Origin of the sequence: Xylanibacter brevis P6B11, from assembly GCF_000621825.1 — a bacterium.
Taxonomy (GTDB): domain Bacteria; phylum Bacteroidota; class Bacteroidia; order Bacteroidales; family Bacteroidaceae; genus Prevotella; species Prevotella brevis.
Genome location: NZ_JHXG01000007.1, coordinates 230,686 through 288,356 on the forward strand (window position 1 = coordinate 230,686; position 57,671 = coordinate 288,356).

Sequence of the window (57,671 nt, forward strand, 5' to 3'; positions counted from 1 at the left end):
ACGGTAAATCCGTTCTCGCGGCAAATCAGCTCTGTCAGGTCGAGAGGGAAGCCATAGGTATCGAACAGGCGGAAGGCCTGAACGCCATCCAGTTCTTTCTTGCCCTCAGCCTTCAACTGCTCCATAGCATCGTTGAGCATGCCAATACCCTTTTCGAGTGTACGAAGGAAAGAATCTTCTTCTTCCTTCATCACCTTGGCAATCAGTGTCTGCTGTGCCTTCAATTCGGGGAAGGCATCGCCCATCTCCTGAACGAGTGTAGGCAGGAGCTTATAGAGGAAGGCCTCTTTCTGTCCGAGGAAGGTGTAAGCATAGCGTACGGCACGACGCAAGATACGACGAATAACGTAGCCGGCCTTAGCATTTGAAGGCAACTGGCCATCAGCAATAGAGAAAGCTACAGCACGCAGATGGTCGGCGCAAACACGCATGGCCACGTTGATACTGTCCTGCTCCTTGCTGATAGGATTCTCTGTCTCTTCCTCGAAAGTGTAGTATTTCAGTCCTGTAATCTGCTGCTCAGCCTTGATGATGGGCTGGAACACGTCAGTATCATAGTTAGAATGCTTGCCCTGCATCATGCGAACCAGACGTTCGAAGCCCATACCGGTGTCGATCACATTCATTGACAGGGGCTCCAGAGAACCATCGGCCTTGCGGTTGAACTGCATGAACACGATGTTCCAGATCTCGATAACCTGAGGGTCGTCCTGGTTCACCAGCTCACGGCCACTCTTACCACTGGCCTTGCGCTGCTCGGGGGTGCGAGAGTCAACATGGATCTCAGAGCAGGGACCACAAGGACCCGTGTCACCCATTTCCCAGAAGTTGTCGTGCTTATTACCATTGATAATATGGTCGGCAGGCACGTGCTTGGCCCAATACTTGGCAGCCTCATCATCACGAGGAATATTCTCCTCTGGAGAGCCTTCGAACACGGTGACATAAAGATCCTCTGGGTTCAACTTCAGGACATCTACAAGATATTCCCATGCCATGTCAATAGCACCCTCCTTGAAGTAGTCACCGAAGCTCCAGTTGCCCAGCATCTCGAACATGGTGTGGTGGTAGGTGTCATGACCTACTTCCTCCAGGTCATTGTGCTTACCAGAGACACGCAAGCACTTCTGTGTATCCGCTCGACGGCGAGGTTCTGGGTCGCGAGTACCCAGGATAATATCTTTCCACTGGTTCATACCAGCGTTGGTAAACATCAACGTTGGGTCATCCTTAATCACCATTGGTGCAGAAGGCACAATGGCATGCTGTTTCGACTCAAAAAATTTCTTAAACGAGTCGCGAATCTCTTTAGCGGTCATCATTGTTTCTATACTTTATATACAATTTGGGTGCAAAATTACAAAAAAATGGCGAATAAACGATGACGAATTAAGAATTATTTCGTATCTTTGCAAACAAATGAAGATGTATTATGGCACTGAATCTTAATAAAAACCTAAAGTTGTACTATTCCATTAAGGAAGTGGCAGAAATGTTCGACCTTAACGAGAGTACACTACGCTATTGGGAAACCGAGTTCCCCCATTTGAAACCAAAGACGATGGGGCCTAACAAAATTCGCCAATATTCAGAAAAAGACATCAAACAGGTCAAGTTGATTTACAACCTGGTTAAAGAGCGCGGATTCAAGATCTCTGCTGCCAAAAGCATCATCAACAACAACCGTGACGGTGCAGACAAAACGGCCGATGTCCTGGCACGTCTTGTCAATGTAAGAGACAATCTGCAAGCCCTGAAAAAACAATTGGACGGACTCCAATAGAGTTCGCCCAATTATTTATTTTGCCATTACATAATCTGTGAAATTTCTTTCAAGTCTTCTATTTCTTTCAGACTGACTATAATCGACTTCACATCATCTCGATCGTGAACCTTCAAGTCTATCCATCCTTCAAATATACCATCTTCTGTAGTGAAGGTCAGTTTGCGAATATCAACGTTTAACTGATTGGAAATGACCTGAGTAACTTCGTTTACCAATCCGCGACGATCAATACCGCCCAAGCGAATCGTTGCATCGAAGAACAGGTTCTTGTGCATATCCCATTTAGCATCCAGGATGCGGTTGCCATAGCTGGCTTTCAGCTTGTTGGCCACAGGACAGGCACGCTTATGAATCTCGATGCGATTCTGATTATCAATATATCCCAAAGCATCATCGCCCGGAATGGGATGACAACATGTGGGGAAGATATATTGTTTGATATTCTGAGCAGTGATATAAATGGGTTTCTTTCTGTTGAACTTCTCGGGAACGATAAAGAGTTCAGGCTGGTCATTAACAGCCTTCTTGGCCTTAACGAAAGGCACATACTTACGCCATCCACCGTTACTTTCGCTCTTTGCCTTATGTTTACCATTGAGCTCGTCAACATCCTCGTCACCAAGAATAATGCGTTTCTCGCCCATGGCCAGGAAGAACGGTTCACGACGGGTAAAGTCGTGCAAGTGCATCAACTGGTCGATGTGACTCTGGTTAGACTCAAAGCCATTCTTCTGCAACCAGTCGTCCAGCAGTTCTTCGCCTTTCTTCTGCACCTCGCGATTGTCTCTTCGCAGGATAGCCTGTATTTTGGCCTTTGCCTTAGCTGTGGATGCAAAGTTAATCCATGAAGGTTGCACCCGTTGTGACTTAGAGGTCAAGATCTCAACCTGATCGCCACTGTTCAGGCGATGACTCAGAGGCACCAACTTATGGTTGACCTTTGCACCAATACAATGGGAACCTAAGAACGTGTGGATAGAGAAAGCAAAGTCAAGCACCGTGCATTCAGCAGGCATGGTCTTGATTTCGCCCTTCGGAGTAAATACAAAAATCTCGCTTGCAAACAGATTCAATTTGATAGAATCTATGAAGTCCATGGCGTCTGGCTGTGGGTCGTCGAGTATCTCCTTGATGGTTCGAAGCCACTGGTTCAACTCATTCTCGTCCTCACTATACTCACCATCCTCCTGTTCACCTTCTTTGTATTTCCAATGAGCCGCCAAACCCTGTTCAGCTATCTCGTCCATGCGCTCCGAACGAATCTGCACTTCAATCCAGTGGCCCTCCTTTGACATCAGTGTGACATGCAGTGCCTGATAGCCGTTTGCCTTAGGATGGCTCACCCAGTCGCGCAAACGATCGGGATGACTCTCGTAGATCTTGCCAAGTTCCACATAGATATTAAAGCACTCGCGAGCTTCAGCTTCTTTGCTTGTTGCTTTGAAGATGATACGCACAGCCAGGATGTCATAGACCTCCTCGAACGTAACATGCTTCTTCTGCATCTTGTTCCAGATGGAATAAGGCGTCTTGATGCGCTCCTTAATCTGGTACTGCACGCCCATACGTTTGAGCATATCCTCAATGGGAGCCGTAAAGAGGTCGAACGACTGATGGCGCGTCTTATAAGTCTCGGCCAACTTATGCTCTATGGTAGCATATTCCTCTGGGTGTTCAAACTTAAAACTGAGATTCTCGAGTTCCGACTTTATCTTATAGAGTCCCAATCGATGGGCCAATGGTGCATAGAGATAGAGCGTCTCACCAGCAATCTTATACTGCTTGTTGGCTGGCTGAGAGTCCAACGTACGCATATTGTGAAGACGGTCGGCAATCTTAATGAGGATAACACGAATGTCCTCACTCATCGTGAGCAGCAGTTTCTTGAAGTTCTCTGCCTGTGCCGACGCTTTCTCACCAAAGATACCACCACTGATTTTGGTCAGTCCATCAACAATCTGGGCAATCTTTGGACCAAACATGTTGGAGATATCCTCCACAGTATAGTCGGTATCCTCTACCACATCGTGCAGCAAGGCGGCACAGATACTGGTAGAACCCAATCCAATCTCCGAACACACAATCTGTGCAACGGCAATTGGATGCATAATATAAGGTTCGCCCGACAAACGACGTACGCCCTTATGAGCCTGACGTGCAAAGTTGAATGCTTTTGCAATCAGGTCAACCTTCTTGCGATGGCGTGAATTTAAATAATCATTTATCAGTCGGTCATAGGCCTCATTAATCATCTGATCATCGGCCTCTTCGCGTCGCATCATCTCTTCATCGTCCATAGTATTCCTCCTTAACCTTATACCTTATATATTATAATAGCAATATTATCTCACCTTCAACTTCTGTCCGGCACGGATATTGTTACCACGAATGCCGTTCAGTCGCTTCAACTTAGCCACCGTCGTACCGTTTCTACGAGCAATGGTAGAAAGAGACTCACCCTTTCTCACCGTCACTTGTCGTCCGCCACGTGAACTCTTACGTCCGCTGCGTTTGCTCGACACCGATTTAGAAGGTACGAATGTATTGTCTATCTCCACCTCAGCACGTTTCAGCGGGGTCGCAGAAGCATAGACCGAGTCCTGCATGGTGATAAACGTGTTCACATCGTTCAAGGGCAGGCGGATAGGCATAGGCTTTGAACCACCGGGCACCACATCACGACGATAAACAGGGTTGAGAGCGCGTAGCATCTGAATATCGAGATTGCATACTGAAGCAATCTGAGACAAAGTCAGATCACGGTTCACCATCACTGTATCTGTTTGTGAGGGCAACTGCGTTCTCATAGGGCAGATGCCGTGTTCACAGTAATAAGTCATCACGTAGTTGGCAGCAATAAAGGCTGGCACATAACCGCGTGTTTCCTTGGGAAGATAAGGATAAATCTTCCAATAATCGCGTTCGCCACCAGCGCGTGCTATAGCCTTATTGATATTACCTGGACCACAGTTATAGGCTGCAATCACCAGATTCCAGTCGCCATAAACCTTATATAAATCACTCAGCAGGTGAGCAGCAGCATAGCTAGCCTTCACCGGATCACGACGTTCATCAATCAAACTATTGATTTCGAGGTTATACATCTTTCCCGTAGATACCATAAACTGCCAAAGACCTGTTGCTCCAACACGAGAGACAGCAGTGGGATTAAGGGCAGACTCAATGACGGGCAGATATTTCAATTCCAAGGGAACCTGATAAGCTTCGAGTGCTTCCTCAAAGATAGGCATATAGAAGTTAGAGGCGCCAAGCATAAAACCCACCTGGCGGCGCAGACGTCCGGCATAGCGATCGATACAAGAGCGCACCACCTCGTTATACGACATCTCCATAACGGTAGGCATGCGCATCAGGCGCTCGATGTATTCCTCTTTTGAAAACAGCGGGTTCTCGCCTGTTGTTCTGCAATCTTCATCTACAGTCAGATAACTCTTAGACTCATAGAGGTTCATCAAGCTATCCATCATATTATCGGCCATGGCTTCGGGGAAGTCTATTTCTTCCACATCGCCATATTCATCAGATACAATGATTTCTTCGTCTTCTACCTCCACCTCTATCTGCGCCTGTGTGTTGACCACACAAGTCAGAAGCATTGCGGAAAGTATTATCAGTTTTCTCTTCATAAAATCTTCTTTAGAAATTAATGCTGCAGTTCACGCCAATCGACGTTGCTGACAGCGATCTGCTATTCAGGCCGTTGCCCATGACTGTTGGGCGCACCTTCATGCTCAGGTCTTTTGAGATATCAAACTCAGACAGCTCTGCATCTACATAGGCATCAATCACCGAAACGACATAGACGCCCACCATACAGAAGAAACTCAAGTCGCGCCAACGGCGATAGCGGTCCTTACGACTCTTAAACACCGACTTATAGCGCTCTTCATTCTCAGGCGTAATGGTACGTCCCAGATGCAGAAACTTATTATAGCTGGCTGTTGTAGGATCATCATCCATGATGTCCAGATAAGCCTGCTGATAGTCCTTGTACATCATGTTGTTCCACATCAGTGCATAGACACATCCCACAAAACCTCCATACACTATTGGCAACTTCCAGTACTTACGGTTGTAAATCTGTCCACCGCCAGGAATGACCATAGCCATCCAAAGGGCTCGTTGGGGGTCAGGACGCCACGTGCTCCAGTCCTTCTTGGGTTTTGAAGCCTTCAACGTCTGATGGACCACTGTCTGCACCGCGGTTGTATCAATGACAGCAGCTGTATCTATTGGCAGAGCAGCATACATAGAGTCGATGACCTGCATGATAGAGTCAGCCACCACGGTCTGGGCTTTTGTCTCGGTCAACGGCAGACACAGCGACAGTACTATAAGCACTATTGCCTTTCGCAATCCCCGTATCATGTCAAAGCCCCATTTCTTCATTTGCTCAATGTCCTGCATTCAGCACTTTTAATATACGTTCCAGATCGCCCTCGTTGTCGAAAGGAATGCTAATCTTTCCTTTACCACTAGGAGAGCAAGTCATTTGAATCTTTGTCTGGAAGAAGGTTGTCAGACGTTTTTTCACTGCGTCATACTCTGCAGGCAACTTAGCCTTTGCAGCAATCTTTCTATTGGCACCTTGTACGTCTTCACCATTCTTCAGCATCTGAACCATCTCCTCCACCTTTCTCACGGAGTACTGGTTCTTGAGCACCTCCTTGAACAACTTCAACTGCATGGAAGGAGAATCGAGCGACAGCAGGGCACGGGCATGTCCCATGTCTATTTCGCGATTCTTCAGTGCCATCTGAATCTGGGCAGGCAACTTCAGCAGACGCATATAGTTGGTCACAGCCGTACGGCTCTTGCCCACTCGTTCAGAAATCTTCTCCTGCGTCATACCGCTGGTTTCTGCCAGGTGTTCATAGGCCAACGCAATTTCAATGGCGTTCAGGTCCTCACGCTGAATATTCTCCACGAGGGCCAACTCCATCACGCTCTCATCATTAGCCGTGCGGATATAGGCAGGTATCGATGTGAGTCCAGCTTGTTGAGAAGCTCTCCATCGGCGCTCACCTGCAATGATCTGATAGCGATCGGGCGCTACCTGACGCAAAGTGATGGGTGCAATGATACCCATGGTTGCAATACTTGTAGCCAGCTCCTGCATAGCCGTCTCGTCAAACTCACGACGAGGCTGATCAGGATTTGGTTCAATCTGTTCGATAGGAATCTCATTCAAGTTTGACGAACCTTGAGTTTTCACCTCGCTTGTATCAATGAGTGCATCCAGTCCGCGGCCGTTTCCGATATCATCGAGTCCGCGTCCAAGCACATTCCGGTCAAATTTCTTTCTTACAGCCATTACTATTTATTCTTACTAATGATTTCTTTTGCCAATGCCAAATGGTTTTTACTTCCAGTAGAATCTGCGTCATAAAGAATGACTGGCAGACCGTGAGAGGGACTCTCTGAGAGTTTCACATTACGCTGAATCACTGTCTTGAACACCAGTTCCTGGAAATGACGCTTCACCTCGTCATAGATCTGGTTAGCCAGACGCAGACGTGAGTCGTACATCGTCAGCAAGAAACCTTCAATCTCCAGTTTCGGATTCAGCTTACTCTTAATAATCTTAATGGTGTTAAGCAGTTTAGAGATACCCTCCAACGCAAAGTATTCGCACTGCACGGGTATGATTACCGAGTCGGCTGCCGTCAATGAGTTCACGGTGATAAGACCCAATGAAGGTGAGCAGTCAATGAGTATATAGTCATATTCTGCACGAATTGGATCAAGCAGTTTCTTAATAACCTTCTCGCGATTGTCTAGGTTCAACATCTCGATCTCGGCACCAACCAGGTCGATATGACTAGGTATGATATCAAGTCCTTCAATGTCGGTTGTGTAGATAGCCTCGCGTACATCGGCCTTATCAATGATACATTCGTAAATAGAACAGTCCACCTGCTTGATATCCACACCCAATCCACTTGAGGCATTGGCCTGTGGATCAGCATCGACGACGAGCACCGTCTTCTCAAGGGTAGCCAGCGAAGCTGCCAGATTGATTGTAGTGGTGGTCTTTCCTACGCCACCCTTTTGGTTAGCTAATGCAATAATCTTTCCCATTTCAATCTTTTCTCCTTTATAGTTTTGAACTGCAAAGATACAACTTTTCTGTGAAACAATGAATGTTTCACTGATATTATTTCAATAATTTTAGAATTATTCTCCGCCCGTCTTTACTTTTTCTCAAAAAGAATAGTTACCTTTGCAAGAAATTTTTTTAGGAGTAATGAACAGCAAAAAACCACTCATACTTATTTCCAATGACGATGGCTATCAGGCCAAAGGTATCAACTGTCTGGTGGATATGTTAAGACACCTGGGCGACATCATTGTTTGTGCTCCCGACTCGGCACGCTCTGGTTTCTCGTGTGCTTTTTCAGCCACCACGCCTCTGCGCCTCAACCTGCGTCACGAAGAGGAGGGACTACAGATATGGTCGAGCAATGGCACACCCGTTGACTGTGTCAAACTGGCCCTATCGCAAATCGTTGACCGACGTCCAGACATTGTTATCGGCGGTATCAACCATGGTGACAATGCATCTGTCAACACACACTACAGCGGCACGATGGGTGTGACGCTCGAGGGATGCATGAAGTACATTCCGTCTATCGCCTTTTCTCTGTGCGACAATCGCGACGATGCAGATTTCGAGCCTTTACGCCCCTACGTCGTTTCGATGACAGAGAAAGTTCTGACCAAAGGACTTCCCAAGGGTATCTGCCTGAATGTCAACTTCCCTCGCACGCCTAAATACAACGGTGTAAAGGTGTGCCGCATGTCACAGGGCACCTGGGGCCAGGAGGTTACGCGCTGTCATCATCCTCGTGGCTACGACTATTTCTGGATGGTGGGACACTATCAGAACGACGAGCCTGATATGCAAGACACCGACCGCTGGGCTTTGGACAATGGCTATGTGGCCATCACCCCCACTCAAGTTGACGTCACCGCCTACGAATTTATGAACCAGAAAAAGGACTGGGAAGAATAACTCTCAACTCATTATGAAGTACTACCTGATAGCTGGAGAAGCCAGCGGCGACCTGCACGCTTCAAGACTGATGCAAGAACTGAAAAGAAACGATGCCAAGGCTTCTTTTCGCTTCATCGGAGGCGACCTGATGGCACAGGTCGGAGGTGAGATGGTGAAACACTATCGCGAACTGGCATACATGGGATTCATCCCCGTATTACTGCATCTGCCCACCATACTAAAGAACATGAAGCGCTGTAAGGAGGATATTCTGCAGTGGAATCCCGACGTTGTCATTCTTGTTGATTATCCAGGTTTCAACCTCGACATCGCTGCGTTCGCTCACCTTCTGGGCTTTAGAGTGTTCTATTACATCTCGCCAAAGATATGGGCATGGAAAGAATACCGTATCAAAAACATCAAACGCGATGTTGACGAGCTGTTCTCCATCCTACCTTTCGAGGTTGACTTCTTTGAGAACAAGCACCACTACCCCATCCACTATGTGGGCAATCCCACTGCCGACGAGGTAAAAGAGTACCTGGAAAACAAGCAGAAGGGTGAGCACCACAACGAGATCAAAGGCGACAAACCCATCATCGCCCTGCTGGCTGGCTCCAGAAAACAGGAGATCAAGGACAACCTGCCCATGATGATCCGCACCACAAAGAAATTCGAAAACGACTATGACATCGTGCTGGCCGGCGCACCAAGCATTGACGAAGCTTACTACCAGCAATTCCTGGAGGGTAGCCAAGTCAGACTGATCAAGAACCAAACTTACGCTTTACTCTCGGAAGCACATGCCGCCTTGGTTACAAGTGGAACAGCAACCCTCGAGACGGCCCTTTTCAACGTGCCTCAGGTGGTTTGCTATGAGACGCCCCTCCCCCGACTTATCGGTTGGCTGAGAAAGAAAATCCTGAAGGTGAAGTATATCTCACTTGTCAACCTGGTGGCCAATCGCGAGGTCGTACGCGAACTTGTTGCCGACTCATTCACGTTCGACAACATACAACACGAGCTGGAAATCATCCTTGATGGTCCAGCCCGCGAGAAAATGCTTGAAGGTTATCAGGAGGTTTGGAGCAAACTGGGCAAAGAGCATGCGCCCGCCAATGCTGCCAAGACTATGCTTCGACTGCTGAACGGCGACGCTCCTGCCATATCTCAATAGAATTGATGATGTTTTGCCACAGGATGTAGCAGCCTGGTCCTACACTGGCCAAAGGCGTCAGATAAGTATAAGCCATCCAAATAGCAAAAGCTGTATTTTTCTGACCCAGGCCCTGTCCTGCCTCTTGCGCACGACCGAAATAATGACCGATAAAGCGTCCTACAGCAAACTGTATGACGCACAGCAACAATCCCAACATCGCGATAGACCCCAGCAACAGCAATGATGCCTGAGCGTGAACGATATTCTTGACCGTCGTTCCCGTCACAATCATCAGCGAACAGCCCCAAAGATAGAAAGACAAGTCACGCACCGAGACCACCTTTCTGTGCAGGCTCTGCCAGTAGTGCTTCACCAGGTAGGCCAGCAACATCGGAACCACCAGCAGGGTCACCACCTGATAAAATATTTTTGTGAAAGCCGACATAAATGAAATATCGGCCGACTTCTCTATCAAGGGGAAGCAAACAGGCACCAGCAGCACCGTCAGGAAGTTTGACAGAAACGTATAGGTAGTCATCTCTTCCAGCGATCCGCCCAACTTTTGCGTCACCACGGCAGCAGCCGTAGCTGTGGGAGCAATGATACACATCAGGAGCGCTTCCATCAACACCAGTTTGTCGCCAGTGAAATGAAAGAACAAGACAATAGCCATCACGATGCCCACAAACAGAAGGTTAAAGATGCTCACCCACAAATGCCAACCTACAGGAAGCATCTTATGGAAGTCAACCTTGCAAAAGGTCACAAAGAGTATCAAAAACATAAATAGTGGCAGAATGGTGTTAAACACAGGTTCCATCACCTCTGCAGCACTTTCCAGTGCAGGAACGAAGGCAAATATCAGATAGACAATCGTTCCCATTCCCATTGACACAGGAAGTGTCCAATCCTTTAAAAACTTTATCAATTTCATTCTTCTACTTGAGCTTTTGGCCAATTGACGAGGAACACCTTTTCCGTGGCACGTGTCAGGGCCGTATAGAGCCAGTGCACATAGTCTGGCGTCAACATGTCATCCGTCATATAACCTTGATCTATATATATGTGTGCCCACTGTCCGCCCTGCGCCTTATGGCAGGTGACAGCATAGCCATATTTCACCTGGAGAGCATTATAGTAAACATCCGTCTTTAGTTTCTTCAATCTGTCAGACTTCAAAGGGATGTCTGCATAATCCTCCATCACCTTATTATACAGTTGTTCGTGTTGCTCACGTGTTAAGGCCGGAGCCTCGGATGTCAGCGTGTCGAGTACCACGGTCGATGTCAGTTCCAAGACAGGGTCAAAGTCGGGGAACTGCAGTGTCACGTCGGCAAAACGAAAGCCATACTCTTTGCGTGTATTTCTCACTCGCTGCACCACGCAGCGGTCACCATTGGCCAGAAACAAGCCATTCTCACCATAGTGGTTCTTCACAATCATCAGTTGATCACCTCGACACAGTTCCTCTTCACGATCAAGAACAGTGTTGCGGATGCCCTGATTGTAGATGTTTGCCCGCTTATTACTGCGCGTCACCACCATGGTCTCATCGAGTCCCACCCGGCTATAGCTTGTTGCCAGCGACTCAATCAGTTCGTCGCCGGGCACAATCTGTATGTCAGGAAAACCAGCAATGCGCAACTTCGGCAGCGCCCACACATCCACACTGTGTCGAATCTCTGTGGCATTGTATAAGATGCCCGACTCCTGACTCTGTCGCAGCACCTCGTCCAGCTCCATCTCATACACCCTCATGCCATAGCCGCGAAGCACATCTGACATCAGTGCCGGACTATCCTCCTCGCCCACTGGTGGCAACTGTGCCTTGTCGCCAATCAGCATCAGCCTGCAGTTATGTCCATTATACACAAACTGCATCAAATCATCAAGCAAGCATCCCGAACCAAAGGTATCGCCCATGCCAGCATTACTGATCATCGAAGCCTCATCAACGAGAAACAGCGTGTCGCTATTCAGATTAGCGTTCAGACTGAATGCCGACAAGTCGGCAGCCGTCTTCTGTCGATAGATACGTCGATGAATGGTGAAAGCAGGATGATGAGCATAACCAGAAAAGACCTTAGCCGCCCTACCCGTAGGAGCCATCAGCACCAGTTTCTGCTTCATGTCCAACAGGGCACGAACAATGGCTGCCGCCAGTGTTGTCTTACCCGTACCGGCAGCACCACGCAGAATCATCACGCACTCTGGGTTCCTATCAAAAAGAAAATCAGCAAAGACGTTCATTGCCTGTCGCTGCTGATTGGTAGGTGTCAGCCCCATGTGCTGTTCAATCTTTATCTTTAGCTCATCGCTTAACATCCCTGCAAAGGTACGATTAAGTGAGCGAAAATGCAAATTTATTTGCAATTTTTCGAACGTGAGTACCTTGGACGAAGTCAAAGGTACGAATAAGCGAGAACAAAACAAAGAGTTTTACTCTTTTTTTGTCGAGCGGAAGTACCTTCGACGAAGTCAAAGGTACGAATAAGTGAGTAAAGAACAAAATGAAAATATATTTTTTATTTTTTCTTTCGAACGCAAGTACCTTCGACGAAGTCAAAGGTACGAATAAGCGAGAACAAAAAACAAATACAAAAAAAAAGATGCGCCAAATTGGTACATCTTTTTTTGTGTTTCTTGTTAGCAATTAATTTAAGGATAAAGATTGGCCTTTGCTTTTTATGTCCTTTATCTTTTCGTTATATTGCAAAGATAGAACATTTTTCGATTCCCTCCAAAAAATTTTGCAACTATTTTTAAGGAAACTTCGTAATTATTTTCTGTTTCCGAGCACAGCACGAACTTCCTCATACAACAGCTCCACCAAACGGGGCACGCCATACTTTTCAAGGTCTTGTTCTTGCACCCAAATATAGTCTTCGGCCAATTCGGGTCGCACCGCTGTCTCCAGTAAATAGAAATCAGCCAACAAGATACGATGTGTCAACACGTGGCGCACGTCCTTTTTCAGCAACAGGCACTGCTGCAGGTCAATCCCATTATTATCTTCTGCTACAAGATACGGCTCATAGAGTCCTTGCCATATATCTCCGGCTCCACGTCGATGGATGGCAACATAGCCCTTACACCTTATATATACATAAGAGAGACGACGTTCTTTCACCTTCAGCGTTTTCAGTTTCACCGGCAGTGTCCCTACCCTGTCCTCACGAAACGCCACACACGACTCCTGCAGCGGACAAGCCCCGCATTGCGGCGACTGTGGTGTGCACTGTATAGCACCGAAATCCATTATTGCCTGGTTGTAGGCAGAAGCCTCTTTGGGTGGAAGTAGCGACTGGGCCAAGGCCGTAAACGTCTTTTTCCCCTCAGTAGTATTGATAGGAGTCTCCACACCGAAATAGCGACTCAGCACCCTATACACATTGCCATCCACCACTGCAGCTGGCAGTCCGAAAGCGATGCTTCCGATGGCCGCAGCGGTATAATCGCCCACACCCTTCAGCGACTTAATCTCGACGAGTGTATGAGGAAATCCCCCCATTGTCACAATCTGCTTTGCAGCAAAGTGAAGATTGCGAGCCCTACTGTAATACCCCAGTCCTTGCCACTCGCGCAGCACCTCATCCTCGGAGGCAGCAGCCAGAGCATCTACCGTGGGCCAGCGCCGCATGAAGCGCTCCCAGTAGCTCCATCCCTGCTTCACTTGTGTCTGCTGAAGGATGATTTCCGAAAGCCAGATGGCATAAGGATCGTGTGTTTCGCGCCAAGGCAGTTCTCTGCCGTTTTCACGAAACCATGTCAGAAGAATAGGTGTAAAAGAGGTCATCGGGTCAAAGAGAATTTAAGTGATACACCAAAATCGTGCGTCGTGGTGGGATAGCTGCTCGAAGACAACAGCGGTTTGTTGGTCTGACGATCGTAGTAAGCCGTGATGGTGAGCATCTTCGACAGCGTATAGTCTGCAGCAAATGAAATCTTCAGTGCTGAGTTGCCACTCGATGCCGAACTAACGCCGCTGGCAATATCACGTGTGATGGCAGCCTGATCGCGGAACGAGATATCGACACGAGTATTCAGGTCGTGGTTCACACCCTTGCTGTTCGACGATTGCTGCTTTTTGTTTTTGCTGTCATCCTCTTTCTGATTGCCCTTCGCGTTCTTCACCTTTCGGTGGTTGCCGTTGCCAAAGAGCTTGAAGTTCGAAATCTTATAACCCAAACCAATCACCCAGTCGTTTGAGCGCGACTCGTTGATCTGCACACTCGTCATCGACAGGTTCAGCACGCGCGAGGTCTTGTATTCCACCTTACAAGTCAGGTTGTTGGGGAACGTCACATCGACACCCAACAATGGTGAGAAGGCCTCGTTGATGCTCACCGAAGAGACGTTATAGCGAGACGACGGCGTGTAGGAACCATCGGCAGCCTGCACATAGCCAAGGTCGCCCATATACTCTAGCCAACTGCTATACGACGCATACGAGCCAACGCTGTAGATGCTCTTATACGAGTGGTTCAGGTTGACGCTCTTCAGGTGATCGCGCAACCATGGCAACTTCGACAGTCCGCCATACTTGATTGTCCAGTTAGGCAACAGTCGGGTCAGCGCGGGGAAGATGTCCAGCGAGTTGCCGGCACCCATCGTGTAGGTGGAGAGGAACGCCGGAATCATCACGTCAGCACTGTAGGGATCAACAGGGTTCACTGTGGCATTGCCTACGCCTGCAGAACCAGCAGGATACTGTGCCTGCACACGTTCACGGAAGGCATCCAGACGGTTGCAGAACCTGTCAAACGAAGCAGAATGATAACCATTATTTGCATTGCCCATTCCCTCCAGCGCACTGCGCAGCGAGATGGTAGTCATCGTGAACGAACCGCTGTAGGTGGTGGGTGTGCCTGCATACATAAACTGCACGCTCTTCGACTTGTTGACCGTACGCGTAGCGGTGAGGTCAATCTTCAAGTCGCGCACGGGTTCCAGCGTAGCACGCAGTTGCAGGTCCTCAGTGGCACTGCTTGTAGAAGGTGTAGCCACGCTGTCGGCGCACAACAGCCATCCACGCTCCAATGCCTTGTCCACATAGCCATCGCCTGTCAGACCGAATGCGAAATCCAGACCTGGTGCCAGCACGCTACCCGTGTTCTGACCGAAAGCATCACCCACATTAGGAATAAATCCGGGCAATGTCATCGCATACTGGTTGCGGTAGCTCAGGTTGATGGTGCGCACCATCATCAGCACACGCGACACCTGCTGAGCGGGGTTGTACCACCACTGTTTGTCCAGAGGTTCCTTGGCCATCACGCTCAACTTCAGTGTGTCGGGCGTGGCTCCCTTTGGCAACCACACCTTGATCTTATTCTCATCCACCGTCTTCCACTTCACGGTGACAGCCTTGCCTTTCGCATTCTTTGCACTTACAATCAGTCGCTTCGACTTCTTGCCGTGCTGCACCTCAATGGTCGTGTCGCTCTGCAGCGTCAGTTCCTTCTGGAACGTATTCTTGTTTTTCGGCAGTGCTTTCTCCTCCTTGTCGTCTGCCTTATTATCCTTCTGGTTGTTGCGGTTCTGCGCAGCCTTGTTGGGCTTGGTGGTCGTCTTGCGAGCTGCCGAGCTCTGCTTCTTGAATCGCTCGTTGGTCTTCTTCAGGAAGGGGATGTGATTATAGAGCGTCTCCATGTTGAAGCTACCGTTGACGTTCAGGTTGCGATTGTTAGAGATGGTGTTACCCAGCGAGGTACCATCGTCCAACTCCGTACCGCGCAACCAAGAATACGTTGCCGAATAGCTGGCATCAGCCTTCAACCAGTCGAAGATGGGCAACTTGTCCAGTGGCACCTGATAGCTGGCCGTGAAGTTCTGCTGATAGTCCAGCGGTGTGCCCCAGTGCTTCAGGCTCTGCCATACCGAGTCTTTCCACGCTGTATAGCGATCGGCATAGAGGTCTTTGTTAAGCGGAGTATAGGGCTCTTCAATCTCGGCATGTGTGGCACTCTGGAAGTTCATGTGCAGATTCTTGGTCAGGTCCCATCGCAACTGGAAGTCACGGTTCCACAAGAACTGCTCGCTGAAGGTCAGTGGCAGGTTCGGGTTGACCGTATTTTCCAAATCGCGCTCCTGCAGTTCGTAGTAGCTGCGCGTCCATTCCGAGTTAAACGAGATGGTCTGTGGCAGATAGTTCAGTCCCAGAGCCTTCGGGAACTGCATCCACTTCGACTTGCTCTTCGACGATTTAAACGGCTCCCAGGTCTTATATACCGGTGTGTAGCTATAGTTCAGCGAGCCACGCCACTGGTCGTCGGTCTCCCAAACAGTTGTCTCGCCAGTTGTGCGACGATGCGAGTGACTATAGGTAAACGAGAAGTTAGCGGGATCGTAGGGCATCGGGTGACGTTTGTTCTTGATGCCGACGCGCGCATTCGACAGTGAGAAGTTGCGCATCACGTTCTTTGTCACAGCCAGCGACTCGATAGAGTCCTTTTCATGCTGGTTGGCAGCCGACTCCAGAGCGTCGTCGAGCTCCATGTCCGTGTCCAGCGGGTTGTATTTAGGACTGACAATCTCCTTTGTATATGAATAGTAGAGCGGAGCGGTGACCTTCGCCTTGTCGGGGAACAGCTTACCCAGTTCCAGGTTGGCCGTCACCGAGTATGACTTCTGAGTGTCTGTAGAACGCTGCATCACGGTCTCCTCCAGTCCGCCGAAGCCGTCGCTGACATAGCGGCCAGTGAGGTTCACCGTTCCGAAGTCAGACAGCTGCACATTCATGGCTCCCGATGCGGCCCAACCACCTTCGTTGTTGGTCTCGCGCAGACGAAGCTCGTTCACCCACACCTCGCCCGACTTCATCGTGCTGCTCAGGTTGCGCACACCGATGATCATGGTCTTCACCTCGCCCAGCGACGGGTTACCCACAATACTGATTTTGTTGTTGGGCTTCTCAGGATCATAGTCGGTGAACAGCTGTGTATAGGAAGCGAGTCCCTGTGCACGTGCCTTGTTGCGTGCCTTCTTCAACTGTGTGAATACAGACATGTTGATGTCGAGCATGTTTTCCAGCGGCCATACCAGCGGACGGTCCGACGGCACGTTCCAGCGATAGTTACCCTCGGGGGTGAGCTTCAACGGAATCAGATACTCGTAGTAGTTGCTCTTATAGTCAGAACCCAGACGGATGAACACAGCCAACTGGTTGTCTTCCAGTTGCGTGTTGTTAGGTATCAAGGCGTTTGCATGCACAAACATCTGCAGACGCTTATACTGACGCAGGTCCAGGTTGGTGTTCTTATAAACAGCCTTCGACTCGTTCTGCGACAGGTTCTTCACCGTCAAGCAGAGCGACTGCTCGTTGTTCTCGGTGAGCTGTGGCTGAGCGGGATCGGTGGCACGCGAGATGCCTGGAGGCAGCACATAGGCCACAGGCTTGCGGTCGGTGTTCTCTTCGATGTTCACAGCACTCATCTCCAGCACACCCGTTTCGGCACCTGCCGACGTCTGCAGGTTCTGTTTGTACTGGCGCCATTCTCCGCGCACCAGGTCCAGCGAACCGAAGCGCAGCACTACGGGCTCTTCGAAACCGGTCAGGAACATACGCATGAAGCGGATGCTGGTGAAATCGTTGATGGCACCCACCTTGCTGTCGAACTCTGCCAAGGGGATACGATACTGATACCAACGCACGGTGAGCGAGTCGCCATTGCGCAACTTTGCATTGTAGTCGCGATGGTCCACAATATAGCTATCTTCCGACTTCACGCCACGGTTGTAGGCCTGCAGCTCATCGTCGCTGATGGGGATGCGATACTGATAGTAACGCTCGTATTCGTTCAACGTGTAGTCCTGGTTGATATCCTCCACGTCAGGACCGGTCTTGTACGATGTGTCGTAGCCCTCGGTCTGGTTGTCGTTGGCGGGCGAGTTGCCCTGAGGGTTGTTGATGCGCTTATAGCGATCCATGATGCTGGTGCGCGCTGCGTCCAAATCTGTGCCACGATAGTAGTGATAGTCGTCGCCGGCGGGGTCTTTGCGCCAAGCCTGCAGCACGCTGTCGTTGGTCACCACACCGCCAATGGCATTCAGCCAATCCATATAGGCGCCATACTGCTGCTCCTCATCATCGGTCAATCCGTTCAAACCCACATCCTGCAACTGGCGTGAGCCTGAGGTGGTGGCAAAGGCATAGGTCTGTGTGGCCTGCACGGGAATCTTACCCCACTGTGTGGTTTCGTATGATGACGTGCCGTCAACGGCCATACCGCTCTCGTAGAATTTCTTACCATCGCGAAGCACATCTTCCGACACCTCGCCCAGGTTCAGGTACAGTTCACCTTTATGTCGGCCTGCCGTACCATCCTTACGGGTGTAGATGTAGGGGTCGAGCAGCCAGAACTCCACATATTCTATATTAGCCTGTTCGAAGTCGGTGGTCTCCAGTCGGCGCATCATTCCACCAAACATCTTGCTGGGGTTCTTCAGCGTACCGTCGGCATTCAATTGGGTGGTCAGGTTGTAAGGACCACGCTCCTGAGGGTAATAGGCCAGGTTCAGCACCGGCAACGTAGAAACGGCGCCGTTGTACGAAGACTGGTCGCGGTTGGGATAGAGTTCCTTCACATAGACCTCGCGCACATAGTGGTTGGACAGCTGTTCCAGGTCGCTCTTGATGTGAGCCGGCGTCAACGACGAAGAACGGCGCGTGAAGATAGGATCCACGTTATACCAAGCCAGCAAGGCGCGGTTGTAGCCGCTCTTCACAGACGTCTTGTCGGTGGCATCGGGAAACATGCTAGGCACGCTCGACAGCACCCAAGCCTTCGGGTCGCTCACGTCCAGCAGGTTCTTGGTGTTCTCGAAGTCGTCCAAATACGATGCGTTATCCTGAGTGCCGGTAGGCGTATGGGCAATGAGTTGTGCAAACTCACCCGTGAAGGTGATCTGCGAAGGCTGCGTACAGTGGAGCAAGGGCAGTCGGTCAAGCACGTTGGTCAACCACTGCGACTCTTGTTTCCAGTTGACGTTTAGTCCCCACAACGTGTTGTTCAGGGGCTCCTCGCCCATCGACACTTTCGACGTGAGTGCCTGTTCCTTCAGGTGCAACAGCGTACCGCCCAACGAGAAGTTCTTGCTGAAGTCATACTCCCAGTTCATGCCCAGCATGGTCTTGCGCTGCATGCCGTAGCTGGTATTGTCCTCCAACGACACGTTGACATTCGTGCCGGCATCGATGATGCTCTGATTCAGGATGGTCACCTCGCCGGCCGAATAGTCCACCGAGTAGTCGCTACCCTCCTGCAGGGTCACACCACCTGCCGTCACCACCACCGAACCCTGAGGCACGTAGGCAGCACCCAGCGAGATGACATTGGCGCTAGTGCCTTTATACTGTCCGGAGAGCACAAACTTATCCTTCTCGGCATTCTGTTTGGCCACCGTCTTGGTCGAGTCATAGAGCTGGTCGAAGCAGTATTTCTCAGCCACCTGGCCCATACCCTTCTGCTTCAGGTAGTTACGCAGATAATTGCCGAATGGCTCTGCAGCCGGCAAGAACACGCGTCCGTTGACCACGGTATAGCCTTGAACAAAGTCAAACTGGCCATTGGAATGAGGCTTCATGTTGGCATCCAGTCGGTCCAGTCCCATCACGCGCAACAGGGGCACTGACTTCAGGCTCTCCTCGGGCAGATAGGTCAGGTAGGTACCTGTGGTGTCGCTTTGGTACTTGATGTCCATGCGGAATTTCTCTTTCTCTACCGAAGAGGCCAGGTAATAGACGTTCTTCATCATCAGGCGCCAGTTGGCCTGCGATGGGTTGTTGGAGGTGTTCTTCAGGGCCTTCACAAACAGGCAGCGGTTGGTCTGAGTGATGTCGGTCGAGAACTCACCCACCTGATAGGTCTGTCCGCCGTAGGTATATTCGTAGGCCACAGCCAGCACCTGGTCGGTCTGCAACCCCGTCTTCAGCGAGATAAAGCCCAGCGCCGTGTTGACCGTGTATTCACTGGAACTCAGCAGGCGGGCGCTCGACAACTTTTCGTAGTCGGCACCACCCACCAACTGGCGGTTAGTCTCAAGGATGGCCGTCACGCGGTCCATGGAGCGCGAAGCCGAGTCTATCTGGCTCACCAGCTGTGCATACTCTGTGTTGGCCAGGTTACTGGGCACATTATAGCCCGTGGTCTGCCACATCGAGTTCTTGATCACGTCATTCTCACCCAAATCGCTGAAAGCCACGATGTTGCGAGAGTTAGAAGTAGTACCACTCTTGTTGGTCACCCACACCTCGATGCGGTTAATCTTCACACCCGTTGTCATGTTGGGCAACGACTGCATTGAGCGGTCGTAGTTCTGGCGGAAATAATGTGAAAGGAAGAAGTGGCGATTTTCCTCATAGTCGGCCACATCAATTTCGTAGGGGGTGGTCTGCGTGCCGCCTTTCGAACTGACGCTCTTGGAGGTAGATTTCTTCTGCGACACCACCGTCTGCAGTTTCAGTTTGCCAAACTGCATGTCTGTGCGAATACCAAACAGCGACGAGGCGCCGTGCACCAGCGAGTTGTTCGAGGGGAACGACACGTTGCCGGCCTCCACCAGTTTGATGATCTCGTCCTCCTTGCCGTCGTACTTCAACTTCAGGTTCTTCGTGTCGAAGTCGAAGGTAGCGTCGGTGTTGTAGTTCAGGTTCATGTTCAACTTGTCGCCCACCTTACCATTCACGTTCAGGTTGATTTTCTCGTCGAAATCAAAAGCCGTGGTCTTGCGGTTGCGTATAGGCAGCGACGGGTTCTCGATGTTCTTGTGCGTAGCGCCAATCTTCAGCTCTGCCGTACCCTGTGTCTTCACGCGCACGCCGCCAGGACCGAAGATTTTCTCGGCAGGTCCCAGATCGAAGTGCATGTCAGAGAAATCGAACTTATCCTTTCCGGCAGCCTTTGCCGTCTCAGCATCCTTCTTTCTGAAATACTGTTCGCGCGCCTTTCGCTCGCTCCAACGCATATACTCCTCTGGCGTCATCACCACCGGAGCATTCAGGTAGCTGTCGCCTATTTTTGAGCCAATGCGATAAACATTCAGGGAGTCGTCATATTCCACCTGCAGCTTGATATTGTCAGGCATTCTCAGATCCAATGCGCTGGAATCCAGGTCCTCTACCACCACAGGTGCCGTGTGCTGAATACGCCAGCGGGCATGCAACAAAGAGTCGGGAATGCTCTCATCCTCGACCCTAGCCTTGGGTTGTGCCTTGGGCGCTGTCTTATTGTCTTTCTTGTTGTCGTCTTGTTGCAGCACCTGAGCCGATGCCAGGCCCACCATCAAAACGAGCAACAACATATATATTACGCGTTTCAAAGTGTTCTATGTTGTCGTATTACAATAATGATAACGCAGAACACACCTATTTATTATAAATAGAACGCTTTTTTACATCAAAAAGCAATGGTTTTGACTCGTGAAATGCGTACTATTACAAGGCAATAGCATAAGTATTGCAATGCAATAGTTACGCTTTTAAGTCGAATCTAGCCCCTAGAAAGCTCAATTCTAGCCCCTAGACTACTCCATTTTAGCCCCTAGATTACCCAATTCTAGCCCCTAGATTACTCAATTCTAGACTCTAGAATGATGTGATCTAGACTTTAGAATCATGCATTCTAGACTCTAGAATCGTGCTTTCTAGACTCTAGAATGACACCAAAACCTATACTTTTGCAAGTCAAAACCTATACTTTTGCGTCTTCAAACCTATCGTTTTGGCAGTCGAAAGTACTTGTTTTGCCACACTCCGCGACCAATTTGGCAATGCCACTTGCGCACACCAAGAATCTCACAGCCCGTGGCAAAAAATTTTTTTCCAATGAATTACTTTGAAAGTTCAGAATTTCTTTCTACCTTTGCACTTAATCACTGGCACATGGCTTCGGTGGAAGTCGCCGGTGGGACTTTTGAGGGTAAAAACAATAACAGCATTAGCTATTATTCGGAATATATAGGAATCTCGCAAATTCAATATTATGTTCAACTGAAGAATAAGTCGTTAATGTCTGCGCGATAGCGTGGACGAGATTTATCAGTTGGACAAGGCGTGCGAGAGCCTCTATATATGATAAGTGGAGTCCCGCTTTTTTATATATAGTTAGGTCCTTTCGCAGTCTTGTTTCTCCGATAATGTCTTTCTGCTGTCCTTTAACTATCGTATTATGCCAAACCAACAAGAACGTGCAGAATTGCACAAGACGATTTGGAAGATAGCCAACGATCTGCGTGGCAGCGTGGATGGTTGGGAGTTTAAGGCGTATGTGCTTGGCTCTATCTTCTATCGCTTTATCTCTGAAAACATTTGTGACTATATCCACCAGCTGATGAAAGAGGCTGGTCAGCCCGACTTTGATTACGCTACAATCGCCGACGAGATGGCTGAGCGCATCCGTCAGAAGATGGTAGAGGAAAAGGGCTATTTCATTCTGCCTTCACAACTTTTCCAGAACGTGGTGAAGACTGCCGAGAAAGACGAGAACCTGAACGAGCGTCTGACTAATATCTTCCGCAGCATAGAGGCCTCGGCTATTGGCACACCATCAGAAGACGACCTGCGAGGTTTGTTCTCTGACTTCACGGTGGATAGTGCCTCGCTTGGTTCTACGGTTATCAAGCGCAACCAACTGCTGGCTAAAGTGTTACAGACCGTAGCACAAATGGACTTAGGTTCGAAGTACAACGACACCAACAACGATACGTTTGGCGACACCTACGAGTTCCTGATGCAAATGTATGCCTCGCAAGCAGGCAAGAGCGGTGGTGAGTTCTTCACCCCTCAGCAGGTCAGCGAGCTGCTGGCTCAACTGGCTTCTTGGAACAATCCTAATATCCAGAAGGTCTATGACCCTGCTTGCGGATCGGGCTCGTTGCTTCTAAAGTTTGCCAAGACCATCGGCAAGCAGAATCCAGATCTGAAATACTATGGTCAGGAGGTGAACCCCACCACCTACAACCTCTGTCGCATCAATATGTTCCTGCACAATGTGAACTTCGACAACTTCGACATTCGTCTGGAGGACACCCTGCTGAAGCCTCAACATATGCAGGATGCACCCTTCGATGCCATTGTTTCCAATCCGCCTTACTCGCTGAAGTGGGAAGGCAAAGACAATCCCATCTTGATTAACGACGAGCGCTATGCTCCTGCTGGCGTACTGGCACCTAAGAGCGCAGCCGACCTGGCATTCACCATGCATATGCTCTGGCACCTGTCAGAGAAAGGTACTGCTGCCATCGTAGAGTTCCCCGGTGTATTGTATCGTGGAGGCGACGAGAAGAAGATTCGCCAGTACCTTATCAAAAACAACTATGTGGATACCGTTATCCAGTTGCCTGCCAACCTGTTCTTTGGCGTGGGTATCGCTACCTGTATCATCGTGCTGAAGAAGAGCGCCAAGACTGATAGTTCTGTGCTCTTCATCGACGCTAGCAAACTATTCCAGAAGGATGGCAACAAGAATGTTCTCCTGCCTGAACATCAGCAGAAGATCATGGAGCTGTTTACCAACCGTAAGGACGAGCAGTATCTGGCTAAGCTGGTGAAGAACGACGACATCCTGGAGAACGATGCCAACCTCAGCGTATCGAGCTATGTAGAGCAGGAAGATACGCGTGAGGTCATCAATATCACGGAGGTCAACGCTAAGCTGGAAACGCTGATTGCCGAAGGCGATGAGCTGAATAAGAAGATTGAGGCGATTGTTAAAGAGTTGGGAGAGTAGAGTATGGTGGAGTGGAAGAAATTAGGAGAGGTGTGTGCTTTTAACAGAGGTAGAACCATCACAGCAAAGGATGCTGTTGATGGTGATATTCCTGTTATTGCAGGAGGACAAACTCCTTCTTATTATCATAACGAATCTAATAGAGAAGGTGAATCTATAACAGTTGCTGGTTCAGGAGCCTATGCTGGATTTGTTTCTTATTGGAACAAGCCTATATTTGTATCAGATGCGTTTACTGTTGACCCATCACAAAGCATTAAACACAAATATCTTTTTCAATGGCTCAAAATGAACCAAAATAGGATATTTGAAACACAAAAGGGAGCTGGAGTTCCCCATGTTCACGGAAAAGATATTGCGAACATCCTCATCCCCATCCCTTCTCTTGAAGAACAGACTCGGATAGTGGGAATTCTTGATACCTTCACTTCTGCAATAGACAACCTAAAGGAGCAGATAGCCCAGCGAAGAAAACAATATGAATATTATCGTGACCAACTCCTCGACCTTGAAGGAAAGCCTGGGGTGGAAATGAAGAGGTTGGGGGAATCTTGCCTTATTAGGACTGGTTCAAAGCCGGCCGAAATATTAGACAAAGGTAGATATTATTATATAAACGCAGGAACTACAGAGTCTGGATATGTAGATAAAAGTAACTGTGATTGTGATGTTGTTACTACTCCTTCACGAGGGCAAGGAGGTATAGGTTTTGTTGGTTATCAGCGAAATGCTTTTTGGCTTGGTCCTTTATGTTATCAAATTCGACCTATTAAAAAAGAAAATTTCAAATCAAAATTTTTATATTACTACCTCTCCTCTAATACAGAAGAGATTCTAAAGTATAAAAGCGAAGGGGGAACGCCTGCTGTTAACGCTGTTGATTTAAAAAAGATAATAATCCCTCTCCCTCCCCTCTCCGAGCAGCAGCGCATCGTCTCTATCCTTGATACCTTCGAGGCCTCTATCCGCAACTTAGAGCAGCAACTCGCACAACGCGAGAAGCAATATGAATATTATCGTAATAAACTATTAGCTTTCTAAAACAATGAGCAATACAACCAATATTTTAACCACAGAAGAAAAAGCCTTTATCAAAGCTCAAGGCTTAGATACTTCGGATTTTATTGATGTTCGTGGTATGGGCGGTCCAAAGAATTACCACGATATGGTAAAGGCAAAGGGCTATATGTATGTAATAAGCAATTATTGTACACAGGGACATCGGCTAAAAACTAGAAGTGGTCGTTGCATAATCTGTGATACTAGAAATATTGCTTTCCAAAAAAGAGACAGCATTGGAGGAACAATTTATATAGCTATAAGTGGAAAATATTGTAAAGTAGGGATTATTGACAACAAGAGAAATAGTCAAGATGTACTGTCTCATCGTGAATTCCAGATGAATAGTGAAGGAGGCTATGGTGGACGAGAGGGCTGGAAAATGATTAAATCATGGAACGTAGAACGTGATTTAGGTAAAGTAGAAAGAGAAGCTCATCGATTGTTGGCAAAGTATAAAGTTGATGGAAAATCATACATGTATAGTTATGAAAGGCGAAACGCACAAGAGTTATTTGAGTGTTCGATACAAGAGGCTCTTGATGCAGTAAAACAAGCAATGAAGACAACTCTCTGAATAGAACACAATTTATGGACGAATCTAAAATTATACAGAATATGAAAAAGACTTTTATGTTGATAGTAATTGTTGCGAGTGCGCTTATTACTGCTTGCGGTAATAAAAGCAACAACTCGGAAACAGAGGATTCTTTCTTGACTGAAGAGGTTGAGGAAGAGTGGGTAGAATGCGAAAATTGTAATGGCAGAGGTTATTTTACTCATACTTGTTCTTATTGTCAAGGAAAGGGGAAATTATATAATACATATAAGTCTACCGGGAGTTGTCCCACCTGTGTAGGAACGGGCATAGCGCCATGTAATAACTGCGAGAATATGGGGTATTTTACCTGTTCTACCTGTTCTGGTAGTGGTGGATTACGCTGTACAGCGTGTAATGGGGCAGGAGTCCGCACGTTCTCTTATAATGGTCAAGTTGAATATGTAAAATGTGGAGGATGCTCTGGTACCGGTTATTGTACATGTTTAAGTTGTAATGGAATAGGACATGTAAAATGTAGATCTTGCCATGGAGAAGGACATATAAAATGCCCGACTTGTGGAGGTACAGGAGGAAATTATACAACAACAGTAACAGAAGAGAGTGGAGTATGCCTCAACTGTAATGGTAGTGGCAAAATAAAAGAGGAATGCGAAGAATGTGATGGATCAGGGGTTGTCTTGGCAGAATAAAGACGCTTAAAGACATTTTTATTAAATGAGTATTATCGTAATAAACTGTTGACGTTTGAATGAATAAGAAAAGGAATCTTTTAAGGTTTACCTGCTGTAAGAACTTGGGCAGTCTCCTCAAAGTATGGGGATTTTGCGTTGATAAGCTTAAGGGGAAGTTTTATCATAACGAAACGATAGTCCCTTTCAACCCCATTTGTTTAAACTCTTCTTTCATACGTTTTTCGGCGGCTCGATTAATCTCTAATGAGCGTTTAAAACGAGCTAAAGCTTCTTCGTATGTAACTTTCTTCACATCCATCTTTCTTACCTACTTCCATAGATCGTCAATTGCAACAGGTTGGAAGTTTCCTTCTTTGATGTCTTTCTCGCCTTCGCTAACGATATCCTCCAACTCTGCCATAGAAATCAGGTTCTCATCTTTTGCCTGCTTTTGTGAGGCAATACGCTTAAGAGATCTGACGGCTTTCTTCATCAGACCTTCATCACCTGATATTGTTTGGAGAGCAGCGAAAAGCTCTGAGTTAAGTTGCATTTGCATGGAAGTCATATCTTCTGGTGTATTTTAGTTTTGCATGCAAATATACACATACTTTCTGAAACAGCAAGCATAAAGATATAATTATTTGCCTTATGGACGAATTTAAAATCATACTTGAAGAAAAGCAAACGGTGATGGCCCGCTATGATGTGGAGCCAAAACAAAGTGAGGGCTATCAGAGTGAGGCGCAACTGGAAAATGCGCTCATCAAGCAACTGGCAGACCAAGGGTATGAGTACGCCAAGATAAAGGACGAGGCCGCCCTGCTGGAAAATCTGCGCCAGCAGCTGCAAACGCTCAACGGTATCAGGCTGAGCGACAACGAGTGGGCCCGCCTGCTGCCCATGATAAGCAACGAGCAGATGACCATCCTCGACAAGACGGAGATGCTGCAAGGCAAGGGCTATATACTGGACCTGAAACTGGACAATGGGCAGACGAAGAACATCAAACTGATAGACAAGCAGAACATATATAATAATAGGTTGCAGGTGATTAACCAGTATGAGGAGAATCGCGGCACCTACAAGAATCGCTACGACGTGACGATACTGGTGAACGGTCTGCCAATGGTACACATAGAGCTGAAGAAGCGCGGTGTGCCCATCAAAGAGGCTTTCAACCAGATAGACCGCTACCTGAGAGATTCGTTCTGGGCAGGCAGGGCAATGTTTGACTTTGTGCAGATTTTTGTTATATCGAATGGCACAGAGACGAAATACTATTCTAATACCACTCGCTACGCCAAAGAGAAACAGGCCGTGGATGCCTCGCGAAAGAAAAAGACGGAGGGAAACACGTTTGAGTTTACGTCGTACTGGACCGACCAGCGGAACAACCGACTGACGGATTTGCGTGACTTCACCACTTCGTTTTTTGCGAAGCACACCATTCTGAACCTGCTGACAAAATACTGTGTGTTCAACGTAGATAAGCAGCTTCTGGTGATGCGCCCCTACCAGATAGCAGCAACAGAAAAGATACTGCTGCGCATCAAGACGGCTATCAACAATCGCTGGCAGGGCACGACAAGGGCTGGTGGATATATCTGGCATACCACGGGTAGCGGCAAGACGCTGACTTCTTTTAAGACTGCCCAGCTGGCATCGCAGATGGAGGAGGTGAAGAAGGTGCTGTTTGTGGTAGATAGAAAGGACTTGGACTATCAGACCATGAAGGAGTATAACAACTTCGAACCTGAGTGCGCCAACTCAAACACGTCGGCAAAGGTGCTGCAGCGCCAGATGAAAGACGACAACTGCCATATCATCATTACTACGATACAGAAGTTGTCGAACCTGATGAAGCCGGGCATCTACGACAAGGACGAGAAGTTGCGCGAGATATTGCAGAAGGAGAACATCGTGCTGATATTCGACGAGTGCCACAGAAGCCAGTTTGGCGACATGCACAAGCTGATCGTGAAGCGCATGAAGATGTACATGATGTTTGGCTTCACTGGCACACCCATCAAGGCACAGAATGCCAGCGCCAGCAGTAAGTATCAGACCACGGCACAGCTGTTTGGTGGAGAGCCCGACGAGGACGGACATCCCACCCTACCCTTGCATACCTATACGATTATCAATGCCATTGGCGATAACAACGTGTTGCGCTTCCATGTGGACTACGACTCGACAATGAAGATGAAAAACGACGTGGAGCGTAAACAGGTGTGGGGCATCAATACGGAAGAGGCGCTGCACGACCACCGTCGCATCAGCATCGTGACAGGCTACATCATCAACAGCTTCAGCGAGAAGACCAAACAAAGTAAATTCAACAGTATCTTTGCCGTTGATTCTGTGAAGAGCGCCATTTTATATTACAACGAGTTCAAGAAGCAACTAGCAGAACCTGGCACGCCAAACCTGCGCATTGCCACCATCTATACTTACTCGGCCAACGAGGCGGAGGAGGATGAATGGGGGTTTGAAAACGACGAGAACCCTGAGGGTACGGAAGGCTTGGACATGCAGAGCCGTGATGCACTGGAGAATGCTATTAAAGACTATAACGAGATGTTTGGGTGTAACTACTCGACAGATGGCGACAACTTCCAGAGCTATTACAAAGATGTGTCGCTCCGCATGAAAAACAAGGAGATTGACATTCTGATAGTGGTGGGCATGTTCCTGACAGGTTTCGATGCGAAGACGCTGAACACGCTGTGGGTGGACAAGAACCTGAAACTGCACGGACTGTTGCAGGCCTATAGTCGTACGAACCGCATACTGAACTCTGTAAAGGACTGTGGCAACATTGTCTGCTTCCGCAACCTGAAAGAGGCAACAGACGAGAGTCTGCGTATTTTTGGCGACCCCAATGCCAAGGGTATGGTGTTTATGAAATCGTATGAGGAATACTATAGTGAGGGCTATGACGATGTGAAAGGAAGACATCACGAGCCTTATACGGAACTGATAGATCGTTTGCTGAGGGAGTTCCCGCTGGAGCAGATGGGCAACATCATGGACGAAGAGCAGAAGAAGGAATTTATCCGTCTGCTAGGTGAGATTCTGCGACTGAGAAACGTGCTGAACGTTTTTGATGCTTTTGACGAGAGTGCCAAGATTGTCAGCGAGATGGACTACCAGGACTATAAGGGATGGTACTACACCTACTACGAGGAGTTCCGTAAGCCTAATAACAACAATAAAGAGACCATCAACGATGACATCATCTTTGAGATAGAACTGGTTCGTCATGACCAGGTGAACATTCACTATATACTGCAATTGGTTCAGCAGTATCACGATGCAGACTGCACGGACAAGGAGATTATCGTGCAGATTAGGAAGCAGATTGAAGCTAGCCCCGACATGCGCGACAAGCGAGAACTGATTGAGAAATTCATAGACCAGATGACACCAGAAAAGGGTGCCGATGTGGGCGAGGAATGGAATGAGTTTATAGAGCGCGAGAAGAAGGCTGAGCTGGATGCGATTATCAACGAGGAACACCTGAAACCTGTAGAGACGACGGCCTTTATGGAGCGTGCTTTTATGGATGGCTATGTCACTGAGACGGGTACGGGGATAGCCAAGATACTGCCCCCAGCGAATCCTTTCCTGCCGGAAAGCGGCGAGAAGAAACAGACGGTGTTGGAGAAACTGAAAACGTATCTCTTGAAATTCTTAGGTACTACGGAAGAGGTTTATATCAAGCCTAGTGTGGTCGAGATATCACCAATGACAACTCATCTTTCTGGCACATCTGAAACGGATAGGAAAAGACAGAAAGCCGAGACAAAGGAAATCCGCTTAAGACCGGCAGACTCTGTGCTCGACGATGTTGAGAAGGACGATGATGTGCGCCGGCTTGTGCACAACCTGATGGAGTTGGAAAGTGGCACAACCATAGAAACCATTTACATGAAGTGCATTCGTGAATTTCAGGAGAAGTATTTCAGCATGAAACCCAATGAATGGCGACATTTGATACGTGACTACGTAAGAATGGTGACAGAACGACCTGAACTGCAAGAAACTGAAGTATTCCGTTTCTCAATGGCTGGATGATTTGCTTCAGGCTTACAACTTGATGCCATATTTAACGATGTGTTCTTCCATCATTCCCTTGGGCATGAAGCGGGGGAAGTTTCTATTAATGGATATCGTTCATTGCATTGCAAAACTCCTCGGCCATATTATTCTGGTTCACGCAGTCGGCGCGACTGATGTGACGTTTACTGGCGTCATAAGGCCAAGGACTTAGAATCAGCACCCTACCAGCTGCACAAGCATCGAAGAGGGCATCGGATGGCTTGTAATAATCACGGAAGCCATTGTCGGCAAGCAAGATGAAAGGGTGCAGCTCGCTTATCAGCACTTGCATCACCTGCTTTTCCTGTGGCGAGATGAAGGGCGACACCATCAGCACTCCTTTACGAGCCTTTAGCACGCGGCTGTTCATATAGTCACGAAGGGTCTGAGTGTCGCCATGCTCCGCTGCCTTCACCCATGCGCTGCGCACATGTACCACATCATAAGACTCAGCATGGAGCAAGGCTACGTTACCCACACAGTCAAAGCTGCAGCCACCAATCACGATGCCTTTTTGCACTCTGAAGAAGCCTGGCATCAGGCGCTTCGTGGCTAAGCGCTGAGGGTTCATCCGCACGTAGTGCATCATCGTATGCAGCTGACCGCAGCGTGATAAAGGACGAATAAATGGCCGCTCTGTGAAAATTGGAAAAGCCCAGCCGCTTTCTTCCGCTGTGGTTTTTCTTTGGGGGGTTGTACCCGAATTAAATTCGGGGGGAACTGCCGAAGTGCTTAACTCGCTGGGAAATGCCAAAGTGCTTGATTCGGGGGGAACTGCCGAAGTGCTTAACTCGCTGGGAAAAGCCGAAGTGCTGGCTTCTGTGGAAACTGCCAAAGTGTATGCGCGGCCCAGTTTTTTCACCCCTTGCCAGTATCCGCGAATCACGCTGCGTATGCTTGCATCCATGACCTTTGTCACCCGAATGATGGCATGCAGGTGGTCTGGCATTAGGCAAAACTGGTAAATGCGGATGGCGGGATAGTGCTTGCACATCACATATAGCTCATCAATAACGGCATTGCCCAATGCTGTGCGCTCCACCCGTGCCTGCGAAGGGTCATTCTGAGGTATCACCAATGTGCCCAACAACGGCTGGCGTGACGGAACCGTCAACGTTACATGATAAGTACAAACGCCTTTCCATGCCGTGCCTGGCTCCTGCCATTGCCACTGGGCTTCTTTCATATAATAATCTTTTTACCTCCTTGATGTTTGAAGCGCAAAGGTACAAAAAATCCCGCTCATTTCAGCAACGAGCGGGGAAAGTTTCTTTTAATAGTTCCTGCGTCAACGAATTTATTGCGAGTCAGGATCCTTTTCTTTAAGCACATCCCATTGGCGCTGATAGGCTTCTTCTTTTTCACGGAGTTCCTTTTGTGCTTTAGCCATATCACCATGCCTGCAAAACGTCTGTTTATTTTATTTTCAGTTCTGCCGGCAAAGATAAAACATTAAATTTTTGTTTTCATCGTTCTTTCTTGTTCTTTTGTTAAACCGTTAGTTTTATATGTATTAAAGTTGTATGATATATCTTAGGACTACAAATTACAACTTGATGCCATATTTAACGATGTGTTCTTCCATCATTCCCTTGGGCATGAAGCGGAGAAGGGTGTTGGTGATGGTGTTGAGCATGGACTGACGGATATAGTCTTCGCGGATGTAGAGCGACACACGGCGCTGGGAGAGGTAGTCGCCCTCGATGCGACGGACATTCTCGCGCTGACGCTCGGTAAGGAAAGGCAGATGCATCTCGGGGATGATGGTGAAACCTCCATTCTCGTCGACAATACGGATGAGTGTCTCGATGCTGCCTGCCTCGTAGATGCGGTTGCCCTTGGTGCGCGCCTTGCAAAAGCTGAAAGCGCTATCGCGCAAGCACTGGGCTTCTTTCATGATCCACATCTTCTCGTGCTCAAGGTTCTCGGGTTTGAAGACGGGAAGCTTGCGCCAGCAGTTTTCTGAGAGATAGACCATGAAGCGCTCGGTGTAGAGGGGCACCTCGAGAATGCCTGCACGAGCATTGCCACAAATGGCGATGCCGGCATCGAGATGGCCCAACATCAGTTCGGCCATCATAGGCTCGGCTTTCATCTCCTTGATGCTGAGCTTCACCTGCGGATAGTCTTCCATGTAGTGGCGTATGAACTGGGGCAAGACATACGGTGCAATGGTGGGACCAACACTCAGGTTGAGACTGCCGGCAATGGCTCCCTTGTCCTCTTCTACCAGTTCGGACACGCGCTCGGCTTCGGCAATGGCTCGCTCGGCCTGACGGATAATCTTCTCGCCAACGATGGTGGGAACGACACTCTTGTTGCTACGGTCGAAGATGCGCACATCCAGTTCTTCTTCGAGTTTCACAAGCATCGCACTCAGCGTAGGTTGGGAAATGGCACAGGCCTCGGCAGCTTTGGCAAAACTACGATAGCGATCGATTGCTACGATATAGCGGAGTTGTTGAAGCGTCATGATGATTGGTGCTTTAATAGATAATTTCGATGCAAAGATAGATAAAATAATTCATACGTCTATCAAATTCTATGTAATTTTGCACCTGAAACACAGAACAAAGATTATTAAAGAACCAAAAGATTGAGAATTATGGAGAATATTAAAGACTACAAGCAGTATCTGAGAGGATACGATTTTGAAGATAATACGCCGGTAGTGATTGACTTCTACGCCACATGGTGCGGACCCTGTCAGGCTATGGCACCACTGTTGCAGCGACTGGCCAAGGAGAACGAAGGACGACTCAAGGTACTGAAGATAGATGTGGACAAGAACCAAGGCATTGCCCTTGCTGCCAAAATCATGTCGATACCCACCCTGTTCTTCATTGACAAGGATGGCAACATCAATCGCCACGTAGGCGGCATGCCTTATCAGAACCTGACAAAGCTTGCCGAAGAGATAATGGGATAATGATTATATAGCTAGCATTACTTTATCTGTTTTAATGCTAATTTGACAACCTGCTCTACTGGTAGAGTGGGTTGTTCTTGTAATATCTGTACCACAACCTTCTGAGTGGGAGCAGGTGCGAAGCCAAGCATGGTGAGCGCAGAGACTGCCTCGTCGCGAACTTCATTGTTAACGGGAGCGGCAATCTGTCCGCCAGCGGGAATCTCGCTGGTGATACCCAGAGCCACAATCTTATCGCGCAAATCAACGATAATGCGCTGGGCTGTCATCTTGCCAATGCCCTTGATGCTCTGAATGAGCTTGGCATTGCCCGTAGAGATGGCTGCACACAACTCGCTAACGCTCATGCCTGAGAGCATCATGCGTGCGGTGTTGGCACCAACGCCACTGACGGTGATGAGGAGCTGGAACATCTCGCGCTCTTTCTTGGTGGCGAAGCCGTAAAGCACATAGGCATCCTCGCGAATGGCCTCATAGACATAGAGCTTTACCTCTTTCTTTCCCTGGATGGCACTAAATGTATTGAGCGAAATATTCATGCCGTAGCCTACGCCTGCTGCCTCGACGGTGGCCAAGGCGGGCGTCAGGTCGGTCAACTCTCCCTTGATATATTCAATCATATACTGAAATACTAATTTATAATCTACAAAAAATAAACGGGCACCAAGGCCCGTTTATTGTGTTTCTGCACGCAAAAGTGCGTGAATTTATTCTTTAGAAGTCGGTGTAGAACCAATCTCTGGGCACGCTCTGTTTCTCGGGCATCCAATTCCAGGTGTCTGATGTGGCGATAATCATAGGAGCCTCACCAGCCTTGGGGAATGGAATGACAAAGACAGAGACGTTGTCTTGCTGTCTAACCTTGACAGAGATGTTGTTGGTATAGGGATCCCAGCCTTCAACCTCGTACTCTTCTTCCAAATCTACATCCAGAACGCCCTTACGCTCAGGCAGTTCGGTAGAACCGATGGTCAGCTGGAAAGGCAGCACGCCACCCAGGTGACGAAGAACGGCCTTTTGTTTCTTCTCGGTGCCAACCAGCTCGTTGGAAGTTACCACACCGTTGGTCAGTGTTCTCTTATAGGTTGACTTGACAGTCTCGGTTACATCGACTACGATGTCGTTGAAGTCGAAGTCGCCAATGCTACCCAGGTCTTCAATCATATAACGCTTGGTGATGCTGGAAGTGACATCGTACTGATCGTCGGTCACCTTGATTTCCTCGGGAACTTCAGGATTGCCCACGATGGCCAGAACCACATCGTTGTAGTCGTGGTCCGAGCCATTGCCGTTGTTGTCCTCAATACCGATATACTTGACAATAGCATTGTCGTGCATCTCTACGCCTTCAGGCTTTGCAGTGGTTTCTACGTAGATGGCCTGACCGTTGAAGGTACCAACCGTTGGCTTAGAGTTTTTGCCATCTTTCACATTGGCCAGATAGATCTCGATGGGTGTACCAACGGGAGCCTCGATGCGCAAACCTGGCATGTCTGTATATTGGGTCAGATAGAAGCCAACGAGCGTATAGACGCCCTTCAAGCCTTCGCCATTGACAAAGCCATGTGAATAGTCGGTCCAGTTCTTAGAATAGACCTTAACAGGTGCGGCATCGCCAACCTTCACATAGAGGTCGTGAGTCCAAGCACCCTGAACACTCACAGGATAGATCGTAAACGAATTGCTGGGAGCTGTCAGCACAACGGGAACACCAGTGTGCTGACGACCATCGGGAAGAGAAGTCTTAATAGCATCATAGAGTGCTTTGTTCTGAGAGCGGGCAGCCATAGAACTAAACAACCTGCCATTTGTAACAGAATAGTTCAGGTAAAAGCTCAGACCGTCAACCAGCGTGGCATGGGTGCCTGTAGAGGCAGCACGAGTCTGTGATGCAGAAAAATCGGTCAGATCCCATGTTTTGTCAGGGCTGATTTCTCCATACTTAGTTTCGAACTGGTCTGCATACGACATCTTTTGTTTTTGTTCGATGTTAGCCGGATCAAAAAGGTCCTTCTCATTTGAGCAAGCCGTAAATGAAAGGATTGCTGCACATGCTATAAAAAAATTTTTCATCTTAAAAAAAACTATATACAATCGAAGTAATTAATAATCACTAGGTTTGGTTTACGAAATTAACGGGTGCAAAGTTACTACTTTTACTTTGAATACGAAACTTTTTTCGACATTATTTTTTTTATAAGTATACATTATTATTGTAATAAACAGCGACTGAGCGTGCTTTTCAAGACGTGCGTCCAAAAGAATTTTAATATTTTTTTTATCCACAAGTCGCGCTATTCAAGAAAAAAGTAGTACTTTTGCACCCAGTTTTATACTCACAACACAAAAGAACAATGAAAAAAATCAGAGCAGCCGTAGTTGGTTACGGCAACATTGGTCGCTACGCCTTGGAGGCACTCGAAGCAGCCCCCGATTTCGAAGTAGCAGGTATCGTGCGCAGAAATGGTGCACAAGATAAGCCAGCCGAACTGGCACAGTATGAAGTCGTTAAGGACATCAAAGAACTGAAAGACGTAGATGTAGCCATCCTGGCCACTCCTACACGTTCGTGCGAGGAATATGCCAAACAAATTCTGCCACTGGGCATCAACACAGTGGACTCATTTGACATACACACCATGATTCGCGACTATCGTCGCAACCTGATGGAACTGAACAAAAAGACGGGCACCGTGAGCGTCATCGCTGCCGGATGGGACCCAGGTTCAGACTCTATCGTTCGCACACTGATGCAGAGCTTGGCTCCTAAAGGTCTGAGCTACACCAACTTTGGTCCTGGTATGTCTATGGGACACAGCGTATGCGTGCGCTCAAAGGCTGGCGTTAAGAATGCCCTTTCAATGACCATCCCCTTGGGTGAGGGCATCCACCGCCGCATGGTATATGTTGAGCTGGAAGATGGTGCAAGCCTGGACGAGGTGACAGCTGCTATCAAGGCTGACCCCTACTTTGCCAGCGACGAGACTCACGTGTTCCAGGTTGAGAGCGTTGACGACGTTCGCGACATGGGTCACGGCGTGAACTTGGTGCGCAAGGGCGTGAGCGGCAAGACTCAGAACCAGCGCCTGGAGTTCAACATGAGCATCAACAACCCTGCCCTGACTGGTCAGGTGTTGGTCAACGTGGCTCGCGCTTCTATGAAACAGGAGCCAGGATGCTACACGATGATTGAAATTCCTGTCATCGACATGCTGCCAGGCGACCGCGAAGACCTGATTGCACATCTGGTATAAGGGTAAGCGTTTTTAATATTTATACAAGAGAGAGGTGTAGTAATACATCTCTCTTTTTTTTGCACAAAACCCCTAAAATGTGCACGATAAAGGAACGTTTGTGCAATTTTTATACTTTTTACTTTGTTAAATGATAGAAATAACGTATCTTTGCACCCGCAAAATTTTGAACAAATAGTTTTATATACATTAATATATTATGGCTTTAAAGATTGTTGTACTGGCCAAACAAGTGCCAGACACCCGAAACGTGGGTAAGGATGCAATGACCGCAGAAGGAACCGTAAACCGTGCCGCCTTGCCCGCCATCTTCAATCCAGAAGATTTAAATGCCTTGGAGCAGGCCCTTCGCCTGAAGGAGCAGAACCCAGGCTCAACAGTTGGAATCCTCACCATGGGTCCTCCACGTGCAGGCGAAATTATCCGTCAGGGTCTTTATCGTGGCGCTGACACGGGTTGGTTGCTGACCGACCGTCTGTTTGCTGGAGCCGACACCCTTGCTACATCATATGCACTGGCTACTGCCATCAAGAAGATAGGCGATGTAGATATCGTTATCGGTGGTCGTCAGGCTATCGATGGTGATACCGCTCAGGTAGGTCCTCAGGTGGCTCAGAAGCTGGGCCTCAACCAGGTGACTTATGCTGAGGAGGTGCTCTCAGTGAAAGATGGCAAAGCTACTATCAAGCGCGTGATCGACGGTGGTGTAGAGACTGTAGAGGCTCCGCTGCCAGTGGTTATCACCGTGAACGGAAGTGCAGCTCCCTGTCGTCCTCAGAACGCTAAGCTGGTGATGAAGTACAAGCGCGCTACCTGTCCTATGGAGCGTCCTGCCGAGGGTACTGCCTACGACAACCTTTACGAGGAGCGTCCCTACCTGACACTGAACCAGTGGAGCGTAGCCGATGTGGATGGCGATGTAGCCCAGTGCGGTCTGAGTGGTTCGCCCACTAAGGTGAAGGCCATCAAGAACATCGTGTTCCAGGCTAAGGAGTCGAAGACTTTGACGGCTTCTGATGCTGATATCGAGGGTATGATCAAAGAATTGTTGGACGAAAAAATCATTGGCTGATATGAATTTCTGGAGCAGCGAATGCCATCAAGCTTGCTTGAATGGCTGAGTCGCGACAGAAATCTATAATTCGAAGAATTATGAACAACGTATTTGTATATTGCGAAATTGAAGGTACTCAGGTACAGGAAGTATCTCAGGAGCTGCTGACCAAGGGTCGTAAGCTCGCCAATGAACTGAACGTAGAGCTCCACGCCATTGTTGCCGGTACCGACATCAAGGGTAAGGTGGAGGATCAGATTCTACCTTACGGTGTTGACAAGCTGTTTGTTTTCGACGCCAAGGACCTGTTCCCCTACACCTCAGCTCCCCACACTGATATTCTGGTGAACCTCTTCAAGGAGGAGCAGCCACAGATCTGCCTGATGGGTGCTACCGTCATCGGTCGTGACCTCGGTCCACGTGTATCGTCATCACTGACTTCAGGTCTGACTGCCGACTGCACAGAGCTGGAGATTGGTCCTTTCGAGGATAAGAAGAATAACAAGGTATATGAGAATCTGCTCTATCAGATTCGTCCTGCCTTCGGTGGTAACATCGTGGCTACCATCGTGAACCCCGACCACCGTCCTCAGATGGCTACTGTACGCTCTGGCGTGATGCAGAAGGCTATCTATGATGGTAAGGCTAAGAACGAGGTTGTTTACCCTGAGGTAAGCAAGTACGTAAGCCCCGAGGCTTTCGTAGTGAAGGTGCTCGACCACCACGTAGAGGCTGCCAAGCACAACCTGAAGGGTGCTCCTATCGTAGTAGCTGGTGGTTACGGCGTAGGCTCTAAGGAGAACTTCGACATGCTGTTCGAGCTCGCTAAGGTGCTCCATGGTGAGGTAGGTGGTAGCCGTGCTGCTGTAGATGCTGGCTGGCTCGACCACGACCGTCAGATTGGTCAGACTGGTGTTACCGTTCACCCCAAGGTATACATCGCCTGTGGTATCTCTGGTCAGATTCAGCACATCGCTGGTATGCAGGACTCTGGTATCATCATCAGCGTTAACTCTGATCCCGATGCACCTATCAACCGCATCGCCGACTACGTGATTGTTGGTACTGTGGAAGAGGTAGTTCCCAAACTCATTAAGTATTACAAGCAAAATTCGAAATAAATCATGGCAAACTATTATAGTGATCACCCAGAGATTGGGTTCTATCTGAACCATCCTCTGATGAAGCGCATCGTTGAGCTCAAGGAACGCAACTTTGAAGATGCCAAGAAGTACGATTACGCTCCCGTTGACTTGGCTGATGCCATCGAGAACTACAAGCAGATTCTCGACATCACAGGCGACGTGGCTGCCAATATCATCGAACCAAACTCTGAGAGCGTTGACCTCGAAGGTCCACACCTCGAGAACGGCCGTATGATCTACGCCTCTAAGACTTACGAGAACATCGACGCCACCCGCAAGGCTGGTCTGTGGGGTGTTTCTATGCCTCGTCGTTACGGCGGTCTGAACCTGCCTAACACTGTGTTCTCTATGCTGTCTGAGATGATTTCTTCTGCCGATGCCGGTTTCCAGAACATCTGGAGCTTGCAGAGCTGTATCGATACCCTCTATGAGTTTGGTAGCGAGGAGCAGCGTCAGAAGTATATCCCCCGCGTTTGCGCTGGTGAGGGTATGTCTATGGACTTGACCGAGCCTGATGCTGGTTCTGACCTGCAGCGCGTGATGCTGAAGGCCACCTTCGACGAGAAGGAGAACTGCTGGCGTCTGAACGGTGTGAAGCGTTTCATCACCAATGGTGATAGCGACATCCACCTCGTGCTGGCTCGTTCTGAGGAAGGCACCAAGGACGGACGTGGTTTGTCTATGTTCATCTACGACAAGCGCCAGGGCGGTGTTGACGTTCGTCACATCGAGCACAAGCTGGGTATCCATGGTTCACCCACCTGTGAGCTGACCTATAAGAACGCGAAGGCAGAGCTCTGCGGTAGCACTCGTCTGGGTCTGATCAAGTACGTGATGGCTCTGATGAACGGTGCCCGTCTGGGTATCGCTGCTCAGAGTGTAGGCGTTGAACAGGAGGCTTACAACGAGGGTCTGGCTTACGCTAAAGAGCGTCAGCAGTTTGGTGAGGCTATCATCAACTTCCCCGCTGTTTACGATATGCTCTCTCGCATGAAGGCTAAGCTCGATGCTGGTCGTTCACTGCTGTACGAGACAGCCGCATATGTAGATATCTACAAGTGCCTCGAGGATATCGAGCGCGACCGCAAGCTCACTCCCGAGGAGAAGCAGGAGTTGAAGAAGTACCAGCGCTTGGCTGATGCCTTCACACCTCTGGCTAAGGGTATGAACTCTGAGTATGCCAACCAGAACGCTTACGATGCTATCAGCATCCATGGTGGTTCAGGTTTCATCATGGAGTACAAGAGCCAGCGTCTGTTCCGCGACGCACGTATCTTCTCTATATACGAGGGTACCACTCAGTTGCAGGTTGTAGCTGCTATCCGTTACATCACCAACGGCACCATGCTCCAGAACATCAAGGAGATGGCTGCAAGCATCGAGTGCTGCGACTGCGTAGCTGGTCTGAAGGCTCGCGTTGAGAAGCTCATCCCCGTTTACGAGGAGGCTTTGGCCAACGTGAAGGCTCTCGACAATCAGGATGCACACGACTTCCTGGCTCGTCGTCTCTACGATATGACTGCCGAGTTGGTAATGAGTCTGCTCATTATCCGCGATGCCAGCAAGGCTCCCGAGCTCTTCAAGAAGAGTGCCAACGTCTATGTTCGCATGACCGAGGAGAACGTTTGCGGTAAGGCTGCCTACATCAAGAACTTCCGCGTAGAAGACCTTGAGAGCTTCCGCGCTGCAGAGAAAGAGGCTGAGTAAAAGCAATAACCTATCCGCATCCCGCGGATAAGCATTCCATATCAAAAAGGAGCATGTTCTATTTCGAGCATGCTCCTCTTTTTACAACAATAAAGGCGTCATCTTCCATTCGGATGATGACGCCTTTATTTAAGACTGATTGGTCTTATTCTCCGTAAACCTTGGTGGTATGATTGATAACAAGACCTAAAAGGATGCTCTTGTCCACATATTCCACCTGATGGATCTTGGTAATGCCACCGTTCTGTGCGGCTTTTTTGATATCATTCTGCTCACCCTTAGACGACCAAAGACCAAGAATGATGCTCGACTTTGCTTCGCCTACTTTGGAACCGATGGTATCGTTAGAGATACTTGCGCCTGAATTAATAGTAACACAACTTGTAAGAGTAGTAGCAAACAGAGCAGATACTGCCATTTTTAGTACATTTTTCTTCATTGTCTCAATTAGGTTTGATGTTAAAACTATGTTGATTGATATATCTACAAAAGTATCATGCTGTTTACAGCACCTTTGGCTCGGCTACCTCTTGACCACGACAGAAGCGGTGAACAATCTGGCGATCATCGCCTACGTAGATGAAACGCTCAAGACGATGTAGTAAAGAATACTCGGAAGGATAGAGCACGGCATCGTCGATGACTAGAGCATCGAATTCATAGCCGGGCTCGAAACTACCCACCTTCCCGAAGAAGGAACCTGCCGACTTGGTGGCAATCCAGAACACTTCGGGCAATGTGAGGAATGCCTTGCTGTGGTCTTGCTGATAATGCATCTTGCTGACCTGGATGGCATAGACCAACATGCGGAACATGTTGAGGTCGTGACCACCGCTGATGTCACTGCCAAGGCCGATGCGCAGACCTTCGTCGAGCAACGAACGGATGGGCGCCAAACCCGACGACAAGTTGAAGTTGGACGTAGGACAATGAGCCACCATCACGCCATTACGCTTCATCAGTTCCAGTTCCTTTCCATGCGTCCACACGCAGTGGGCCATGATGGTGGGCGTCTGTCCGAAGAGGCCATAGCGGTTGTAGGCATCGCCATAGCTTTCGCTTTCAGGCTCCAGTTCCTGCACCCAGGCAATCTCGGAGGTATTCTCTGACAGGTGCGACTGCACCGGCAACTGGTACTGCTGCGCCAGTTGGCCACAGGCGCGAAGCAACTCGGGCGTGCACGAAGGCACAAATCGGGGCGTGATGATGGGACGGACAAGAGATGGTACCTCACCCCCGGCCTCTCTCCCAGAGGCGAGGGGAGAAAAGTCCTTAATCAGCTGTTCCATGCCCTCGATATAGGCATCGACATCCTCAGAGAGATTGTCGGGACAATTACGATTCATGGCTACCTTACCCACCATGGCGCCCATGCCTGCCTCCTGATAGAGCTGCATCAGACAGCGGGTGCTCTCGGTATGAATGGTGCCGAAGACCACGCTGCGCATGGTGCCAAAGAGCCATTGTGTGTGGAGGAAGCGGCGATACATACGCTCGGCATATTCCACATCGGCATACTTGGCTTCTTCGGGGAAGGTGTAGTTCTGCAACCAGGGCAGTAGCTCCAAGTCCATGGCCACAGCCTGATTGTGCACCTGGGGTGCATGGACATGCATATCGTTCATGGCAGGGATGAGCAGCTTGTCGCCAAAATCGATGACCTCGGCATCGGGACAGTTCAGGTCCTTCAAGTGGCTTGCCACGCCCAGCACGTAACCATCTTCCACTGCTATATAACCGTTTTCATAGACTTCGAAACGGTCTTTTTCCTTTGTAAAAAGGATGTGTGCCTTATATACTTTTTTCATTGTGAAAAGACATTATGTATTATTAGTTCTCGGTTGCAAAGATACGAAAAAAACTGATTAATGACATGGTTAGTCGAAAAAAATTAGTACCTTTGCAGCCTATACAATCATATTATTACAAGCTACAATGACAACGAAACTACTTTCTACGATGACAGCCCTGCTGCTGGGTCTTTCGGCCTCGGCGCAAGGCTTCGACAACCTACCCGACCCTATTGAAGATGTCAACAAGGTGGTGGACAACACCCCCGACTCTATCGCCAAAGCGCTGATGTCGCGCCCCGCGCCCGGCAGCAGCCGCAAAGGCCATAACCCCGTGCTGTATCTCATCGGTAATTCTACGATGCGCAATGGCACCAAGGGCGATGGCTCTAACGGTCAGTGGGGCTGGGGCTACTATGCCAACAAATATTTTGACGAGACCAAGATTACGGTAGAGAACCAGGCACTGGGCGGCATGTCCACACGTACGTTCTATACCGACCTGTGGCCCGCCGTTCGCGAGGCACTGAAACCAGGCGACTGGGTCATCGTGTCTATCGGCCACAACGACAATGGCGAGTTCTTCGACAAGAAGCGTGCACGCGCCGTGATTCCCGGCGTTGACCCCGACACACTGTACATCGGCTTCAACCAGCGCACGCAGAAAACAGATACCGTCTATTCGTACGGTGCTTACCTGCATCGCTACATCTCGGAAATCAGAGCCAAGGGTGCCAATCCCATTCTGATGTCGCTGACGCCTCGCGATGCCTACGATGATAAAGGCAAGATTGTACGCAAGCCCCACTCTATGTGGGCTGCCTACATGGCTGCCGTTGAAGGTGTGCCCTACGTCGATCTGAACGAGATCAGCGGACAGAAGCTAGACAGCTATAGTCACTGGAAAGAGCAGTACCACTTCCTGGGCGACAAGATACACACCTCGAAGTTTGGCGCAGAGATGAATGCCCGCTCAGCAGCAGAGGGCCTATGGCAGAGCCTGAACCCACAGCTGAAGCCTCTGCAGGCCATGATGAAAAACGTAGAGCCCGAGGTCTATCGCGTGGATCGCAGCAGCGGAAAGCCAGCTGTCTTCTTCACGGGCGACTCTACCGTGAAGAATGCCGACAAGGAGGAAGACGGCATGTGGGGATGGGCCGCACAGGCCGCCACCGTGTTCGACGAGTCGAAGATTACGCTTGTCAACGCTGCACGTGCCGGACGCTCCACCCGTTCGTTCATTCGCGAAGGTCTGTGGGATAAGGTTTACAATTCGCTGCAGCCAGGCGACTTCGTGACCATCCAGTTTGGCCACAACGACATCTGTCCCATCACCGACGTCAAAGCTCGTGGCGTGATTCCCGGCACTAAAGACACCCTGCACGTCTATCATCTGGACAACGACACCTACGAGGTGGTTTACTCGTTTGGCTGGTATCTGAAGAAGATGATTGACGATGCTCGCGAGAAGGGCGCCACGCCTATCCTGGTATCGCTGACGCCACGCAACGAGTGGCCCGGCGGAAAGGTGGAGCGCCGCGATGACTCCTATGGCAAGTGGTATCGCGAGGTGGTAGCTGAAACCGGCGTGGAGTTTGTGGATATGCACAACATCTCGGCCAACTTCCTCGACAAGAAGTTCAGCGTGAAGAAACTGCCTGCCGACAAAGAGAAGGCTAAGGCCAAGATAGCACAGATCAAGGAGAAGGCTGGCGCCAAATACTTCAAGAAAGACCACACGCATGCCTCAAAACTGGGTGCACAGATGAACGCCCAGTCGATGGCCAAGGGACTTCGCGCCAATGGTTCGGAACTGGCAAAATACTTAAAGAAAAAGTAAGGTTACGGCAAACCCTTAGTTGGGTTACGGAAAACCTTAGGTTTGGTTACGGCAAAGTGGCACTTTAGTTACGGCAAACCATAGGTTTAGTTACGGGAAACTATAGGTTTGGCAGCACCAAACAAATCGCTTCATACCGAGTGGGGAAAAAACTAAAAATACTTTTGGTTTTTTTCCCACTTATTATTATCTTTGCAGCATGATAGACAGAGCGACCGTCGAGAAGATTGTTGACGCAGCAAAAATCGTTGATGTGGTTGGAGAGTTCGTAACGCTGAAGAAAAGCGGTGTGAACTATAAGGGACTTTGTCCTTTCCATGATGACCGTAACCCTTCGTTCATGGTGTCACCAACGAAGAACATCTGTCACTGTTTCGTGTGTGGAAAGGGCGGCACCCCTGCCAACTTCCTGATGGAGCACGAGCAGATCACCTACCCCGAAGCCCTGCGCTGGTTGGCCAAAAAGTACAACATTGAAATCGTTGAAAAAGAGCTCACCGACGAAGAACGCCAAGAGCAGAACGACCGCGAGTCAATGTTCATTGTCAACGAATGGGCCAAGGACTATTTCCACAATATTCTTCTGAACGATCCCGACGGACTGGCCATCGGCAAACAGTACTTCCGCAGCCGTGGCATCCGCGATGACATCATAGAGAAATTCCAGTTGGGCTACTCGCTCCAGAAACGCGATGCCCTTTTGCTGGCATCCAAGGAGAAAGGCTACAAACAGGAGTTTCTCGTCAAAACCGGCTTGTGCATAGAGAACGAACGCGGCGCCTACGATCGCTATAGCGGACGCGCCATCTTCCCCTGGTTCAACATCAGCGGCAAGGTGGTGGCCTTCGGCGGACGTGTGCTGGACTCACGCACCAAGGGCGTGGCGCAGAAATATGTCAACTCGCCCGACTCCGACATCTACCACAAGGAGCGCGAACTCTATGGTCTCTACCAAGCCAAGCGCGCCATCGTGAAGGAAGACATGGTATATATGGTGGAAGGTTATACCGACGTCATCGCCATGCATCAGGCTGGTATAGAGAACGTGGTGGCCAACAGTGGCACGGCGCTTTCTACCCACCAGATACACATGCTGCACCGCTTCACCAACAACATCACGTTGCTCTACGATGGTGACGAGGCAGGTATCCATGCTGCCATGCGTGGTACCGACATGTTGTTGGCTCAAGGCATGAACATACGCGTGCTGCTACTGCCCGATGGCGACGACCCTGACTCGTTTGCCCGCAAGCACTCTACCGAAGAACTGAAGCGATACATCAACGAGAACCAAACAGACTTCATCACCTTCAAGAGCCGGCTGACCGTCGAGAATGTGACGGATCCCATCAAGCGTTCGGAAGCCATCGTCGGCATACTGAAAAGTATCTCGGTGATTCCCGACAGCATTCTGCGCAATGAGTACACCAGCAACCTGTCGCACCGCCTCAACATCAAGGAAGAGACGCTCATTGCCGAGATGAACAAATGCATCAGCAAGAACGTCGAGGAGAAACAGAAAGAGCAAGAACGTGAGGAGCAGAAAGCCGCAAGCAATACCGACGAAGACATACAGCCCCTCACCCTTCATACCGCTGCAGAACAATCCACACAGGTGGAACTGATGCTGGTAAGAGAGATCGTACGACACGGCAGCGACATCATATATAAGGATGTGGCAACAGAAGACGGACAGACCATATCGCTCACCGTAGCACAATATATCCACTACGACCTCAGTCAGGACGGCATCACCTTTGTGAGTCCGCTTCACAACCGCATCCTGGAGGAAGCAGTGACACAATGCGAGAATCCTGACTTCAAATCGCAGATCTACTTCTGCAGTCATCCCGACATAGAAATCAGTAAGCTGGCCACTCAACTGGCCATAGACCGCCATCAACTGGGCGGACGTTTCTCTAAAGAGGACGATGAGCAGAACTTGCGGCAGCGCGTGTTGCACCTCATCATGGACTACCGCATGAACATCATAGAGAACAAGTTGAAGGAGATCAATCAGCAACTGAAACAGGTGAACGGCAACATGGAGCGCACCATGGAACTGCTCAAGGAGCACATGAAAATAAAGGAGCTGCGCGACGCACTGGCCAAGAACCTAGGCAGCGACTTGATTTTGAAATAACCGACTGAAACACTAGCAGCCTATGTCAATCTCGAGTATTATCATCCTTTTATACCAAGCCATTATCATCATCACGATACTCCACGTGCTGATGGACAACCGTCAGCCATCTAAAACGATGGCTTGGGCACTGGTGATATATTTCATACCGCTGGTTGGACTACTGGCCTACATCATCTTTGGCGTCAACACCCGCAAGGAGCGAATGGCCAGCCGACACACCATGGACCAGCTCACCAAGCGCGCCATGATAGAGTTTGTTGAGCAAGAGCGCCTGCAGTTGCCTGAATCAGAGACACCACTCATCAATCTCTTCGTGAACCAAAGTTTTTCATTGCCCTTCAACCACAACAAGATAGACATCTTAACCGACGGTTATGCCTTCTTCCTGTCTTTACTGCGCGACATTGCCACAGCCAAAGACCATATCCACATCGACGTATATATCTTTGAAGACGACGCTTTAGGCCGTCTGCTCACCGATGCACTGATAGACAAGGCCCGACAGGGGGTGAAAGTAAGGATACTGTATGACGATGTGGGTTGCTGGAGCGTGAAAACTTGCTTCTACGAACGGCTCCGAATGGAAGGTATCGAGGTAGAACCATTCATGCCTGTGCGCATACCCTCGTTTGCCAACAAGGTGAACTACCGCAACCACCGCAAGATATTTGTCGTCGATGGCAAGGTGGGCTATATCGGTGGCATGAACATCGCCCTGCGCTACGTGAAAGGACGTAAACATCGGCCTTGGCGCGACACCATGTTGCGCATAGAAGGCAACGGTGTCTATTCTTTGCAGCGCACCTTCCTCATCGACTGGTATTTCGTGGACCGCACGGTGCTGACCGACCGCCGCTACTATCCTGAGGTCAACAAAGAACTGGCGGCAGACTGCATCGTACAAACGGTGACCAGCGAGCCATTAGCTGCCTATCCCGAAATCATGCAGGGCTATATGCACATCATCTCGTCTGCCCGGAAGTATCTGTATATCGAGACGCCTTATTTCCTGCCACCCGATGCCATCCTCTTTGCACTGAAGACGGCAGCAGCAGCTGGCGTGGACGTCAGGTTGATGACACCCAGACATAGCGACGGACGACTGGTGGAATGGGGAAGCCGTTCTTTCCTGAAAGACATGGTAGATGCCGGCGTCAAAGTATTACTCTATGAGAAGGGATTTCTGCACTCTAAGTTCATGGTTTGCGATGACCGCATCGCCACCTGCGGATCAACAAATGTTGACTTCCGCAGTCTGGAAAACAACTTCGAGGCAAACATGTTCGTCTATAACCAAGAGGTGGCTCACCGCATGAAACAAGTGTTTCTGGAAGACGAGAAACTCACCACCGAACTGCGAACACTACCTAAACGCATGCGTCCCAATTTCCTGGCACGTTTAGGAGAGTCTATCGGCAGACTTATTTCTCCGGTGCTTTAAACAGCGAGAAGTTCACACTTCCATAGCTGCGATGCTCTACAAAATTAGGATGCGATGAGAAGTCGTTGTCTTTGCCGTGCTCTAAAACAAAGATACCATCGGGCTTCAAGATGTCTTTCTCGAAGACCAGGTCAGGTATGGAAGCCAGTTCCTTGAGGGCATAGGGAGGATCGGCAAAGATGAAATCGAACTGCTGATGACAGGACTTCAAGAAGCGGAACACATCGCCGCGCAGAGGAATACAGACGTCTGTTCCCAGTTTCTTCAGACAATCCGTAATGAAACGATGATGGTCACGATCCATCTCGACGCTGACCACCTGACTGCAACCGCGTGAGATCAGCTCCAAAGTGATGCTGCCTGTGCCAGAGAAAAGGTCTAAAGCCACGGCCTCATCGAAGTCAACATACTGAATCAGCACGTTGAAGATATTCTCCTTGGCAAAGTCTGTCGTAGGACGAGCCTTAAACGTGCGTGGAATCTCGAAATGACGTCCTTTGTATTTACCTGTTATTATCCTCATCTAAATATACATTCTTTACGTACTTCTTCAGTTCGGCAACCATCTTGTCGGCCTCGGGCACATGGCCACAGAGATGAAGCTCGTCGGTCTCAGACGCCAACTGCAACTGTTTCCACACATACAACAGGAAATAGAGCGAGTCGTTCAGACGCGAAGCATCAAACACATTGCAGTATTTAAACCGGTTCTGCTGAAAACTGAACACATCCAACTTCTTCTCGTGGAAATAGCCATACAGCTTATGGCGCGGACCGGTATAGCTGCGCTGGTGCAACTGTCGCCATACGGGCATCATGGCAACCATCAGCGTCACATCACTGAAATGGTCGTCAATGACCAGACGCAGGTCGCGATTCATCGAGAACACCGCCACAGCATTCAGGTCGGGCAGCACATTGAAATAAACAAGTTCCTGGTTTCTGGAAGGAAAAGCCTGATAGAACATATCCTCTTTCGTGGCCTCTTCAAACAGTTCTATGGGTACCATCAGCACATCGGTGTCTATCAGTACACGCACCTTGCCCTGGGCCTCGGCCAGCAACTCTGACGATTTGAAGGCCTCGCGCAGGTTGGCAGCCATAGACACACCGCTCTTCACAATGAAGGGTTCGTTGATAACAGTTTCGTCTTCAAGATGTTTTGAAAACGAAAGGGTATCGCGCCCAATGCGCATGGTAATGACCTGCTTGTTGTTTCTATTCTCTGCCATGTTCCGTCAGATGTTGTCTTTTGTCCACAGACTGTTGTTCGTTTACAACGCTCATCACACACATGCCCAACAAGGCGATGACCATGAGTGCCAAAAGAAGGTTGATAAGCTTGTCTTGTTTAAACATTCTGCTTCCTATTTTCGTGCAAAGGTACAAAATAAAGCCCAATATTAAAAGAATTCTGGCCAAAATTAAAAAATAATGACCAGAATTCTCATCTTATAGAAAAGTCATTCTGCTGCAGAAAGAAGAATTTCGCTGAGTGATGGGTGCACATGAACCATGTCGCGCAACTGCTTGACGGTGGTGTCGCGGCACATCAGCACGCTCACCTCCTGGATGAGGTCGGAGCTATGGGCGCCAAAGGCATGACAACCCAGGATGCGACCGGCATTGGGCTCGCAGAATAGCTTTAGCATACCATCAGGCTCGTTCATGGTGAGCGCCTTGCCGTTGGCACGATGGAAAGCCTTTCTGCACTCATAGGCCACAGTTTGCTCCTTGAGTTGGTCTTCGGTAGGTCCCACGCAAGCTGCTTCTGGCGTCGTGAAGATAGCTGCCGGCATAATGTCGAAGCGGATGCCATCTGCACGACCTATGATTTGGTTCACCACATGCACAGCCTGCATCTCGGCTGCGTGGGCCAACATCTGGCGCCCGTTCACATCGCCGATGGCGAAGATATTGGACGTTGAATGTTGTACTTTGAACGTTTGGGCATCTACGGGGATGGCGCCATTAGGGGCGAGGGTGATGCCTGCAGCTTCAAGATTGAGGCCAGACGTACGCGGTTTACGGCCAGTGGCCATCAGTACAACGTCGGCATCGATGTCGGAGATATGTTCTACGGCTGTCTTCATCTTGAACGTGACACCTTGTTTCTCTAAGGTCTTACGCAGGCGCTTGGCTATGTCGCTATCAAGTGCAGGCAGACATTCCTTTAGAAACTCTATCACCGTGACCTCGGTGCCAAAACGATTGAACACCGAAGCGAACTCCATGCCAATGACACCAGCACCGATAATAGCAAGACGTTTGGGACATTGATCAAGACAGAGAAGACCCGTAGAATCAACCACGCGCGGATCGTCAAGACCATTAAGAGAAAGCCACTTCGTTTCTGATCCGGTGGCGATAATGATATTCTTAGCCGTATAGTCGTTGACGGTATGATCATCTACGAAGGTACCTCTCTCACGTACCAGGGTGATATTGGGATGCGAGAGGATGGCTTCTACCCCACTCTGCAACTGCGACACCACCTGTGGCATGCGCTCGCGAGCCTCGTCAAAGGTTGTGCTATGCACGTAAACCTTCGTGGGGATACAGCCCACATTAAGACAGGTGCCTCCAACCTCTGCATCTTCAAAGATTACGACCTTCAGTCCTTGCTTGGCAGCATATTCTGCGGCACGGTAGCCACCCGGACCTGCACCGATGATGATAAGATCTGATTCGTTCATGGGAATTGCAAAATGAGATGGTTATGAAAGATCTGCCTTGAGTTGACGATAAGTTGTGATGGGATGCTTGGCTGCCAACACATCATCTACTCGTCCGATCGGTGTGTTATGAGGTGCCGACTTCACAAGTTCCGGATCGGTCTTGGCTTCCTCGGCGATTTGGCGCATCACACGGATAAAGCCATCAATCGTTTCCTTCGACTCGTTCTCGGTAGGTTCTATCATCAGACTCTCGTGGAAGAGCAACGGGAAATAGATGGTTGGCGCATGATAGCCATAATCCAACAGTCGCTTGGCCACATCCATGGTGGTGACACCTGTTGATTTATCCTTCAATCCATCGAACACAAACTCGTGTTTGCACAGGCCTTCGATTGGCAGTTCATAGACATCCTTCAAGCATTCCTTGATATAGTTGGCATTGAGCGTCGCTAAAGGACCCACAAGTTTTACATTCTCGCGACCCAACGAAAGGATATAGGCATAGGCACGCATGGCCACAGCAAAGTTTCCGTGATAGGGCGACACGTTGGGGAAGAACGATTCCAGACCTTGGCGCACGCCTACAGGTCCTGCACCTGGTCCGCCACCGCCATGAGGTGTAGAGAACGTCTTGTGCAGATTGATGTGCATCACGTCGAAGCCCATATCACCCGGACGGGCTGCGCCCAACATAGGATTAAGGTTGGCCCCATCATAGTACATCAGTGCGCCCACATCATGAACCATCTTTTGGATGACAGGAATCTGACGTTCAAAAAGTCCCAACGTGTTGGGATTGGTCATCATCATAGCAGCCACCTCTGGTCCGTGTTCCGCCAATAATGCCTTCAAGGCTTCCACATCGACGGTTCCATCAGAAAGAGACTTCACCTCGATAATCTCCAAACCGCAAACAGCGGCACTGGCAGGATTGGTGCCATGAGCCGAGTCGGGCACGATGACCAATCGGCGACTCTCGTCTCCACGGCTCTCATGATATTTCTTAATCACCATCAGTCCCGTCAGTTCGCCATGGGCGCCTGCAAAGGGTTTCAACGTGAAGGCATGCAAACCAGTGAGCTCACAAAGCGACTTACATAGCAAGGTACAAATAGCCTCAGCGCCACGTGTGGTCTCTGCAGGCTGCAAGGGATGCAAGCCCGAGAACTGTGGCAGAGCAGCCATCTCCTCGTTGATCTTGGGATTGTACTTCATCGTACAAGAACCTAGCGGATAGAAGCCATTGTCCACGCCAAAGTTGTTTGCCGACAGATTGGTATAGTGGCGCACCACCGTCATCTCGTCGCATTCTGGCAACAGAGCATCCTCAGCGCGCCTCATAGAAGCAGGCAGTTCATAATTGCCAAAACGATTCTTAGGAAGAGAATAGCCACGACGCCCCTCTTGTGAAAGTTCGAAAATCAAGTTTCCGTATAATCGATTATTCATAGCAGTTCTATCAGTTTATCAATCTCTTCCTTTGTTCTTTTCTCAGTAACGGCAAACATCAATTGATGGTCGTCCACCTTAACACCACCGAAGATGCCATGTTCCCGCAGTCGATGTTGCAAGGCGTCCACATCACCATCGTAGCGCACCACAAACTCATTGAAGAATGGCTGTTGGTAGGCCAGCGAGAAGCGGCCCGTCTTCAACAATTCATCACACAGGTAGTGAGCACCGGCATAGCTCAGCTCTGCCGCCTCTTTCAATCCCTGTTTGCCCATCAGCGAACAATAGATGGTGACGAAAAGCGCCATCAACGACTGGTTAGAGCAGATGTTCGACGTTGCTTTCTGACGACGGATGTGCTGTTCGCGAGCCTGCAGCGTCAATACAAAGGCACGTTGTCCGCGATTGTCGAGTGTCTTGCCGACAATACGTCCAGGCATCTTACGAATCAGTTTCTCGGTGCAACACATATAGCCTACATACGGCCCGCCCCACTGCATGGGAATGCCCAGCGACTGTCCGTCGCCTACAGCAATATCGGCACCCCACTCGCCCGGTGTTTTCAGCAGAGCCAGGTCGGCAATGACGCTATTCATGATAAAGAGAGCCTTCTGCTCGTGAACAGCATCGGCAACACCGGTATAGTCTTCGATGATACCATAATAGTTAGGTTGCTGAACCACCACACCAGCCACATCACCTGCAGACAACTGAGAGCGCATGGCAGCAAGGTCAGTGACACCCTCCTTGGCAGCAATCATCTCAATGTCAATGCCATGAAAGTGAGCATACGTCTTTACGACGTCAACGGTCTTTGGATCAACGGTCTCGCTGACAAGCACCTTACGCTGCTTCTTGCCAGCAGCCACCGCCATCATCACCGCCTCTGCCGTAGCCGTGGTTCCGTCATACATCGAGGCATTCGAGATGTCCATGCCGGTCAGTTCGGCCATCATAGACTGATATTCAAAGATGTAGTGCAGCGTGCCTTGCGATATCTCTGCCTGATAAGGCGTGTAACTGGTCAGGAACTCAGAGCGCTGCAACAGGTTGGGGATCACCGACGGCATGTAGTGGTCATAGACACCAGCACCCGCAAAACACACCAACTGCTTGTTTTGCGACCCCAGTCGTTCAAACAACTGTCTGACCTCCAGCTCACTCATCTCTGAAGGCAACTGGTAGTCGCCCTGAAAACGAATCTCTTGAGGCACCTCCGCATAGAGATCCTCAAGAGAAGACACGCCCACCTTGGCGAGCATGTCTTTCAGGTCGTTTTCCGTATGGGGAAAATACTTATGCATAGTCTCTTATGATATGTATTATTTATCACAGAATGCAGCATAAGCCTTTGCATCCATCAGATTGTCGAGCTCGGTCTTATCCGACAGTTCCACCTTGATAATCCAGTTCTGATAAGGATCCTGGTTGAGCAGTTCTGGCTGATCATCGAGTGCCTCGTTCTTCTCTACGACAACGCCAGTCACCGGAGCGATCAAATCGCTGGCAGCCTTAACACTTTCCACAGCGCCAAACTCAGAACCTGCTTCCACTTCATCATCAACATCGGGCATATCTACATACACCACGTTGCCAAGCGCATGCTGAGCATAGTCGCTGATACCAACATAGCCAAACTCGCCTTCAATCTTTACATACTCGTGAGACTCGCTATAGTAGAGTCCTTCAATCACTTTTGCCATAATCGTTTTTAGTTTTAAGGTTTTTTACTTTTTATAATGCTTCTCATAGAAACGTTTCTTCACGACTACACCGGGGAAGGTCTTTTTACGAATCTGAATCTCGACCTCTGTTCCCAGCGCTGCATATCGACTGTCGATAAGGGCCATACAGATGCTCTTATCAACAGAAATGCCATGATAACCCGTCGTCACTTCGCCTATCGTCTCACCATCCTTCAGCACCAGATAGCCGTGACGAGGAATGGCTTTATCTTTCAGTTCGATGCCCACCAGTTTGCGTGCCACACCGTCCGTTTTCTGTTTCAGCAACGCACTACGTCCGATAAACTCAGGCTTATCAAACTTCACAAACATCGTTAGTCCTGCCATCACAGGCGAGATATCTTCCGATAGTTCATCGCCATAAAGCGGAAGTCCCACTTCAAAGCGCAATGTGTCTCGACAGCCCAATCCGCAAGCCTGAACCCCTGCTGCTATCAGCTTATCCCAACACTCTTGAATATAAGCATGCGACGCATAGACCTCGAAGCCATCCTCGCCAGTATAACCGGTGCGCGAAACGATAACATCGCCCATCGTCTTTGCCGTATAGAAACTCAGTTCGCGACAAGGAATGTTCAGCACCGTCTCCATCACGTGCTCAGACTCGGGGCCCTGCAGGGCAATTTGGCCGTAATAGTCAGACTTGTTGGCCAGCTCCACATCGAAGCCGTCTGCCTGTTGCTGAATCCACGCCCAGTCTTTATCAATATTGGCAGCGTTGATGACCAGGAAGAAATCGTTCTCGCCCATCTTATACACCAGCAGGTCATCCACCGTACCGCCATTCTCGTAGCACATCATGCCATAGAAGATCTTTCCTATGGGTGCTCCTGCAATATCATTCGTAAAAATATGCTGCACGAAAGCCTCTGCCTGGCGACCCTTCACCGTGACCTCGCCCATATGGCTGACGTCGAAGAGTCCGCACTGATTCCGCACGGCCTTGTGTTCCAGTTGTATATCTTTGTAGTGAATAGGCATGATAAAGCCTGCAAACGGAGTCATATAGGCGCCCTCTGCCACATGACGTTTGTAGAGGCACGTCTTTTTCTCCTGTTCTTCTGTTTCTTGTCTAATAGCCATTGTTTTAAGTTTTATAGTTAATTGTTATCATTAAAGTATTCGGTTGATAAACTCATCCCGCAGGTACCCCTCTTCTATTTGTTCTATTCTGCTGATATCTTCGAGCGAAAGGCAACTTTCCTCTGAGCAGAGCGTAGCTTTGATGAAGTCAAACAGCTCATTTGCCGTCAGCGACGTATAATCCTTCAGTAGCGTGATGCGTTGCCGCACGCTCGCGATGCCTTTCTTTTGCAACTTATCTGCACTGGGGGTAATGGCGTTGAGCATATGGTCCATGTTAGTGTCGTAGAGCAAAGTGGCATGAGCGATACAACGTCCGGGCAACTGATAGAAAGCGGTACCGCTCACCTTCCTGTCGCCAATCATCACGTCGTTGTGCTGCGTACTGGTGGCCTGGACGCCCAGTTTTCTGAGCACCAGCAAGATCATCTCCATAAAACGATGGTAGTTGAAAGGCACGTTGTCGCCCGAAGTAACGAACGACAGCATCAGATTATCGCGGTCGGCATACACGCAGCCGCCCCCACTCTTGCGTCTGTATATATGAATATGGTGTTTCCGACAGTAGTCCATATTCACCTCGTTTTGCATCACCTGATTACGACCGAAAATCACACTTGGCGCCACACGCCACATGAAGAACATATCATCGTCCTGGAAGTGGCGAGCCACATACTCTTCCATGGCCAGGTAGAACGACAATCGTCTTTCTTCATTGGTTGACAGTGAAATGTACTTCATACTTCAGTTTCAGGTTAGCTTTAACTGCCTGCAAATATAGAAAAATTAAACGAACCCGCCAAGAATATCCCTTACTTTTATTGTCACAGAGAGAAAAAAAAGTACCTTTCGTTTTGATATATGCCTGAATGTTTGTAACTTTGCAGCATAAAAGGATTACACTTAAATCGTGGAACAAAATAAACTTGAAATACTTAGCACAATAGACAATCCAAGTCAACTGCGTTCGCTCGGCACTGACAAATTGCAACAACTCTGTTCAGAGCTAAGACAAGATATTGTCAACGAGCTATCGGTGAACCCAGGACATTTGGCTTCCAGTTTGGGTGTTGTTGAGTTGACTGTAGCACTCCATTATGTGTTCAACACGCCCGAGGATCGTATTGTCTGGGACGTGGGCCATCAGGCATACGGACACAAAATCCTGACAGGTCGTCGCGATCAGTTCTCTACCAACCGCAAACTGGGTGGTATCAAGCCATTCCCCTCGCCCGAGGAGAGTGAATACGACTCGTTTATCTGTGGTCACGCTTCAAATTCTATCTCTGCAGCCCTTGGCATGGCTGTGGCTTCGCAAAACAGTCGTCACGTTGTGGCGGTGATTGGCGATGGTGCCATGAGTGGCGGTCTGGCTTTCGAAGGACTGAACAATGTGTCTTCGATTCCCAACGACCTGTTGATTATCCTCAATGACAACGACATGTCTATCGACCGTTCGGTGGGTGGCATGAAGGAGTACCTGTTGAGCCTCAGCACCAACGAGACTTATAATGCACTACGTTTCCGGGCAGCCCGTTGGCTGGCCAGCAACGGACTGCTTAGCGAAGCCCGCAAGCAAGGACTTATCCGCCTTTCGAATGCTGTGAAGAGCGTCATCTCTGAGCAGCAGAACATCTTCGAAGGCATGAACATCCGCTACTTTGGTCCTTTCGATGGTCATAACGTGAAAGAGCTGGTTCGCATCTTGCGCCAGCTGAAAGACATGAAGGGTCCAAAGCTGCTCCATCTTCACACCAAGAAAGGTCACGGCTATGCACCTGCCGAAAACTATAAGCCCGTGTGGCACGCGCCCGGCAAGTTCGATCCGGAAACTGGCGAACTGATCTGTGGCGACACCGAGAACATGCCGCCTAAGTTCCAGGATGTCTTTGGACATACACTGCTGGAGCTGGCAAAGCAGAACGATAAGATTATCGGTGTCACGCCAGCCATGCCCACAGGTTGTTCGATGAACATCGCCATGAAGGAACTGCCCGAACGCATGTTCGACGTAGGCATTGCCGAAGGCCACGCCGTCACGTTCTCTGCCGGTATGGCCAAAGAGGGCAAGGTACCCTTCTGCAACATCTATAGTGCGTTTGCACAGCGAGCCTACGACAACGTCATTCACGACGTAGCCATCCTGAAGTTGCCCGTCGTGCTCTGTCTTGACCGTGCCGGTCTGGTGGGAGAAGACGGTCCTACGCACCATGGTGCCTTCGATCTGGCCTTCCTTCGTCCCATCCCCAACCTCACCATCTGTTCGCCCATGAACGAGCACGAGTTGCGCAAGATGATGTACACGGCACAGTTGCCTGACAAAGGCCCCTTTGTCATCCGCTATCCACGCGGTCGCGGTGTCATCGTTGATTGGCGTTGCCCATTGGAAGAGATTCCCGTTGGCACAGGTCGCAAGCTGCGCGATGGTAGCGATGTGGCTGTGCTCACCATTGGTCCTATTGGTAATGATGTAGCACAGGTCATCGACACTATCAGCACTAAGTCTGTGGCCCACTACGACATGCGTTTCCTGAAGCCACTCGACGAGAACCTGCTTCACGAAGTGGGAAAGAAGTTCAAGCGCATCATCACCATCGAGGACGGTGTGCGCAACGGTGGACTTGGCAGTGCCGTGTTGGAATGGATGAGCGATCACGGTTATGCACCACAGATCACCCGCATGGGTCTTCCCGATGCTTTCGTAGAGCACGGCACCATCCAGCAGTTGCGAGAGATTGTGGGCATCGACAACGAAAGTATTAAGAAAGAGATATTAAAATGAAAGTAGTCATTGCTGGAGCAGGTGCTGTTGGCAAGCACCTTTCAAGATTACTCTCTACGGAGAATCACGACTGCGTACTCATTGACGATGATGAGGAACGCCTGGGAGGTATTGATTCCACCTATGACATCATGGCTATTTGTGCCTCACCAACCAGTATTCAGACACTGAAAGATGCTGGCACAGGCAGTGCCGACCTCTTTGTGGGCGTCACCCGCTACGAGAGTCGCAACATCAATGCTTGTATGCTGGCTCATGCCTTGGGTGCCAAGAAGACGGTGGCACGAATCGACAACTATGAATACCTGCTTCCACAAAACCAACCATTCTTCCGCGACCATGGTATTGACTCGCTGGTCTATCCCGAGGTGCTGGCTGCACGCGACATCATTACAGGTTTGAAGATGTCGTGGGTGCGTCAGCGATGGGATGTTCACGATGGTGCCTTGGTGATGCTTGGCATCAAGTTGCGCGAAGGTTGCGAGATCTTGAACCAGCCATTAAAGGACCTCTGCGGTCCTGACGACCCCTATCATATC

Annotated in this window: 44 protein-coding genes (2 of these 44 only partly in view); 17 read left to right on the forward strand and 27 right to left on the reverse strand. The window is 49.3% G+C overall.

Translation table 11 applies throughout. From position 1 onward, the window contains the following. Positions 1–1,322: the start of an alanine--tRNA ligase gene (gene alaS, locus T496_RS0103830; RefSeq protein WP_027449574.1), read on the reverse strand. 1,342 nt of this gene lie to the left of the window's left edge; only the first 1,322 of its 2,664 coding nucleotides appear in the window; its start codon is at positions 1,320–1,322; its stop codon lies off the left edge, out of view. A 110-nt stretch (positions 1,323–1,432) separates the two neighbouring features. Between alaS and T496_RS0103835 the strand changes: the two genes are divergently transcribed. Then, positions 1,433–1,783, forward strand: a complete 351-nt coding sequence (locus T496_RS0103835; RefSeq protein WP_027449575.1) for a MerR family transcriptional regulator — start codon at positions 1,433–1,435, stop codon at positions 1,781–1,783. A gap of 26 nt (positions 1,784–1,809) precedes the next feature. Here the strand turns inward: T496_RS0103835 and T496_RS0103840 are convergent, their stop codons facing one another. Genes T496_RS0103840 through T496_RS0103860 form a run of 5 tightly spaced genes read right to left on the reverse strand, consistent with a single transcriptional unit; the run spans position 1,810 to position 7,888 of the window. Continuing rightward, positions 1,810–4,083, reverse strand: a complete 2,274-nt coding sequence (locus T496_RS0103840; protein ID WP_027449576.1) for a RelA/SpoT family protein — start codon at positions 4,081–4,083, stop codon at positions 1,810–1,812. 45 nt (positions 4,084–4,128) lie between these two features. Next, on the reverse strand, positions 4,129–5,433 hold the full coding sequence (locus tag T496_RS0103845) for a lytic transglycosylase domain-containing protein (protein WP_027449577.1): 1,305 nt from the start codon (positions 5,431–5,433) through the stop codon (positions 4,129–4,131). A gap of 10 nt (positions 5,434–5,443) precedes the next feature. Beyond that, entirely contained in the window at positions 5,444–6,175 is a 732-nt protein-coding gene (locus T496_RS0103850) for a DUF5683 domain-containing protein (RefSeq protein ID WP_081783541.1), read from the reverse strand. Positions 6,176–6,200: 25 nt separating this feature from the next. Next, entirely contained in the window at positions 6,201–7,121 is a 921-nt protein-coding gene (locus T496_RS0103855) for a ParB/RepB/Spo0J family partition protein (protein WP_027449579.1), read from the reverse strand. A 2-nt stretch (positions 7,122–7,123) separates the two neighbouring features. Continuing rightward, positions 7,124–7,888 (reverse strand): ParA family protein, encoded by a 765-nt coding sequence (locus T496_RS0103860; RefSeq protein WP_027449580.1) that lies wholly within the window; start codon positions 7,886–7,888, stop codon positions 7,124–7,126. A 166-nt stretch (positions 7,889–8,054) separates the two neighbouring features. Between T496_RS0103860 and surE the strand changes: the two genes are divergently transcribed. Beyond that, positions 8,055–8,822 carry a 5'/3'-nucleotidase SurE gene (gene surE / locus T496_RS0103865; protein ID WP_027449581.1) on the forward strand — a complete coding sequence of 256 codons (768 nt, stop codon included), beginning with the start codon at positions 8,055–8,057 and terminating at the stop codon, positions 8,820–8,822. Between the two features lie 13 nt (positions 8,823–8,835). Then, positions 8,836–9,981 (forward strand): lipid-A-disaccharide synthase, encoded by a 1,146-nt coding sequence (gene lpxB / locus T496_RS0103870; RefSeq protein ID WP_027449582.1) that lies wholly within the window; start codon positions 8,836–8,838, stop codon positions 9,979–9,981. Here the strand turns inward: lpxB and T496_RS0103875 are convergent. The 4 genes from T496_RS0103875 to sov all read right to left on the reverse strand — a co-directional run bounded on the left by T496_RS0103875 (position 9,935) and on the right by sov (position 21,246). Continuing rightward, entirely contained in the window at positions 9,935–10,897 is a 963-nt protein-coding gene (locus tag T496_RS0103875; RefSeq protein WP_027449583.1) for a bile acid:sodium symporter, read from the reverse strand. The two genes, lpxB and T496_RS0103875, sit on opposite strands and share 47 nt — an antisense overlap. Then, complete coding sequence (locus T496_RS0103880) at positions 10,894–12,288, reverse strand: ATP-dependent DNA helicase (protein ID WP_027449584.1); 1,395 nt, start codon at positions 12,286–12,288, stop codon at positions 10,894–10,896. Before T496_RS0103880 ends, T496_RS0103875 begins: the two co-directional genes overlap by 4 nt. Positions 12,289–12,742: 454 nt before the next feature. Continuing rightward, positions 12,743–13,759: an A/G-specific adenine glycosylase gene (mutY, locus tag T496_RS0103890; RefSeq protein WP_027449586.1), complete on the reverse strand. Its 1,017-nt coding sequence runs from the start codon at positions 13,757–13,759 to the stop codon at positions 12,743–12,745. Then, the gene (gene sov, locus T496_RS0103895; RefSeq protein ID WP_394331337.1) at positions 13,756–21,246 is read right to left on the reverse strand and encodes a T9SS outer membrane translocon Sov/SprA; all 7,491 of its coding nucleotides are present in this window, start codon (positions 21,244–21,246) and stop codon (positions 13,756–13,758) included. The genes mutY and sov overlap by 4 nt, the downstream gene beginning before the upstream one ends. Positions 21,247–22,130: 884 nt before the next feature. Here sov and T496_RS0103905 point away from each other — a divergent pair. The 3 genes from T496_RS0103905 to T496_RS0103915 are packed head-to-tail and all read left to right on the forward strand — an operon-like array spanning position 22,131 to position 25,326. Next, on the forward strand, positions 22,131–23,690 hold the full coding sequence (locus tag T496_RS0103905; RefSeq protein WP_044110565.1) for a type I restriction-modification system subunit M: 1,560 nt from the start codon (positions 22,131–22,133) through the stop codon (positions 23,688–23,690). A 3-nt stretch (positions 23,691–23,693) separates the two neighbouring features. Next, entirely contained in the window at positions 23,694–24,731 is a 1,038-nt protein-coding gene (locus tag T496_RS13410) for a restriction endonuclease subunit S (protein ID WP_044110567.1), read from the forward strand. Positions 24,732–24,735: 4 nt separating this feature from the next. Then, entirely contained in the window at positions 24,736–25,326 is a 591-nt protein-coding gene (locus T496_RS0103915) for a GIY-YIG nuclease family protein (protein ID WP_027449589.1), read from the forward strand. Between the two features lie 837 nt (positions 25,327–26,163). Here the strand turns inward: T496_RS0103915 and T496_RS14850 are convergent. After that, positions 26,164–26,301: a hypothetical protein gene (locus tag T496_RS14850; RefSeq protein WP_155808636.1), complete on the reverse strand. Its 138-nt coding sequence runs from the start codon at positions 26,299–26,301 to the stop codon at positions 26,164–26,166. A 9-nt stretch (positions 26,302–26,310) separates the two neighbouring features. Next, entirely contained in the window at positions 26,311–26,550 is a 240-nt protein-coding gene (locus T496_RS13420; RefSeq protein WP_044110571.1) for a hypothetical protein, read from the reverse strand. Between the two features lie 83 nt (positions 26,551–26,633). On the opposite strand from T496_RS13420, the gene T496_RS13425 reads away from it, so the two are divergent. Continuing rightward, on the forward strand, positions 26,634–30,062 hold the full coding sequence (locus tag T496_RS13425) for a type I restriction endonuclease subunit R (RefSeq protein ID WP_081783534.1): 3,429 nt from the start codon (positions 26,634–26,636) through the stop codon (positions 30,060–30,062). An 85-nt stretch (positions 30,063–30,147) separates the two neighbouring features. On the opposite strand, the gene T496_RS0103940 is transcribed toward T496_RS13425, so the two are convergent. Together T496_RS0103940 and T496_RS0103950 are read right to left on the reverse strand one after the other, a co-directional pair. Continuing rightward, the gene (locus tag T496_RS0103940; protein ID WP_027449590.1) at positions 30,148–31,272 is read right to left on the reverse strand and encodes a transposase; all 1,125 of its coding nucleotides are present in this window, start codon (positions 31,270–31,272) and stop codon (positions 30,148–30,150) included. 360 nt (positions 31,273–31,632) lie between these two features. Continuing rightward, positions 31,633–32,559, reverse strand: coding sequence for a LysR family transcriptional regulator (locus tag T496_RS0103950; protein ID WP_027449591.1), 927 nt, complete (start codon positions 32,557–32,559; stop codon positions 31,633–31,635). A gap of 132 nt (positions 32,560–32,691) precedes the next feature. On the opposite strand from T496_RS0103950, the gene trxA reads away from it, so the two are divergent. Continuing rightward, positions 32,692–33,015 carry a thioredoxin gene (gene trxA, locus T496_RS13430; protein WP_052342061.1) on the forward strand — a complete coding sequence of 108 codons (324 nt, stop codon included), beginning with the start codon at positions 32,692–32,694 and terminating at the stop codon, positions 33,013–33,015. A gap of 17 nt (positions 33,016–33,032) precedes the next feature. Here trxA and ruvA read toward each other — a convergent pair whose 3' ends face one another. Together ruvA and T496_RS0103970 are read right to left on the reverse strand one after the other, a co-directional pair. Then, complete coding sequence (gene ruvA / locus T496_RS0103965) at positions 33,033–33,635, reverse strand: Holliday junction branch migration protein RuvA (protein WP_027449592.1); 603 nt, start codon at positions 33,633–33,635, stop codon at positions 33,033–33,035. A 94-nt stretch (positions 33,636–33,729) separates the two neighbouring features. Then, positions 33,730–34,986 carry a DUF4114 domain-containing protein gene (locus tag T496_RS0103970; RefSeq protein ID WP_027449593.1) on the reverse strand — a complete coding sequence of 419 codons (1,257 nt, stop codon included), beginning with the start codon at positions 34,984–34,986 and terminating at the stop codon, positions 33,730–33,732. 383 nt (positions 34,987–35,369) lie between these two features. Between T496_RS0103970 and T496_RS0103980 the strand changes: the two genes are divergently transcribed. The 4 genes from T496_RS0103980 to T496_RS0103995 all read left to right on the forward strand — a co-directional run bounded on the left by T496_RS0103980 (position 35,370) and on the right by T496_RS0103995 (position 40,175). Beyond that, positions 35,370–36,269: a diaminopimelate dehydrogenase gene (locus T496_RS0103980; RefSeq protein ID WP_027449594.1), complete on the forward strand. Its 900-nt coding sequence runs from the start codon at positions 35,370–35,372 to the stop codon at positions 36,267–36,269. Between the two features lie 199 nt (positions 36,270–36,468). Next, positions 36,469–37,341 carry an electron transfer flavoprotein subunit beta/FixA family protein gene (locus tag T496_RS0103985; protein WP_027449595.1) on the forward strand — a complete coding sequence of 291 codons (873 nt, stop codon included), beginning with the start codon at positions 36,469–36,471 and terminating at the stop codon, positions 37,339–37,341. An 80-nt stretch (positions 37,342–37,421) separates the two neighbouring features. Further along, on the forward strand, positions 37,422–38,444 hold the full coding sequence (locus T496_RS0103990) for an electron transfer flavoprotein subunit alpha/FixB family protein (protein WP_027449596.1): 1,023 nt from the start codon (positions 37,422–37,424) through the stop codon (positions 38,442–38,444). A gap of 3 nt (positions 38,445–38,447) precedes the next feature. Beyond that, a complete protein-coding gene (locus T496_RS0103995; protein WP_027449597.1) occupies positions 38,448–40,175 on the forward strand; it encodes an acyl-CoA dehydrogenase family protein in 1,728 nt (575 codons plus the stop codon). A gap of 145 nt (positions 40,176–40,320) precedes the next feature. Here the strand turns inward: T496_RS0103995 and T496_RS0104000 are convergent, their stop codons facing one another. Continuing rightward, a complete protein-coding gene (locus T496_RS0104000; RefSeq protein WP_027449598.1) occupies positions 40,321–40,614 on the reverse strand; it encodes a TRL domain-containing protein in 294 nt (97 codons plus the stop codon). A gap of 64 nt (positions 40,615–40,678) precedes the next feature. Then, entirely contained in the window at positions 40,679–41,983 is a 1,305-nt protein-coding gene (locus T496_RS0104005) for an amidohydrolase family protein (RefSeq protein WP_027449599.1), read from the reverse strand. Between the two features lie 127 nt (positions 41,984–42,110). Between T496_RS0104005 and T496_RS0104010 the strand changes: the two genes are divergently transcribed. The 3 genes from T496_RS0104010 to cls all read left to right on the forward strand — a co-directional run bounded on the left by T496_RS0104010 (position 42,111) and on the right by cls (position 47,392). Further along, positions 42,111–43,805, forward strand: a complete 1,695-nt coding sequence (locus T496_RS0104010) for a rhamnogalacturonan acetylesterase (RefSeq protein WP_027449600.1) — start codon at positions 42,111–42,113, stop codon at positions 43,803–43,805. A 199-nt stretch (positions 43,806–44,004) separates the two neighbouring features. After that, complete coding sequence (gene dnaG / locus T496_RS0104015; protein WP_027449601.1) at positions 44,005–45,948, forward strand: DNA primase; 1,944 nt, start codon at positions 44,005–44,007, stop codon at positions 45,946–45,948. Between the two features lie 22 nt (positions 45,949–45,970). Continuing rightward, on the forward strand, positions 45,971–47,392 hold the full coding sequence (cls, locus tag T496_RS0104020) for a cardiolipin synthase (RefSeq protein ID WP_027449602.1): 1,422 nt from the start codon (positions 45,971–45,973) through the stop codon (positions 47,390–47,392). Here cls and T496_RS0104025 read toward each other — a convergent pair. From T496_RS0104025 to T496_RS0104065, 9 genes are all read right to left on the reverse strand, one after another. After that, positions 47,373–47,915, reverse strand: coding sequence for an RsmD family RNA methyltransferase (locus tag T496_RS0104025; RefSeq protein ID WP_027449603.1), 543 nt, complete (start codon positions 47,913–47,915; stop codon positions 47,373–47,375). The genes cls and T496_RS0104025 overlap by 20 nt on opposite strands. Continuing rightward, positions 47,896–48,624 carry a DUF3822 family protein gene (locus T496_RS13435; protein WP_052342062.1) on the reverse strand — a complete coding sequence of 243 codons (729 nt, stop codon included), beginning with the start codon at positions 48,622–48,624 and terminating at the stop codon, positions 47,896–47,898. Before T496_RS13435 ends, T496_RS0104025 begins: the two co-directional genes overlap by 20 nt. Beyond that, entirely contained in the window at positions 48,611–48,751 is a 141-nt protein-coding gene (locus tag T496_RS14855; RefSeq protein WP_155808333.1) for a hypothetical protein, read from the reverse strand. The genes T496_RS13435 and T496_RS14855 overlap by 14 nt, the downstream gene beginning before the upstream one ends. A gap of 104 nt (positions 48,752–48,855) precedes the next feature. After that, the gene (locus T496_RS0104040) at positions 48,856–50,088 is read right to left on the reverse strand and encodes a dihydrolipoyl dehydrogenase family protein (protein ID WP_027449604.1); all 1,233 of its coding nucleotides are present in this window, start codon (positions 50,086–50,088) and stop codon (positions 48,856–48,858) included. Between the two features lie 21 nt (positions 50,089–50,109). Next, positions 50,110–51,519 (reverse strand): aminomethyl-transferring glycine dehydrogenase subunit GcvPB, encoded by a 1,410-nt coding sequence (gcvPB, locus tag T496_RS0104045; RefSeq protein ID WP_027449605.1) that lies wholly within the window; start codon positions 51,517–51,519, stop codon positions 50,110–50,112. Continuing rightward, positions 51,516–52,826, reverse strand: a complete 1,311-nt coding sequence (gcvPA, locus tag T496_RS0104050; RefSeq protein WP_027449606.1) for an aminomethyl-transferring glycine dehydrogenase subunit GcvPA — start codon at positions 52,824–52,826, stop codon at positions 51,516–51,518. The genes gcvPB and gcvPA overlap by 4 nt, the downstream gene beginning before the upstream one ends. An 18-nt stretch (positions 52,827–52,844) precedes the next feature. Continuing rightward, complete coding sequence (gene gcvH / locus T496_RS0104055) at positions 52,845–53,225, reverse strand: glycine cleavage system protein GcvH (protein WP_027449607.1); 381 nt, start codon at positions 53,223–53,225, stop codon at positions 52,845–52,847. Positions 53,226–53,249: 24 nt separating this feature from the next. Beyond that, on the reverse strand, positions 53,250–54,350 hold the full coding sequence (gene gcvT, locus T496_RS0104060; protein WP_027449608.1) for a glycine cleavage system aminomethyltransferase GcvT: 1,101 nt from the start codon (positions 54,348–54,350) through the stop codon (positions 53,250–53,252). Between the two features lie 30 nt (positions 54,351–54,380). Then, the gene (locus T496_RS0104065) at positions 54,381–55,091 is read right to left on the reverse strand and encodes a lipoate--protein ligase family protein (RefSeq protein WP_027449609.1); all 711 of its coding nucleotides are present in this window, start codon (positions 55,089–55,091) and stop codon (positions 54,381–54,383) included. Positions 55,092–55,260: 169 nt separating this feature from the next. On the opposite strand from T496_RS0104065, the gene dxs reads away from it, so the two are divergent. Together dxs and trkA are read left to right on the forward strand one after the other, a co-directional pair. Next, positions 55,261–57,132 carry a 1-deoxy-D-xylulose-5-phosphate synthase gene (dxs, locus tag T496_RS0104070; protein WP_027449610.1) on the forward strand — a complete coding sequence of 624 codons (1,872 nt, stop codon included), beginning with the start codon at positions 55,261–55,263 and terminating at the stop codon, positions 57,130–57,132. Next, positions 57,129–57,671, forward strand: the beginning of a protein-coding gene (gene trkA, locus T496_RS0104075) for a Trk system potassium transporter TrkA (protein WP_027449611.1). 816 nt of this gene lie beyond the right edge of the window; 543 of the gene's 1,359 nt are visible here — the first part of the coding sequence; its start codon is at positions 57,129–57,131; the stop codon falls past the right edge of the window. Before dxs ends, trkA begins: the two co-directional genes overlap by 4 nt.

Bases quoted from the DNA above. Each gene is read 5' to 3' on its own strand.
- T496_RS0103835 (WP_027449575.1), top strand. From the start codon at position 1,433: ATGGCACTGAATCTTAATAAAAACCTAAAGTTGTACTATTCCATTAAG.
- T496_RS0103840 (WP_027449576.1), bottom strand. From the start codon at position 4,083: ATGGACGATGAAGAGATGATGCGACGCGAAGAGGCCGATGATCAGATG.
- T496_RS0103845 (WP_027449577.1), bottom strand. From the start codon at position 5,433: ATGAAGAGAAAACTGATAATACTTTCCGCAATGCTTCTGACTTGTGTG.
- T496_RS0103850 (WP_081783541.1), bottom strand. From the start codon at position 6,175: ATGATACGGGGATTGCGAAAGGCAATAGTGCTTATAGTACTGTCGCTG.
- T496_RS0103855 (WP_027449579.1), bottom strand. From the start codon at position 7,121: ATGGCTGTAAGAAAGAAATTTGACCGGAATGTGCTTGGACGCGGACTC.
- T496_RS0103860 (WP_027449580.1), bottom strand. From the start codon at position 7,888: ATGGGAAAGATTATTGCATTAGCTAACCAAAAGGGTGGCGTAGGAAAG.
- surE (WP_027449581.1), top strand. From the start codon at position 8,055: ATGAACAGCAAAAAACCACTCATACTTATTTCCAATGACGATGGCTAT.
- lpxB (WP_027449582.1), top strand. From the start codon at position 8,836: ATGAAGTACTACCTGATAGCTGGAGAAGCCAGCGGCGACCTGCACGCT.
- T496_RS0103875 (WP_027449583.1), bottom strand. From the start codon at position 10,897: ATGAAATTGATAAAGTTTTTAAAGGATTGGACACTTCCTGTGTCAATG.
- T496_RS0103880 (WP_027449584.1), bottom strand. From the start codon at position 12,288: ATGTTAAGCGATGAGCTAAAGATAAAGATTGAACAGCACATGGGGCTG.
- mutY (WP_027449586.1), bottom strand. From the start codon at position 13,759: ATGACCTCTTTTACACCTATTCTTCTGACATGGTTTCGTGAAAACGGC.
- sov (WP_394331337.1), bottom strand. From the start codon at position 21,246: ATGGTGGGCCTGGCATCGGCTCAGGTGCTGCAACAAGACGACAACAAG.
- T496_RS0103905 (WP_044110565.1), top strand. From the start codon at position 22,131: ATGCCAAACCAACAAGAACGTGCAGAATTGCACAAGACGATTTGGAAG.
- T496_RS13410 (WP_044110567.1), top strand. From the start codon at position 23,694: ATGGTGGAGTGGAAGAAATTAGGAGAGGTGTGTGCTTTTAACAGAGGT.
- T496_RS0103915 (WP_027449589.1), top strand. From the start codon at position 24,736: ATGAGCAATACAACCAATATTTTAACCACAGAAGAAAAAGCCTTTATC.
- T496_RS14850 (WP_155808636.1), bottom strand. From the start codon at position 26,301: ATGGATGTGAAGAAAGTTACATACGAAGAAGCTTTAGCTCGTTTTAAA.
- T496_RS13420 (WP_044110571.1), bottom strand. From the start codon at position 26,550: ATGACTTCCATGCAAATGCAACTTAACTCAGAGCTTTTCGCTGCTCTC.
- T496_RS13425 (WP_081783534.1), top strand. From the start codon at position 26,634: ATGGACGAATTTAAAATCATACTTGAAGAAAAGCAAACGGTGATGGCC.
- T496_RS0103940 (WP_027449590.1), bottom strand. From the start codon at position 31,272: ATGAAAGAAGCCCAGTGGCAATGGCAGGAGCCAGGCACGGCATGGAAA.
- T496_RS0103950 (WP_027449591.1), bottom strand. From the start codon at position 32,559: ATGACGCTTCAACAACTCCGCTATATCGTAGCAATCGATCGCTATCGT.
- trxA (WP_052342061.1), top strand. From the start codon at position 32,692: ATGGAGAATATTAAAGACTACAAGCAGTATCTGAGAGGATACGATTTT.
- ruvA (WP_027449592.1), bottom strand. From the start codon at position 33,635: ATGATTGAATATATCAAGGGAGAGTTGACCGACCTGACGCCCGCCTTG.
- T496_RS0103970 (WP_027449593.1), bottom strand. From the start codon at position 34,986: ATGTCGTATGCAGACCAGTTCGAAACTAAGTATGGAGAAATCAGCCCT.
- T496_RS0103980 (WP_027449594.1), top strand. From the start codon at position 35,370: ATGAAAAAAATCAGAGCAGCCGTAGTTGGTTACGGCAACATTGGTCGC.
- T496_RS0103985 (WP_027449595.1), top strand. From the start codon at position 36,469: ATGGCTTTAAAGATTGTTGTACTGGCCAAACAAGTGCCAGACACCCGA.
- T496_RS0103990 (WP_027449596.1), top strand. From the start codon at position 37,422: ATGAACAACGTATTTGTATATTGCGAAATTGAAGGTACTCAGGTACAG.
- T496_RS0103995 (WP_027449597.1), top strand. From the start codon at position 38,448: ATGGCAAACTATTATAGTGATCACCCAGAGATTGGGTTCTATCTGAAC.
- T496_RS0104000 (WP_027449598.1), bottom strand. From the start codon at position 40,614: ATGAAGAAAAATGTACTAAAAATGGCAGTATCTGCTCTGTTTGCTACT.
- T496_RS0104005 (WP_027449599.1), bottom strand. From the start codon at position 41,983: ATGAAAAAAGTATATAAGGCACACATCCTTTTTACAAAGGAAAAAGAC.
- T496_RS0104010 (WP_027449600.1), top strand. From the start codon at position 42,111: ATGACAACGAAACTACTTTCTACGATGACAGCCCTGCTGCTGGGTCTT.
- dnaG (WP_027449601.1), top strand. From the start codon at position 44,005: ATGATAGACAGAGCGACCGTCGAGAAGATTGTTGACGCAGCAAAAATC.
- cls (WP_027449602.1), top strand. From the start codon at position 45,971: ATGTCAATCTCGAGTATTATCATCCTTTTATACCAAGCCATTATCATC.
- T496_RS0104025 (WP_027449603.1), bottom strand. From the start codon at position 47,915: ATGAGGATAATAACAGGTAAATACAAAGGACGTCATTTCGAGATTCCA.
- T496_RS13435 (WP_052342062.1), bottom strand. From the start codon at position 48,624: ATGGCAGAGAATAGAAACAACAAGCAGGTCATTACCATGCGCATTGGG.
- T496_RS14855 (WP_155808333.1), bottom strand. From the start codon at position 48,751: ATGTTTAAACAAGACAAGCTTATCAACCTTCTTTTGGCACTCATGGTC.
- T496_RS0104040 (WP_027449604.1), bottom strand. From the start codon at position 50,088: ATGAACGAATCAGATCTTATCATCATCGGTGCAGGTCCGGGTGGCTAC.
- gcvPB (WP_027449605.1), bottom strand. From the start codon at position 51,519: ATGAATAATCGATTATACGGAAACTTGATTTTCGAACTTTCACAAGAG.
- gcvPA (WP_027449606.1), bottom strand. From the start codon at position 52,826: ATGCATAAGTATTTTCCCCATACGGAAAACGACCTGAAAGACATGCTC.
- gcvH (WP_027449607.1), bottom strand. From the start codon at position 53,225: ATGGCAAAAGTGATTGAAGGACTCTACTATAGCGAGTCTCACGAGTAT.
- gcvT (WP_027449608.1), bottom strand. From the start codon at position 54,350: ATGGCTATTAGACAAGAAACAGAAGAACAGGAGAAAAAGACGTGCCTC.
- T496_RS0104065 (WP_027449609.1), bottom strand. From the start codon at position 55,091: ATGAAGTACATTTCACTGTCAACCAATGAAGAAAGACGATTGTCGTTC.